The sequence below is a fragment of the Qipengyuania sp. ASV99 genome, assembly GCF_047872805.1.
Lineage (GTDB): Bacteria > Pseudomonadota > Alphaproteobacteria > Sphingomonadales > Sphingomonadaceae > Erythrobacter.
The window spans coordinates 57,672-112,852 of record NZ_JBLQUK010000010.1 but is presented as its reverse complement, the minus strand read 5'-3'; the positions used below and the strand labels follow the sequence as shown (position 1 = coordinate 112,852).

Genomic DNA, 55,181 nt, shown 5'->3' with positions numbered 1-55,181 from the left:
GCCGCGCGTGCGATTGCGACAATTATATTTCGCGTGCGCTCTTATCGTCAAAGCCGATCAGAGCCGCCAACCGCGGCGCGCAATTGCGTGCCTATCGCCCAACTGTCTGCGGGGCAGCCCGAACCACTGGGACTGTATCTGCGGGCGGCCCCTGCGGCGCTTCGGCAAGCTCCTGTCCCTCCGGGATAACGGCCAGCTTCATCGGGTTGCGCTGAACGAAATAGCGATCCGCGAGGAACTGCATGATCTGCGGATTGGTCTGCGAATAGTCTGCGAGCAGCGACCGCAGCAGATCGACACGCTGCGGATCAAAGCTCGCCCCTTCGAGATTGTAGAGCCAGAACTGGTTGCCGGTTGAGGCCCGCCTGACACGCTGGCTCAAAGGCTCGGTCACGCGGGTGATTTCGTCCGCAGTGGGCGGATTGGCGGCAAGATCGTGCGAAATCCGGTCGGCCTCGGCGAAGAAGATCGGCACCAATTGCGGCTCCATTTGCGCCAGCGCAGTGATCCGCCCGCCGCTGGCAATATCGGCAGGCCAGTTGGACCAGACCTGCGGCGAATAACTCGCGCCCAAACGTTCGCGCAGAGCTTCAAGCAGGCGATTGTTGAAAATCTGGGTCAGGATTTCGAGCTGGCGCGATTCGCGAATGCTCGCCATTCCGCCGCCGCTGGGCCAGGCGATAACCGCTGCGGCCTGATTGGCGTCGCCGCGATGGGTCAGCACCGTTGGCGCCTCGCTGGCAGCGGGAAAGCCGGGCAGGCGCGCGGCAACCGCGGGCGCAATCGGCAAACGTTCGGGGAGCGCGCCGAATGTTTCGCGCAATTTCTCGACCACTGCATCGCGGTCAAACTCGCCAAACACCAGCACTTCGACCGGGCCTTGCGCAAGCAGCGGTTCCCAAACTTCGCGGAAACCCTCTGGCGTCACTTCCTCGAGCATTTCAGGCGTCGGCGTGGCAAAGCGCGGGTCGCGGCCGGTGGCGAGGAATTCCAGATCACGGTTGAGCACCGCGCCGGGGCTCGTCGAATAAGTGTTATAGGCCAGCTCTGCCGCCGCGCGCGCGCGGATCACCGGGTCGGCATCCCAGCGCGGCATCCCCAATTTTGCAGCGAACAGATACAATTGGTCGGCAACGTCGCTCGACCGGGTCTGCGCGGTAAGCGTGAAGACCGCATCATCAATGGCAAATTCGAAACCGAGTTTGCGGCCCGTGGCCAGCCGGTCGATTTCATTCTGACCCAATTCGCCCAGACCCGACCCGACCAGCGCCATCTGGCCAATCGGGGCATAGACCGCCGTGCTCTCGTCAAACGCGCGGTAGCCTGCGCCGAACCGCACACGCACCGTCACCCGCCCTGGCTCCGCATCGTTCGACCACAGCAGCGCGCGCACGCCATTGTCGAACGCGACCTGTTCAACCTGCAAGATCCCCAGCGGGCCCTGCTGTGTGATAGCGCCGGGTTCGCCAACGGGCGGCAGTTCATCGAAGGAAATACTTGCCGCTGCGAGCCGCGCGGTGTCGTCGACCAAGGCTTCGCTGGCGAGTGCCAGTCGCAATTCAGCCTCGTCCGCTTCGCCAATCGAGGGCGTGACATAGACAGAACGCACCACTTCGCCTTCGAACAAGGCGCGGGTGCGGGCGTGAACCTCTTCAGGGGTCCTGCGATTGGTCATCCCGCGCCACACATCCAGCACCACCTGCGGGCTGGCCACGGTTTCCCGAATATCAACCGCATTGACCAGATTGTCGGCCAGATCGCGTCCGGCCTGCACCGGGGCTTGTTCCACCGAATTGGCGAAAGCGACGTCAAATTCCGCTGCTTCGCGGTCGATTTCCTCCTGCGTTGGCGGGTTCGCGATCGCATCTGCAATCACCCCGCGTACATCGGCCAGCGCTGCCTGCCAATCATCGGTCAGCGGGGCAAAAGTCACGAAAGTCGCATCGGCGGACCGCGAAATGTCGTCCTGCTGAACCTGCGCATAGAGATAAGACCCGCCGCCGCGCGCGCGCGTTTCCAGCCGGCGGTTGATGATCGACTGCGCCAGCGAATCGAGCAGCAGCCCTTCGTTATAGACAATGGTGTCTTGCACCTTGCGCCACGGCCGCATCACCGCATAGGTCAGGTTGCGCGGCAGATCGGGTTCCACCGCAACGCCCAGGTCTCCGATCGGCAGGCCTGTCCCCGCCGCCACGAGCGAGCCAGCGGGAACCACCGGATCGCCGAAATCGGGCGCAACCCCGGGCTCGCCCTGCCCTTCCCAATCGCCGAACCATTGTTCGACCAGCCCGGCCAGCACCATGGGGTCGGCATCGCCAGCGACCACGATGACGGTGTTTTCAGGGCGATACCAGCGCCGGTAAAACGCGCTGACATTGTCGCCATTGGCAGCTTCGAGTGTCTCGACAGTGCCAATCGGATTGCGGGTCGCCAGTCGTTGACCAGCGAAGAACGTCCGCCTTGTCAGATCGCTGACTCGCTCCGACGCGCCGCCGCGCTCACGCTTTTCCGCGAGCACAATCGGGCGTTCGGCAGCGACATTTTCGTCGCTCAGCACTGGTTCACGGATCATGCCCGAAAGCAGGCGAAAGCTTTCTGCAAGCTTGGCATCGTCAATATCAGGAATATCGAGTTTGTAGGCGGTGTGCGTCGGGCTGGTTTCGGCATTGGCATCGCTGCCAAAGGTCGCGCCCAGCCGTTGCCAGGCGGCGATCGCTTCGGCCTGGCCGAGATATTTGCTTTCACGAAACAGCAGATGTTCGAGCAAATGGGCAAAGCCCTGTTCGCTGTCCTGTTCATACATCGAACCGGCGTCGATCCGCACCCGGATGGACATCTGGCGGGGCGGCACCCCGTTGCGGCGCACCGCATAGCGCAGGCCGTTGTCCATCTCTCCGAACAGCCATTCCCGATCAACGGGAACATTGCTGCCCTCATAGAGCCATGGCGTTTCTCCAGCGGATTGGAGCGCCTCCGGTTGGGGAACACTGGGCGCAGCAGTGGTGGCCTCTTGTGCAACAGCAGGCAAGACGAGCGCAGCAGGCGCGGCGACGACGAAAAAGGCAGCAGACGCCCGGATAAACACATTCATGCAGGCACTATAGGGATGCAGGCCATGAAGGACCAGTGAATGTGTCCAAACTCTTGCTTGCCCAAGGCAACGCTTGTCCGCAGCATCGCGGCACCCTATCTAGCGCGCATGTTCATCGAAACCGAAACCACGCCCAATCCGGCGAGCCTCAAATTCCTTCCCGGCCGCACAGTCATGCCGTCGGGCACGCGCGAGTTCGCCTCGCCCGAAGCTGCTGCGTCCAGTCCGCTGGCTCAGGCGATTTACGACACAGGTGAGGTCGTGAACGTGTTTTATGGCTGGGACTTTGTGACCGTCACTGCGGCACCCGGCGCCGATTGGGGCGTGCTGAAACCGCAAGTTGTTTCGATCCTGCTCGATCATTTCATTTCTGACGCGCCGCTGTTCACAGGCGGCAGCGCGGACGGAATTGCGGTACCTGCAGAAGATATCGCGATGGCCGTCGAAGACCGCGAAGAAGACGCAGCAATCATCGCCTCAATCAACGAACTGCTTGAAACACGGGTGCGACCGGCGGTTGCGGGAGATGGCGGCGATATCGCCTATCGCGGATTCAGCGACGGCGTGGTCTATCTTACCTTGCAAGGCGCATGTTCGGGCTGCCCATCGAGCACCGCGACGTTGAAGCAGGGGATTGAGAGCTTGCTCAAGCATTACGTCCCCGAAGTTGTCGAAGTGCGCGCCGCCTGATTGTTGCGGTCTGACTTGCAGACCGCATGAAGCTGGGGCATCGCGCTTGGATATGCGCATCCTGGCCATAGAGACTGCGAGCGAAGCCTGCTCTGTCGCGCTGTTTGACGGCCCGCAGTTGCTGGCGCGTGAGCATCATGTGCTTGGCCGCGGCCATGCCGAATCGCTGGTTCCAATGATTGAATCGCTGCCCGACAGGGGCCGGGCGGATCGCATAGTTGTTTCGCTGGGTCCGGGCAGTTTCACTGGCGTCCGGATCGGGATCGCGGCCGCGCGGGCGCTGGGATATGCATGGAGTGCAGAGGTCTTTGGTTATCCGACGCTGGCGCTGGTCGCGGCGCAAGCCTGGCAGCCCGCGCTGCGTCCGGTAACCGTGTGCATGAATGGCGGGCACGGCGAATGGTTCGTGCAGGATTTTATCGGCGGTCTTGCCCATAGCGATGCGGTCTCATTGACCCCAGATGCGGCGCTAGCGGCCGGAGCGCAGACGGTGATTGCGGGCAATCGGGCGCGCGAATTTGCCGAGCTGTTCGGGGATGACCGGCTGGCACTCGACCTGTTGCCCGACGCAGGCGCAGTGCCCTTGCTGCCCGAGGCGCTGTTTTCAACCGACCTTGTGCCCACCTATGTCCGCAGCCCTGATGCAGTCCCGCAAGTCCCGCCAGCATCTTCCAGTGCGATGGCGGAGCGCAGGTGACCCCCTGCCCCTATCTTGTCGCGCGAATCATGCAGGTCATGGAAGCTTCCTTTGACCCGATGTACGGCGAAGCTTGGAACCGGCGTCAGATCAGCGAAGCGCTGTGCATGCCCAGCACGCACGCAATCGTGGTCGACGCGGCGGGCGACGAAATCAGCAGCGAACCGATGCTGCCCGATCCGCGCCTTCCGGCGGGCTTCGTATTGACACGCCATGCGGCTGACGAGGAGGAGTTGCTGCTGATTGCGGTGAAGCCGGAATGGCGCGGGCTGGGTCTGGGGCACATGCTGTTCAGCCACTTGTTCGACCATGCAAAGGCACGCGGGACGACGCGGATCTATCTGGAAATGCGGCGCGGCAACCCGGCGATCCACTTGTATCAAAAGGTCGGGTTTGAACCCATTGGGCAGCGGCCAAACTATTACCGTTTCACCAACGGCAGCCGGGTCGACGCCATTACTTTTGGTCGATCAATCTAATTTTCGAACAGCGCTTGCTGCGTGTCTCAATTCTGCGCAATTTAGTGAGAATAGGCAATTCGCCTGCTTGCAAAGCGTGTTCTTGTGCGCCATGCGCAAGAAATCGGGAATACCCGGAAATACACAAGAGGAACACTTCGCATATGCAAGACCTTGAAATTGAGTTGAAAGAAACTCTCATCACGCTCACCAGCGATATCGTCGCGGCCCATGTCAGCAACAATGATGTGTCGGTCGATGCTGTCCCTGGACTGATTACCAAAGTATATGGTGCGCTTGCGGCGCTTGGGGAAGTGGTCCCTGCCGAAGAACAGCGCCCCGAACCCGCCGTTTCCATTCGCGCATCGATCAAGCCGGATTATATTGTCTGCCTTGAAGACGGCAAGAAGCTGAAGATGCTCAAGCGCTATCTTCGGACTAATTTCAACATGACCCCCGAAGAATACCGCGCGCGCTGGAACTTGCCGTCTGATTATCCGATGGTCGCGCCCAATTACGCGGAAAAGCGCCGCGATCTGGCCAAGAAAATCGGCCTTGGCCGCAAGCCCGGCGCAGTACGCGGGCGCGGACGTGCAAAGGCTAAGTAAACCACGACCGATCACCCGCATCCGATTGCATGCGCGTGATCAATTGAGCTGAAACTGCGAGCGCCCCTGACTCCCGACAGAGTTGGGGGCGTTTGCGCTGCCAAACTTGAGCAATTCGCCGTCTCCCGGTATGGGATGTATTCAGCACGGCAGTCGGCACCGCCCGGCAGCACAGACAGGAAGCGCTCGCTTGACCCAGAAAATCGATCTCGAACAGCTTTGCGCTGAAAAGGGCCTCAGGATCACCGAGCAACGCCGCGTGATCGCCCGAGTCCTTTCGGAAAGCGAAGATCATCCTGATGTGGAATTGCTCCATCAAAGGGCATCGGAAATCGACGCGAAGATTTCCATTGCCACCGTCTATCGCACGGTGCGCCTGTTCGAGGAGGCGGGCATTCTCGACCGCCATGATTTTGGCGATGGCCGCTCACGCTATGAACCCGTGCCAGAGGCGCATCACGATCATCTGATCGACGTTGAAACCGGCAATGTGGTCGAATTTGTCGACCCCGAGGTGGAAGCATTGCAGCGACAAATCGCCGAGCGGCTGGGTTATCGTCTCGTCGATCACCGGATGGAGCTTTACGGCGTCCGTCTGTCGCGTGACCATTGATGATCGTTGGCGCGTGACAATGGGTCAATCTGACGCGGCTTTGATTACCGGCATGGACGCTGCAAGCGAAAGCCGCGCGTGGCAATTGCGTATTGCCGCGGCGCGCGGCGAAACCACCGCGATTTCGCTGCGAGGATGGTTCCGCATCGCGCTCAGGGCGCTCGCGCTCGCGCTGCTGATGATAATTTTTGTTCCGCTGCATTATTTCTACCGCATCTTTGCCTATGGCTCTCCGTTTCCCATGCTGTTCCTGCGCTACGCTGCGCGGGTGTCGGGCGCGCGGGTTGAGGTGATCGGCACCCATCTGAAGCGCGATGTCTTCTATGTTGCCAACCACGTTTCATGGATCGACATCCTGTCGCTCGCGGGCGCTTGCGGCACGGCATTTGTGGCCAAGGCGGAATTGGCGCAGGCCCCCTTGGTGGGCTGGCTCGCCTCGCTCAACCGCACCGTTTTTGTCAAACGCGAACACCGAATGGGGGTTGCGGAGCAAATCAATGCGCTCAAAGAAGCGCTCGCAGACAATTGGTCGGTCACTGTCTTTCCCGAAGGCACAACCACTGACGGGCAATCGCTGCTGTCGTTCAAGACCAGCATGCTTTCGGTGCTTGAGCCCCCGCCCCCCGGCGTTTTGGTGCAGCCCGTGCTTCTCGATTACGGCGCAGTGGCAGAGTGGATCGGCTGGATCGGCGAGGAAGGCGGGCTCAACAACGCGAAACGTGTGCTCGCGCGCAAAGGCTCCTTCAAACTTCGCGTGCATTTTCTGGAGCCTTTCAGCCCCGAAGATTTCCGTGGGCGCAAAGCCATCAGCTTGGAGGCGCGCCGCCGCATCGAGGAGGCGCTGTGCCTCGCGTTAGGTAAGCCGCTGCGCAAGTTTGCGCATGATGTTGCCCCGGTGCGTTATGCCGCCGATCAGGCCGCAATCGTCCCCGATGATGCGAGCCTTTAAGGTCCTGCCCCTAGGTCGCACCTAGAGCCCTGCCCGCACCAGCCAATCATGGAACAGGCGCACGGGACGAAATTCCAGCGCGGTCGGTTTGCACACGAACCAATAGCTATAGGGGCTCTGCACCTCGACACCCGGCAGATTGGTCAGGCGCGCATCCGCCGCGCGCCGCAAATGATCGTCGTGCATGATGGCAATGCCAAGCCCCTGCGCGGCGGCTTCAAGCATCAATTGGCCCGAATCATAATGGTCGATTGCCGCCGGCTCCATGTCTTCAAGGTCATTGGCCTTTTTCCATGCGACAAAGCTTTCCGGGAGTTCATTGTGAACCAGGAACGTTTGCCGGGAGAGGCTTTCCCCGGTCACCCGATCGCCGACAATTCGGGCCACCTCCTTCGAACAGATCGCATGGACCAGATTGTGATCCAATCGCACCGCGTGGAGCCCACTCGCCGGGCCGCGCGAGAGAATGATCGCCGCGTCCAGAGTGTCGCCAACCCGGTCCTCCAGATGCGGCGCTGTGTCGATATCGATATGCAGCAAGGGATGCCGCTGGCGCAGCTCGCCCAGCCGCGGGAACAAACGCTGGCTGCCAAACATGGGCAGCACCCCCAACCGCAACCGTAACAGCGAAATATTCTCGGATTGGCTTTCCACCGCGCGGGTGAGCGATTCAAGATGCGGGTTGACGGCTTCATAGAAAGCCTGCCCCTCATCGGTTAACTGCATCGATTGCCGCGCGCGGGTGAACAGTTTCTTGCCGACGAATTCCTCAAGATTGGTGATCCGCCGCGACAATGCCGAAGGGCTCAATCCAATTTCCTCCGCCGCAGCGCGGGCAGAGCCGAGACGCACGGTGCGCATGAACGCTTCGAGCGCGCGGAGGGGGGGAAGGCGGCGTGCGGGCATTTCTGTGGCTCCTGTGTTTCAGGAACTACGCTTGAAGCCATGGATTAGATGCAAAAAACCGAAGAAAAATGTGAAAAACTCGACTTAATGTGCAATTATTGCAATTCATTCGCAGTAATTGCACCCTTGGCGCCGCCGCTATCGGGCGCATGGAGCCGCAACCGCTTCACATGCGTTTCGTCTCCGCCCGTTACTTCAATCCGCCAGCCGCTGGGATGTTCCAAGACAGTGCCCACTGGCGGCACCGCCTCGGCCAGGACGAAAGCAAGTCCGCCAAGCGTATCAACCGCTTCTTCCACTTCGCCAAGACGCGGATCGACCATTTCGGCAACATCTTCAAGTTCTGCCCGCGCGTCGCAATCCCACATTCCGTCACCCACCGGCACGATCAGGGCTTCGGGCGTTTCGTCGTGTTCATCCTCGATCTCTCCGACGATCTCTTCAACCAGATCCTCGATCGTGATGAGCCCGTCGGTCCCCGAAAATTCATCGAGCACAATTGCCAGGTGCACCCGCCGTGCGCGCATATCCGCCAGCACATCCAGGGCCCCGCGCGTTTGCGGCACATACAAGGGTTGACGCATCAACACCGTCCAGTCACGCGGCGGCGGCTTCGCCCCGGCGAGATAGGCAAACACGTCCTTGATATGGATCATGCCGATCACATCGTCGAGCTTGCTGCGATACACCGGCATGCGCGAATGGCCATGTTCGCTGAATGCAGCGACGAGTTCATCCCAGCTTACGCTGGCATCGACCGCAATGATTTCTCCGCGCGGTACTGCGACATCATCGGCGTCGTGTTCGGAAAAATGCAGCAGGTTGCGCAGCATCTGGCGTTCGACGGGCGACAGGTCGCCGTTGCCTTTGCCAGCCTCGCGGTCGGCATGGCCATCATTCTCATCCTCGTGTTCGTCGATCGCTTCTTCGAGCTGTGCGCGAAGCGAGCGATCGCCGTCACTGGCGGTCAGAACTTTCCTGAGAGCCGTGCCCAGATTGGACCACAGCCTGCTGCTACTCTCCGCGTCTCCCGCGGCGGTGTTTGGATCGGGCATGGCCCTGCGTGATTACTCCTTTATTTCACGGTCGTCATATGGGTCCGGGATGCCCATTTTGGCAAGGGCCGTGATCTCGAGCCCTTCCATTTCTTCGGCCTCTGCGTCCGAATGGACATGATCGTGGCCCGCCAGATGGAGCAGACCGTGGACAATCAGATGGGCTGCGTGGTGCTCCAGCGAAATGGACTTGGCCTCAGCCTCCCGCGCGCAGGTTTCGAGCGCGAGCGCGATATCGCCAAGCATCACCGGCGGACCTTCCACAGCCAGCCCCATCAATTCCGCGCGCTCCAGCATCGGAAAGCTCAGCACATTGGTCGGCTTGTCGCGGTCTCTCCATTCGCGGTTAAGCGCGTGAACCTCGGCGTCGGATGTGAACAGCAGGCTGACCGACAGGCGCGGGTTGGCGAGAACCGGTTCGGACTCAACCGCAGCCGTGGCACAAGCGGCGGCCAAGGCCTCCCACGCGCCGGACGGCCAATCCTCGATTTCCAACTCTATATCCAATTACGCGTCCGGCCCCTCATACGCCTCGACGATCCGCCCCACGATCGGGTGGCGGACCACGTCGGCGGCGGTGAAGCGGATCGTGCCGAAACCTTCGATCCCTTCAAGCTTGCTCACCGCATCGGCCAGCCCGCTCATCCGCTCTCCGCCGGGAATGTCGATCTGGCGCGGGTCGCCGCACACCACCATCCGGCTGTTCTGGCCAAAGCGGGTGAGGAACATTTTCATCTGTTCCTTGGTCGTGTTCTGCGCTTCATCCAGAATCACGAAAGCATCGGCGAGCGTGCGTCCGCGCATAAAGGCAATCGGCGCGATCTCGATCTCGCCGCTGGCGATCCGCCGCTCGACCTGTTCGGGCGGCATGCAATCGTTGAGCGCATCATACAGCGGCCGCAGATAGGGATCGACCTTGTCCTTCATATCGCCCGGCAGAAAGCCCAGCTTTTCCCCCGCCTCAACCGCCGGACGCGACAGGATCAGACGCTGCACGCTGCCCGAAATCAGCTGACTTACTGCCTGTGCGACCGCGATATAGGTCTTACCCGTGCCCGCCGGTCCGAGCGCAAAAATAATATCGTCGCGCACCAGACTGCGCATATAGGTAATCTGCGTGGCAGAGCGCGGCACGATGGTCTTGCGCCGTGTACGGATCATGATCGGCGGTTCTTCGCGCTCGCCGCTGATGATCCCTTCGAGCGTGGGTTCGTTCGACATTGCGATCAGCGATTCGATCGCGCCCGCGTCCAGATCCTGCCCCATCGCCAGCCGATCATACATTGTGGTGAGCGTGTCGCGGGCGCGGGCTACGGCGTCCTCTGGCCCTTCGATCATGATCCGGTCGCCGCGCGCATGGATGAACACGCCGAGGCGGTTTTCAACCTGCACCAGATTGGCATCGAACTGACCGAACAGCGCGCCGAGCAGCGACTGATTCTCAAACGAGATCTCCGTCTGCGCGCGGCGAGCCTCGCGGAAAGGGGTCGGATCGGGTGAAATGGCCGGGTCGGCGGCGCGGGTTGGTCTGCGGCCCATAAATTGGTGAACGCTCTCCTTTGTTCCGAGTCGCAAAGGTAAGCGACCGCCCGGTCAAAGCAAGCGGGCCGCTATACCACGGCGGTGGATAGTCATCGCACTGTCACGGCTTCACCCGCTCCGATCAACTCGCCGCGCACCGAATTGCCGCCCGCTTCGACCATGCGGGCGCGGACCATATCGCCGATTGCCACCCCGCCTCCATCAAGACCGCCGCCTGCTTCGTCGACGAACCACACGCTTTGCAGCCATGGCGATTTGCCCAGCCATTGGCCCGCGAACTTGCCCCGGCGTTCGACCAGCACGTCGCAGACCTTGCCCACGCTCGCCGCGTTGAAGGCAATCTGATCGCGGTTGATCCGCGCTTGCAGGCGTTGGAGCCGTTCATCCATCACTTCGGGCGCGATTTGCCTATCCATCGCGGCGGCGGGGGTGCCAGGTCGCGGAGAATATTTAAAACTGTAGGCCTGCGCATAGCCGACCTCATCGACCAGGCTCAGCGTCGCTTCAAACTCCGCCTCGGTCTCCCCCGGAAATCCGACGATGAAATCACCCGACAGCGCGATGTCAGGCCGCGCCGCGCGCATCTGTTCGAGCAGCCGCAAATAGCCCGCAGTGGTATGCTGACGGTTCATCGCTTTCAGCACCCGGTCGCTGCCGCTCTGCACCGGCAGGTGCAGATAGGGCATCAGTTTTTCGACCTCGGCATGACACCGAACCAGCCCTTCGGTGAAATCATTGGGATGGCTGGTTGTGTATCGAATACGTAGCAATTCCGGTAGTTTAGCCAGCCCTCTTATCAATCCATCAAGGCCGATTGTGTGACCTTTCGCATCCGCCCCTGCCCATGCGTTGACGTTTTGCCCCAACAAAGTGATTTCGCGCGCGCCGCGCTCCACCAGCCGCCGTGCCTCATGCACCAGATCGGCGAAGGGACGCGAGATTTCCGCGCCTCTGGTATAGGGCACCACGCAATAGGTGCAGAATTTGTCGCAACCCTCCTGCACCGTCAGGAAGGCTGTAGGAAAGCGGTTTCTGCGCGCGCCGGCCCCACCCTCGCCCTCTCCAGACGGCAACCTGCGTTCCGGCAGGCTGTCGAACTTCGCAATCGCGGGCATATCGGTATCGGTCGCGCGTTCGCCCTTGGCCGCGCGGTCGAGCATTTCGGGCAGCCGGTGATAGGCCTGCGGGCCGACCACCATGCTGACCGCCGGGGCGCGCTTCATGATCTCCTCACCCTCGGCCTGCGCGACGCAGCCTGCTACCGCGATCATCGGCGCCTTGGCCTGCGTCTTGCCTTTGGTCAGGCGGCCAATGTCGGAATAGATTTTCTCTGCTGCCTTTTCCCGGATGTGACAGGTGTTGAGCACCACCAGATCGGCATCCTCGCCATCAGCCGCAGGCGTCAGGCCGCGCGCATCGAGCAATTCGCCCATACGCTCGCCATCATAGACGTTCATCTGGCAGCCAAAGCTTTTGACGCGGTAAGTCTTGGGAGGGTCTTGCGGTTTCATGAGAAGCGGGCGTTTAGCGCCGATGCGGCGCGGGTTCAATCGCTCTGCTTGTCCCCGTCCCGCCGCGCCTGATGCACGCAGGGTTCGGCGGGGCGGGATTCGCGCCCCGGGTGCACCTTGTCCGCCGGGCCGCATTCGACCATCGGTTTTTGCAAGCCATTGGCCTGCACCAGCGCAAGCGCATCGTCGCTGTCATAGGCGGCGATCCACGCGAGACAATCGGCCAGCGGGCGCACCTTATGCTTGGTAAAACTGCCGTTTTGCGGGCCGCAATTGACGGTGAAAACCTCCGCCGCCGGGTCCACATCAAACCGCGCAAAGCGGCGCAGCACCTCGCCGCGCTCGTTAAAGACATGACGCTGCACATCATTGGTCATCGCATCGCCGCCGTAAAAGGGCGAGGTGTTGAACATATAGGCGCGCACCGCTGGGTATTTGATCGAAACCTCGGTTGCCAGCGCGCCGCCCAGCGAATGGCCGGTCACCACCCATTGCGGATCGCTGCCCCAGCGTTCGCGCTCAGCCTCGAAATATTTGAGCGCCAGCGCGATCTGATCGCTGCGGAGCGTGCCATAGAATATGTCGGTGAAGCCGTCGAAATCGGTGCCGCGAAACGCCATGATCCGCGCTATGGGCTGGCGGCCGGGTTCATTGGCTGTGCCAGGGGCGTATTGGGCGAAGATTTCGTAGCCAAAACCTTTGGAGGCGTCGGCCTCTTCAATCGGCAGACGCTCCAGCTGGTCGAGCAGCGGACCGTCATCGCCATACAAATCATCGTCCCCAGTGTAGGCATTGGTCGCCGCCACCGCATAGGGCCAGGCCTCCACTGCGGCCTCTCGCACAAATGCGCACCACCCGCCCGGCTGGTTGCGGCAGGGTGAGCGCGATTGCGATATGTCGGGATAGGTGACGCAGCCGCTGAGAAGCAGCAGGCCAAGCGCCAATGCGGCCAGGCGCAGCATCACCCCATCCTTTCCGGCTCAAATTGCGTGGATTAGGCCACGCTCGCCTTGACGATCTTGCCGGGAGCGCGCGGCGGTTCGCCTTTGGGCAAGGCGTGGACGTGTTCCATCCCGCTTTCGACCTGTCCCCACACGGTGTATTGTTTGTCGAGGAAGCGCGCGTCGTCGATGCAGATAAAGAACTGCGAATTGGCGCTGTCGGGCATTTGCGAACGCGCCATCGAACACACGCCTTCGACATGCGGCTCGTCGTTAAACTCGGCCTTCAGATCGGGCTTGTCGCTGCCGCCCATCCCGGTGCCGGTCGGGTCGCCGCCTTGCGCCATAAAGCCGGGGATCACGCGGTGGAACACCACGCCATCGTAAAATCCTTCGCTGGCAAGCTCGGCAATCCGCGCAACATGGCCAGGGGCAAGATCGGGGCGCAGTTTGATAATGACGTCGCGCGCCTCGCCGTCGCCAGTGTCGAGGGTGAAGGTGAGTTTGTCGGCCATGGGGTGTTCTCCTGATTTGTTTGGCAGACGCTATAATGGCTTGAACTCGCCTGTCACCCGCTTGCTTTTCGTATCCCCGACTCTAAACCCGCCCCATGGTCGATCCCACCACCCTGTCCGACGAACCACTGACCGTGGATACGGTCGAGGAAGACGTGCGCCCCGATGACCGGGTCGATGATGCACGCCACGATCTGGAAAACCGGCTGAAACGCGAATATGTCACCAGCGTCAAAGAGGCGCTGGAAGAGGGCGACAAGGGCGCGGTTTACGATCTGGTCGAACCGCTTCACCCCGCTGACATCGCCGACCTTATCGAATTGATCGACAATGACGACCGCGCCGATTTCGCCGCCGCGATCAGCGATCTGATGAGCGTCGAAGTGGTTGCCGAGCTGAACGACCACGTCCGCGAAGTGATGATGGAGGCGATGGCACCCGAAGCCGTCGCCGCGATCACTGAACTGCTCGACACCGATGATGCGGTGCAATTGCTCGAAGACCTCGACGAAGACGATCAGCGCGCGATCATTGCCGAACTGGGGCCGGAAACGCAGGCGGCGGTCAATTCGGCGCTATCTTATCCGGAGGAAACCGCCGGGCGGCTGATGAACCGTCACGTGATGGCGGTGCCCGAACATATGACGGTCGGCGATCTGATCGATTATCTGCGCGACGAAGGCGATCTGGAGCACGATTTTCACGAGGTTTTTGTAATCGATGCCGCGCATCATCCGGTCGGCACCTGCGCGCTCAACTGGATCCTCACCTCGCCGCGCAATATCAAGCTGACCGATGTGATGAAGCGCGACCAGACCCTGATCCCGGTGACGATGGATCAGGAAGAGGCCGCGCTGATGTTTCAGAAATACGCGCTGATCTCGGCTGCGGTCGTGGATGAAAGCGGGCGGCTGGTCGGGCAGATGACGGTGGATGATATCGTCCACATCATCTCCGAAGAAGCGGGCGAGGATGCGCTGCTGCTGTCGGGTGCGGGCGACGGCGACATCAACGAACCGATCCGCGAAGCCTACACCGCGCGGGTGCGCTGGCTGGTCGCCAATCTCGGCACGGCAGTGGTGGCCTCTGCAATCATCGCGTTTTTCGGCGCGGCGATAGAAGAACTGGTGGCGCTGGCGGTGCTGATGCCGATTGTTGCCAGCATCGGCGGCAATGCCGGCACGCAGACGATGGCGGTGGCGGTGCGCGCGATTGCCACCAATCAGCTGACCCGCGCCAACACCTGGCGAATCGTCTGGCGCGAATTGCGCGTCGCGGTGCTCAACGGGGCGACGATTGCGGTGTTGATCGGGATTGCCGCGGGCCTGCTGTTCTCCCCGCAAATGGGCGCGGTGATCGCGGCGGCGATGGTCATCAACATCGTATTTGCCGGGCTGGCGGGCGTGTTGGTGCCGGTGATATTCGAACGTCTGGATCAGGACCCGGCGGTCGCATCCAGCGTGTTTGTGACGATGATCACCGATTCGATGGGCTTCTTCGCCTTCTTAGGTTTGGCAGTGGCGGCGGGCCTCGCGCCGCTGTAGCCCCCTACCCTCACGCGATTGAGGGAGAGTGCAATGGGCCGTGTTTCTGGAAAAGTGGTGCTGCTGACCGGCGGAGCGATGGGTTTGGGCAAGGCCTCGGCCAAGGCGCTGATCGCCGAAGGGGCGCGCGTCATCATCACCGACATCGATCATGCCGCAGGCGCGGCAACGGCGGCGGAACTGAGCTGCGAATTTCTGCCGCAGGACGTAACCGACTGGGGCCGCTGGCAGGAAATCGTTGCCGAGGTTGAGCAGACGCACGGTCGGCTCGACGTGCTGGTTAACAATGCGGCGGTCACGGTGTTCGGATCATTCATGGACATCAGCCCAGAGGATTTCCGCCGTTGTTACACCATCGATGTCGATTCGATCTTCATGGGCTGCAAGGCGGCGATCCCCTTGATGGCCAAGGGCGGCGGCGGTTCGGTCATCAATTTCTCCAGCGCCGCAGGGAACAAGGCCAATGCCGACCTTGCCGCCTATAATTCTGCCAAGGCAGCGATCCCAATGCTGACCAAGAGTATTGCATTATGGTGCGCGCGCGAAGGCAACAATGTGCGCGTCAACAGCGTTCAGCCGGGCACGATCCTGACCCCGAACGTCGAAAGCGTGATCGCAGGCACACCCGATCCCGATGCCACCCGCGCAGCCTTTTCGGTGGCGCAGCCCATCGGCCGCATGGGCGAACCCGAGGATATTGCGCATCTGGTGGTCTATCTCGCCAGCGACGAAAGCAAATTTGCCACCGGCGCACCGTTCATCGTGGATGGCGGGCTGAGTATGGCTTGATCGCAAAGCCTTGACCGGACCGGCATCAGCGCCACATTGGCACCATGCCGCTCCACATGACCAAGATCGCGTTTGGCGCGAAGTGCTATGATGATCTCGCCGGATGGTATGAGAACCGGGGCGAGATCGCGCTGACCACGCGCAACCGTCCAACTCGCCATGCCGAAATGGTCGGCGGGTCGCTTTACTGGATTTTGAGCCATTCGCTGGTCGCCCGATCTGAAATCCTGAGCTTTACCGAAACGCCCGAGGGGCGCTGGCATATCAACCTCAAACCCGAACTCGTGCGTGTCCACCAACAGCCCAAACGCGCGCATCAGGGCTGGCGCTATCTCACCGAGGACAAGGCCCCGCGCGATCTGGCCGATGGCGAAGATGTCGGAGATGCGCTGCCGGGGAAACTGGCGGGCAAGTTGGAGCGGCTAGGGCTGATATAAGCCAGCCCTTCAAGTCAGCGGCGGTGCGCCGAACCAGATCCACAGCGCAATTCCAACCGCCAATACTGCCGCGATCAGGAAATTGCGGGCCGAGGCGGAGGAATTGCCCGTCACCCCTTGGGCTTTTTCGCCTTGGCCGACCACCATCGGGCCGACGAGGTTCTGCATTCTGAGCCCGGCATAGAGCGCAATCGCGGTGATGTGCAGGCCGATCATGGCGAACACGGCATAGACAAACCATTCATGCGTTTCGGTAATCATGTCCGCTGTGCTGACGCTGACCAGCGAATTGAGCGGCCCGGTCGCGCCGTCATAGGGGTCGCCTGCAAACAGCCCCATACTGACCTGCGCGCCGATAACCGACAACAAGCCAAGCACCGAGAGCGCACCCAGCGGGCTATGGCCGATTTCGCGCTTTTCGTCATAGTCCCCGCGCAGATAGGACAGCACCTTGCCCGGTCCTTTGACAAAGCGCGAAAAGCGCGCGGTTTCGGTGCCGATAAAGCCCCAGATCACCCGGAAAATCAGCAAGGCAAGCAGCACATGGCCCAGCCGTGTGTGCCAGGCCCATGCGTCATTTTCGGCGGTGATCCACATCGCCGGAGCCAAAATGGCGAATGACCAATGCGTGACTCGCACGGGCAAATCCCAGATCTTAACCGAGTGAGTCCTGATCGCCATCATGAAGCCCCTATGTCGCGGCCCTACCGCGGATCAATCGTCGTCGAGGCGGAAGGTGTCGTGGCAATTCTTGCATGCCCCGCCGAGCTCAGCGACCTGCGCGCCGACTGCGGCTGCATCGCCAGAGGCGGCCAGCGTCATCATCGCGGCGCTTTCTTCGAGCAGTTTTTGCTGCGCGGCGGTGAATTCTTCGGGCTTTTCCCAGATCGTCGGGAGCGCTTCGGTATCCCAGCCCGCATCGCGCCCGGTGCCTTCGGGGAAATGACCCGAAATCCGTTCCGCCCGCTGATTGATGTCGATCGCCGCGGCTTCGATCGCGGCAAGGTCGGGGCTCTCCCCTTCAAGCTGAGCACGGATCGCTTTGAAATTGTCGCTGATCGCTTCGAAATTGTCGTGGCGTTCGGCCAGCACCGGCGGGGCATCGCCTGCCGGAGCAGTGGTTTCACCGCCACATCCCGCCAGAACGGCGAGCAGGGGGATCAGCACTGGGGCAATGAAAACCAGACGCTTTGACGGGGCAGCGAACATCATATTCTCCTTTGAACTCAATGCATCACTTTGCACGGCCATGGTCATAGATCAACAAAACTGATTGCCCGGCTCCGCATCAGCCCTTTGGCGGGCGCGGGATCAGCGCGGGTGTGTTCTGGCGATAGTGTTGATAGGCGGGATCATCGCCCCAACGCTGTTTGGCCTGTGCGTCCTGCAAATTAATCCCGCTCACTTTGGTCAGCAGCAGCGCGACGAAAATCGGGGAAATCACGACCAGCCATGACCAGCCCGACAGCACCGGGATCGCCATAATCAGGATGCCTGTCCACAGCGTGATTTCACCAAAGTAATTGGGATGCCGCGACCAGCGCCACAGGCCGGTGTCGATAAACTTGCCCTTGTTTTCAGGGTCCGATTTGAACTTGCTTTTCTGCGCATCGGCGACCGCTTCGAATGCAATGCCGATGATCCACAAAGCTGAACCGATCCAGAAAAACGCGCCGATGGGCTGCGGATTGGTGGTGGTGATCGCGGCCAGCGCCGCCGAGGCGGTCAGCACCACCCACAGACCTTGCAGCGTCCACGCCACCAAAAACCGCGCCGGGTTGACCTTGATCTTTTCAAAACGGCTGTCGGTGCCGCCCATCGCGTGAATGCGGATGAACAGGAAACTCCCCAGCCGGATGCACCAGAGCGCCACCATCGCCGCGATCACCCAGGCGCGCGTATCAAGCGAACCGAGCGCATTGATCGCCGCCCAGCAGGCAAAACCGGTTACGGTCAGATATGTGATCGCCCCGGTCGTGTCATAGAATGTGTCAGATTTGGCCACTGCCGAGGGTAGGAACACGAGCCAGTTCAGCACCATCGCAATCACTGTGCAGAGGAAAAAGGCGGAATAGCCCGCCACATCGACGCTTTGCGATCCAGCGAGGAAACCAAATCCGAACGCGAAAATGGTAACGAACAGGAATACAGCGATACTTTTCATTTAGCCCCCGATTGAAAGGCGCCTATCCCGATACGGTCGCGCGGCTTTTCTCAGCCACTCTACGCAGCGCGTTGACATAAGTTTCCGGGGACTGCGCACCGGGGATCATGAAACGGCCGTTTACCACCATCGCGGGCACACCGGCGATATTGAGGTCCCAAGCCTGCTGCTCTTCGGCGAGCACCCGCTCCTCCAACGCCGGATCATCAAGCGCCGCCTTGGCGGCTATGCGGTGAAGTCCAACACTGGCGGCAATATCAAGCAGCACTTCGCGGTCCGACAGGTCCCTGCGCTGATTGAAATGCGCACGGAACAGCGCAAGTTTCAATTGCGTCTGCACCTGCGGCCCCGCCTGTTCGAGCGCAAAGCCCAGCAGCTTGTGACAATCGCGCGTGTTCCACATCATTGCCGGCGGCGCATCGGATTGGTCGTCGCTTGACCCTTCATAGGTCAGCGAAACGCCCGCACTTTTAGCAATCGCCTTCATCTGGCCGCGCACCGCTGCGCCTTCTTCGGCGGATCGGCCATATTTGCGCGCCAGATGCGCTTCCTGCTCCTCACCTTCGAGCGGCATGTTGGGGTTGAGTTCAAACGGGCGCCAGCGCACTTCGGCTGCAATTTCGCCATCGAGTTCAGTCAGCGCCTTGGTCAGTTGACCGTAACCGATGGCGCACCACGGGCACATCACGTCGGACCAGATGTCGATGGTCAATCTGTCGGGCGAGGTCATTAATCCTTCTCCAGCCACCATTTCATCAAACTAAAGGCTATTGCGGTCGGTGGAGGCGCGGTGAAGGCGGTTTCGGTGCCATCACCGGTGTAGCCGCGCGCATGGGCAACCGCGTGTTCGACCTCTGCGTGGGTGAACCAGCGCGCTTCTTCCAATTCCTCGACATCCAGCGTGATTTCGGTCTCATCGGTCTGACAATAACAGCCGATCATCAGCTGGCTGGGAAACGGCCACGGCTGAGTGGCGATATATTCGACATCGCGCACCCGCAGGCCCGCCTCTTCGTGCACTTCGCGCGCAACCGCTTCCTCAATCGTTTCACCCGGTTCGACAAATCCGGCGAGCGCGGAGAAACTGCGCGGAGGGAAACGCGGCTGTCGGCCCAGCAGCAGGCGGCCCTCATTCTCCACCAGCATGATCGTGACCGGATCGGTGCGCGGGAAATGCTGCGCCTGACAGCTGCCGCAATCGCGCTGCCAACCGCCCTTGGCAGGCTTGGTCGCGGCGCCGCAATTGGCGCAGAAACGGTGCCGCGCGTGCCAGTCTACCAGGCTGCGCGCGCCGCCATAGATCGCCAGATCGGGCGGCGACAATTGCTGGATCGCCGCCCATGCGCGCGGCATAGTATAGGCAGGATCGGTCGCCCCAGCCTCTGGAACGGCGGCAAAGCAGGCCTTGTCCTCCAGCATTCCCAGAAACACCAGCTCGGCATCCTCCGCCACATCGGCCAGCGTGCCCCACAGCAATTCGCCCGCTTCGCCAATCTGCGGCAGCAATCCGTCGAGCAGCAGCACCTTGGCCCGCCAGTCCATCAACGCGCCCAGCCTTTCGCGGTCGGTGCGGATGTGATCGGCCCGGTCCATCGGTGAGCCTGCAAAGGCTATCGGCCCGGTGCGCGGCAGTTCGGGATGCGCGGGATGCGCGGGATGGTTCATCAGGCCGCTTTGGCAGCGCGCATCGCGGTCAAATCAGCTTCCAGCGCGGCGAGATATTCGTCGCGGATGGGATAGGCATCGGATGGCATATATTGCGTCCACAGCGCGGTGCGCAGACCCAGCCGGAAATCGACCGCGCTCAGCGTCCCTGCGGCGCCGCCCCAGCCGAACGTGCCATTGAAACTGCGCCCGCCCGCGCCGTGGCCCTGCCCGATCATCCATGACCCGGTCAGATCAACCGTCTTCGGCAGCAGATCTGACGTGCCGACGCGCACCGCCAGTTCGCCCATCACCCGTTCATTGCCAAGCTTGCCATAACCCAGCAGCATCCGCATGAAACGGTCGTAATCCTTGGGGCTGGACACCAGTCCGCTGCCGCCAGTGGGCACTTCGGGCGGGTCGAGAAAGATCGAATTCGTCCCCGGATCAATCGGCAGCGCCTGTCCGAACAACACTCCGTAATTGTCGGTCAGCCGCGCCTTTTCGCTTTCCGGCACCTGCATCCAGGTGCTCTCCATGCCCAGCGGATCGAACAGCCGGGCTTTCAGAAAGGCTTCAAACTCCATTCCCGAGGCGACCTCGATCACCCGGCCCAGCAGGTCGATACTGCTCGAATAGCTCCACCGTGTCGCGGGTTGATACATCAATGGTAATGTCGCCAGCCGGTCGGCCCAAACCTCCAGCCCCGGCGCAGGGGTTACGGGGGGAAAGCCGGGGATCGGCATCCGGCTGGCCCGCCCGCTGATAATGCCGTTCTGATTATAGGCGTCGAGCAGCGGTCCCTTGCTGATGATGTCGTATCCCAGCCCCGCCGTATGCGTCAGCAATTGCCGGATCGTGATCGGCTTGTCCGCGGGAACCGTGTTCTCCAGCGGCCCTTCGGGATCGACCAGCACCTGCATCTCGCGGAACGCCGGGAGCAGATCGTATACCGGCTGATCGAGGCCCAGCAGCCCATCGTCAATCAGCATCATGATCGCCATGCCGGTGATCGGCTTGGTCATCGAATAGATGCGGTAGAGCGAATTTTCATCGACTTCCGCCGTGCCGTTCAGCGCCAGCGTGCCGCCGCCAACAGTGTGCGCGTGATCTTCTTGCCCGCTGCCAAAGGTCAGGAACAGATTGGCCAGTTTGCCCGAAGACACATATTTATCACTCAGCGCGGCGACATTGGGCCAGGCCTCACTGACATCATGCGCCATAAGCTGCCGCCCGAATGGCAGCGAAGCCAGCGTCGCCCCGGCAGCGGCATAGGCGCCCGCGCGAAACAGCGACCGGCGCGACAGGTCAGAAACGTCAAAGGTGCGAAATGCCATGGCTCAGGATTCTCCGGAAAGATTTTCGCAGTTTGTGGGGCAGGCGGCGCGCGGGGTCAATTGCGTGGTGAATAGAGACTTGAATTTTCGGTCCCAAAGCCCTTGCTCAGACAAGGTGCCTTAGCCATATAACACACATGGGAAATCTACTCGCTTATCTGTTCGGCATCATCAGCCTGATCATCGTCATCCCCTCGACCATTCCGTTTCTGGGGTGGGGCAATTGGCTGGCCTTGCCGCTGATCGTGGTTGGGATCATCTTTGGCGCATTGTCATCAAACAATGGCGGGCGGAATTTCTGCCTGATCGTGTTTCTGATCGCCGCTGTGCGCCTGACCATCGGCGGCGGGTTTATCTAACCTGCGGCCAGCGCCAGCCGCGCCGCCTTGGCAAACAGGGTGGGTAGGCCCGCTTCGTCAAGTTTTTCGGCCGGCCACCAATCACCCTCGCCCGGTGGCGCGCTGGACGAAACCATGCGGCACACACGCAAGGTCAGATGCGCGTGAGTAAAGGTGTGCCGCACGGCGCCCAATTCCTCTGTCTTTCCGGCCAAAGCCGCCGCGCCTGATCCATCCGCGCGTGCGCTCCAGCCATCATCGGGCAGTGCGCGCATCCCGCCCAGCATCCCCGTGCCCGGCCGCGTAACCAGCCACACTTCGCGCGCTCGGCCTGCACCGCGTTCAATCCAGAAGGCGGTGCCGCGGCGCTCAGGCTTGGGCTTTTTGGTGGGCTTCACCGGCAGACGCTCGGGCTCCCCCGTCAAACGCCCAGCGCATTGCGGCGCGAGTGGGCACAGCAGACAGCGCGGAGCTTTGCTGGTGCAGATTTGCGATCCGAGATCCATCATCGCCTGCGCAAAATCGCCCGCGCGGCGGGTCGGCGTGATCTCATCGGCGCGTGCGCGGATCGCCTTGCGCGCAGCGGGCAGCGGTTCCGCAATGGCAAACAGCCGCGCGGCCACCCGTTCGACATTGGCATCCACCACCACCGCGCGTTTGCCAAACGCAATCGCCGCGATGGCGGCTGCGGTGTAGGCACCCAGTCCCGGCAATGCGCGCAGTTCCGCCTCGGTTTCGGGAAAGCCGCCGCGTGTCGCCACGGCGGCTGCGCACTTCACCAGATTGCGCGCCCGCGAATAATAGCCAAGGCCCGCCCACGCCGCCATGATTTCGCTCTCGCTCGCCCGCGCAAGGTCGCAAACTGAGGGCCAAAGCTTCGTGAATTTCTCGAAATAGGGCTTTACCGCAGCGACTGTGGTTTGCTGCAGCATCACTTCGGACAGCCAGACGCGATACGGCCAATCCGGGTCATCGGGGACCGCCGCACCGGGCGGATTGCGCCATGGCAGCGCACGGGCGTGGCTGTCATACCAGTGGAGCAGATTGTCAGAGATGCTGGCGGTCACGCGGCGGCTATGGCATGGCTGGCCCGGTCATGGGAAGCGACAGCGACAAACCCGCCGCGCGGCCGCGCAAAACCGCGAGGCTATACGAACGCCCGCGCGGCACCGGGGCCAAGGCGATCGGCGATCTGATGCCCGAGATCGGGCGCACCGCATTTCGCCGCTTTGGCTTCGTGCAAAGCTCGGTTGTCACCCGCTGGCCCGAAATCGTCGGCCCCATCCACGCCCGCGTCTGCTCCCCCGAAGCGATCCGTTTCCCGCCCGGCGAAAAATCCGAAGGCATCCTGCAACTCGTCGTCGCGCCCGCCCATGCGCCGCTGATCCAGCAGGTGATCCCGGAAATCATCACAAGGGTAAACCGCTTTTTCGGTTATAGCGCGGTTTCACGGGTGAAAATCCGGCAAGGCGCGGTTAAGCCGCCATCTGCTCAACAGCGCCCCAAACCGCCTCCCTCGCTCAAACCGATCCCGATGGAATTGGGGGAATCCTTGCGCGATATTGGCGATCCGGAGCTGCGGACGGTGCTCGAATCGCTGGCGCGCAGCATGGGTGAGGCCAACAAGAAAGACGATACGAAGTGAGAAAAGCATTTCTGGGAACATTGGTAGCGGTCGCCGCACTCGTTACCCCGGCCAGCGCGCAAACTTCGCGCAACGATTCCGATTCGCCCAATGGCCTGAACAATCCCGGCAGCGAATTTGTCGGCGATGGCCGCCGCGCGGCGTGGCATGCCGAAGTTGAACGGACCGATCGCGGATACCGGATCGGCAATCCCGAAGCCGACGCCGCGCTGATCGAATTCATCAGCTACACCTGCGGCCACTGCGCCACCTTTGCGCGCGAAGGCGAAGGGGCGCTGGATCTGGCGCTGCTCGCGCCGGGGCATTTGAACCTCGAAATTCGCCCGGTGATCCGCAACGCCATAGACCTGACTGTATCGCTATTGGTCGCCTGCGGTCCGGTGGATGGGTTCAAGAACCGCCACCGCATGTATCTGATGCGGCAGGACAGCTGGATGGAAAAGGCGCGCACCGCACCGCAGGCGCAGCAGGCGATCTGGGCGCGCGGCGACCGCGATGCGCGGCTCAACGCGGCGCGCGCGCTTGACCTTGATGACATGCTGGCCGAACGCGGCACATCAATGGCAGACATCAACACCTGTCTTGCCGACGATGCAGCGGCGCTGGCGCTGATCCGCAATGGCAATGCCGACCGCGATGAATTCGCCGTGCCCGGCACACCCAGTTTCGCGCTCGACGGCGAATTGCTGAACGAAGTGCACACTTGGGGTGCGCTTTATCCGGTGCTGGCCGAACGGTTCCGCCCCGAAAATGCATCGGAATAATGGCTCGGCCCGCCAAACTTGCGCGAATTTCACATAATCGACACATTTGTGCACAAGCGGTGTGCGCTATCCGCTTCCGCTGATGCGGAGCATTTGTATAGTTTCCCAGACTTCGATCAGAGGATCCATCCAGCATGAAATCGACCCAGACCTTGTTCAAACTCGCCCTGATCGCCCCGCTCGCGCTGACCCTGACGGCTTGCGGAGAGGAGGCACCCGGCGAAGGAGAAAGCGCCGCCATCGCCGCAATCCCTGCGCCTGATGGCACCAATTGGGGTGAGACCATCACGGTCAGCGCCGAAGATGGCTATATTCTCGGCAATCCCGATGCACCGCTGAAACTGGTCGAATATGCCTCGCACACCTGCGGTGCCTGCGCCAATTTCTCCGCGACGGGCAAACCCCCGCTCAAAGAATACGTCGCCACCGGCGTTGTCAGCTTTGAACAGCGCAATCTGGTGCGCGACCCGATTGACGTTGCGGTCGCCACGCTGGTGCGCTGCGGCGCGAAGGAGAACATGCAAGTCCTCTCCGATCAGGCATGGGGCAATCTCGAAGCGATCTTTGCCAATGTAAACGCCAATGGCGCGGCCTACGAAGCCGCAGGCGAAATGCCCGTCGAACAGCGTTTTGTCCAAATTGCCGAGGCCGCTGGCCTGATCGACTTTTTCGCCGCGCGCGGCCTGTCCGCCGATCAACAGCGCGCCTGCCTCGCCGATACCGCGAAAATCGAAAGTATTATCAACAATTCACAGACCCAGGCCGAAGAGCTGGGGATTCAGGCTACCCCGACTTTCCTGCTGAATGGGCGCAAGCTGGACGTGAACCAGTGGAACGATCTTGAACCGTTGCTGCAACGCGCCGGCGCGCGTCAGGAATAGGTTCAAAGACCTGACCGCATGCAAATCAGCCGCCTCAAACTTTCCGGCTTCAAAAGCTTTGTAGAGCCGGCTGAACTGCGCATCGAACCGGGGCTGACAGGGATTGTTGGCCCCAATGGCTGCGGCAAATCCAACCTGCTTGAGGCGATCCGATGGGTCATGGGGGAAACCTCGGCCAAATCGATGCGGTCGGGCGGGATGGAAGATGTGATCTTTGCCGGGACCGACACACGGCCCGCGCGCGCCTTTGCCGAAGTGGTTCTGCACGCCGCCGATGGCGAGGGAGAGGAACTGATCGTCACCCGCCGAATCGAACGCGGTGCGGGCAGCGCATACCGGGTCAATGGCAATGATGTGCGCGCCAAAGACGTCGCGCTGACCTTTGCCGATGCCGCAACTGGCGCGCATTCGCCCGCGCTGGTGTCGCAGGGCAAGATTGCGCAAGTGATCGCGGCAAAACCCGCCGAACGCCGCATGATGCTGGAAGAAGCCGCCGGGATCGCCGGACTGCATGTGCGGCGCAAGGATGCCGAGAGCAAATTGCGCGCCGCGGAAAAGAACCTCGAACGGCTCGAAGATTTGATGGCTGGGCTCGATGCTCAGATGACCGCGCTGCGGCGGCAGGCCAAGCAGGCGGAGCGTTATACCAAGCTGTCGCAGGAAATTCAGCATGCCGAGGCGCGGTTGCTGTTTGCCCGGTGGCGCGATGCCGCCGCCGCCGCCAAGGAAGCGCGCGCCGCCGCTGAGACCGCCAATGCGCAGGTGGATGCGGCCAAGCGCGACGCCGACACCGCGCAAAAGGCGCAAGCCGAAGCCGCCGCCCGGATCGCCAGCGCGCGCGACGAACTGGCCGACCGGCGCGATGATGCAAGCGCGCATGGCCACCGCATGGCGGCGCTTTCGGAAAAGTTGGAGGCCGCCGAAACGCGGCTCGCGGATCTTGAACGCCAACGCTCCCGGCTGGAGGAAGACCGTCAGACAGCCGACCGCCTGACCAGCGATGCCGCCGGTGCCTTAGCCAAGCTGGAACGCGACCTTGAAACCTCGCGGCAGTCGCTCAGCGATGCCGAAGCGCAGCGACCGGCTTTGGCGGAGGCCTCCGATAATGCTGACCGCGCCAGCCGCTCCGCCGAACTGGCGCTGGCCAAGGCGACCGCCGACCATGCCGGGGTCGAAGCCGAATGGCGCGTCGCCGAAGCGGCCATCGAACAGGCGCAGGCACGGCTCGCAAGAATCACCCGCGAGCGCGACCGGATCACAGCGGCGCGCGCCGAACTGGCGGGGGGAGACGATCCAGATCACGCAGTTATCGCGGCGCGTGAGGCTGCGGAAGAAGCCGCAAGCGAGACCGCCCGGCTGCGCGCCCGCTTTGACACAGAGCAAGCGCGAAAGCGCGAATTGCAAACCGCCCGCGATGAAACCGGTGCGGCGCTGGCTGCGGCAAGGGCAGAGCTTGCCGGGGTGGAGCGTGAATACACCGCACTGACCCGTGACCGTGACGCGCGGGACAAACGCACCAAGGGCCGCGAAGGTCTGCCCGCAGCGCTCGACAAGGTCAGCGTCGCCAAAGGGTATGAACGCGCCATCGCCGCGGTCCTGGGGCGCGATGCAAAGTCACCCTTGGGCGCGCCGCCAGAGGCCAGCGATGGCCGTTTCTGGACCGGCAGCACTGCGCCCGCGCAAGTGGCCGACAGCCTGCTCGATCATGTCCGCGATTGCCCCCCGGAATTGCAAGCACGGCTAGCGCTGGTCCACTGCGCTAATGCCGATGATGGCCGCGTGCTCGGCCCCGGCGAATGGCTGGTCACGCTTGGCGGCCATCTGCGCCGCTGGGACGGATTCGTTGCGCGCGGCGAAGGCTCGGCCGAGGCCGCCCAGCTGGAGGCAGCCAACCGCCTTGCCGAACTTGAAATGCAAATCCCCGATCTGCGGAGCGCGGCGCTGCTTGCCGAAACGCAGGAACGCACCGCGCGTGAAGAACTGGCAGCGCTCCAGGCCGCGTTGGTTGCGCAGGAACGCGGCATCGCCGCCGCTGCCGAGGCCGAACGCGCCGCGCTGCGCAGGCTCGATCAGGCTGAGGCAGCTAAGGACCGGGTCGCGGCGCGAATGGAGGAGCTGGCGGCATCGTCAGCCGAACTCGAAGAGCAATTGCGCGCCGCCGAAAACGACCTTTCCGCCACGACCGAAGCGCGCGCGGCGCTGCCCCCGCCCGATGCCGGACGCGCGGCACTGGAGGCGGCGCGGGCGCGGCACGAAGCTGCGAAATCGGCGGTGCAATCGGCGCTGGCGCAGCTCGCCGCGCAGGATCAGGGCATTGCCGTCGCGCGTGAAAGACTGGCGGCGCAGCGGGCTGATTATGCCAATTGGAAATCCCGTTCTGGCGAAGCGGCGGCGCGCGTTGCCGAGGCCGGACGGCGGCTCGAAGAAATCGAAGAAGAGCGCAGCGTCATTGCCGCCAAGCCCGCCGCGCTGATGGCCGAGATCGAACAAGGCGATGCGGTGCGCGAGCGGCTGACGCGCGAGCTTGAAGCGGCACAATCGGCGATGGATTTGTGTGCGAGCGCGGTGAGCACCGCCGACCGCGCTCTGGCCGAGGCGCAGGAAAAACTGTCGGTTGCGCGCGAAGGCCGGGCAACATTGGCGGCACGCGCGGAAAATCAGGAATCGCGCCGCAGCGAATTTGCGCGCGTGTCGGGCGAGCGGTTTCAATGCCCACCCCCGCTCTTGGCCGAACGGTTTGGGTTCAACGAGGACGCGGTGCGGCCCGCCAGTGACGAATCGGAAGAAATGGACCGCCTCACCGCCAGCCGCGAACGGATTGGGCCGGTCAATCTGGTCGCCGCCGAAGAGCTCGCGCGGATTGAGGAAGAACACGGCACCAGTGCCAGCGAGCAGGCCGAATTGACCGAAGCGATCGCGCGGCTGCGCGGTTCAATCGGCAACCTCAACCGCGAGGGCCGCGAACGGCTGCGGGCAGCTTTCGAAGAAGTGGACGGGCATTTTCGGGTGCTCTTTTCCCGGCTGTTTCAGGGCGGAAGCGCGCATCTGGCGCTGATCGATTCGGACGATCCGCTTGAGGCGGGACTGGAGATCTACGCCCAGCCGCCCGGTAAGCGTCTGCAATCGCTTTCACTTCTTTCCGGCGGAGAGCAGGCGTTGACGGCGACGGCGTTGATATTTGGGCTATTCCTGACCAACCCCGCGCCGATCTGCGTGCTCGACGAGGTCGACGCGCCGCTCGATGACGCCAACGTCGAACGGTTCTGCGACCTGCTCGATTCGATGGTCCAGACCACCCGGACCCGTTACCTGATCGTCACCCACAACGCCGTGACCATGAGCCGAATGCACCGATTGTTCGGAGTAACCATGGCCGAAAAAGGCGTCTCGCGGCTCGTCAGCGTCGATCTGGGCGAAGCCGCGCTGATGGCGGCGGAGTAGGCGCTCTTCAGACTTCGGTGAAGCGCAGCAGGAGCCAGTCCTTGCCCACCAGCGCTGCGGCAAGGCGCTGCTCCGCATCGTCCGGCGCATTCTCATGCAGCTTCACGAGGTCGCGGGCCAGTACGTGTGCCTCGTCATTGGTAAGAGCGATCGAGCGTGCATATCCGAAAAAGCGCGATCCCACTCCGATCAGCGCCATTGCGTGCCGCCGTTCGAGATGACGCGCGAGCGCATAGGACTGCATCGGATCAAGGCTGCCCATGAAATAGCCGTTCGGAAGCGCCGCGAGCGCATCCGACGCGGTCGCGACCGGCACGAACTGGAAATGGACCTCGCGATCATTGGCGATCCGCAGCGCCGCGTCAGGATCGGACATGACTGCAATCGGATCGAGCTGCCCGTCCATTGCACCGGTCTTCCATTGCAGCACACCGCAGGCATCCTCGAGGGTTAGCTCGGCTGCGCGCGCTTGCAGGTTTGTGAGCCGGATGGGAAATTCTGCCAAGGTGCTGAGGTGGCCGAGATGCTCACCGTCCTCGAAACATTCCGGGCCAAGCGCCGACAGGTCATGCCCCCGGGTGTCGTCGAGCCGGTGTTTCCCGATCGTGTGAAACATGGTGTAGACCGCCTGCCACGGGTTATCGAGGGTCGCCAGCACACATTCTTGAGGACGCACTGCCTGCAGTTCGGCGTGGATCTCACGCAGCGCTGCGAAGTCGCCGATATGCTCGGCGATCACGCCGTCGCACAGGAAGTCGTGAAACCGGCGTGCGTCCTTCTCGGAGAAAGAAGTGATGCGAACGCGCTTGCGTTTGCCGAAACCGAACATGGCCACTGCTTTGACGCTAAGCCTCGATCGCCTTGGCCAGCCGAGCGCGCAGCCCTTTGAGCTTCGCGATCGTTTCCGAATAATCGGGTTTGGGCGATTCCACCGGTCCGGCATCGGCTGCGCGCCGGGCAAAGACTTCGCCGCCATCGGCGCGGCGGTCGCCCATACGCCGGTCCTCTTGCCGCCGGTCGAGGTCCGAAGCGCCGCTTGAACGCAGCACCGCCTCTGCGCCTTTCAGCGTGTAGCCCTCTTCGTGGACCAGTCGGTTGATCGCCTCGACCATGGCGACATCGGCGGGCCGGTAATAGCGTCTGCCGCCGCTGCGTTTCAGCGGTTTGAGCAAGGTGAATTGCTGTTCCCAGTATCGCAGCACATGCGGCTTGATGCCCAGACCCTCGCTCACCTCGCCAATCGTACGGAGCGCGCCGTCATCCTTGCCATCGTCAAACTCGGCCATGCGCGTGCCTTACCCGTTCAGCCTTTTGCGATCTGCTCTTTAAGCAGCTGGCTCGCGCGGAATGTCAGCACCCGGCGGGGCGTGATCGGCACTTCGATGCCGGTCTTGGGATTGCGGCCCACACGCTCATTCTTGTCGCGCAAAACGAAACTGCCGAAACCGGAGATCTTGACGTTTTCGCCCCGTTCGAGACCGGCGGTCATCTTGTCGAGGATCGCTTCCACGAGATCGAGCGATTCAGCCCGGCTGAAACCCATCTTACGATTGATTGTCTCGGCCAGATCGGCTCGGGTCAGCGTACCAACTGAACGCATCATCCGCATATCTCCCTCTGTGGCGCGCCCCACTTCATTACCGCTGATAGTATTGAAAATTGAATATTTTGCAACGTTGGGCAGCCGTCGCAGCCGCTTTTTCCCACGCCGCCGACCAGGCGGTCAAATTCGGATCAGGCTGGCACCCCAAGTGAAGCCGCCGCCCATTGCTTCAAACATCACCAGATCGCCGTTCTTGATCCGGCCATCGCGGCGGGCGGTGTCAAACGCCAGCGGGACCGAAGCCGCCGAAGTGTTGGCGTGAATATCCACCGTCACGATCACTTTTTCCGCCGGGATGCCCAGTTTCTTCGCAGTCGCATCAAGGATCCGCTTGTTCGCCTGATGAGGCACGACCCAGTCGATATCCTCGGCAGAAATTCCAGCATCTTCAATCACTTCGCCAAGGACATTGGCAAGGTTTACCACAGCATGGCGGAACACCTCGCGGCCCTTCATGCGCAAATGACCGACGGTTTGCGTGGTTGACGGCCCGCCGTCGACATACAGCAGATCGTGACATGATCCGTCGGCATGCAGCCGGCTGGCGATAACGCCGGGTCCGCCGCCCGCGACGGGATTGGCGGCATCGGGTGCTGCGAGCACGACCGCCCCAGCCCCGTCACCGAACAGAACGCAGGTGGTGCGGTCCTCCCAATCGAGAATCCGGCTGAAAGTCTCTGCTCCGATCACCAGAGCGCGCTTTGCGGCCCCAGTGGTCAGCAGCGAATCGGCTGTCGTCAATGCATAGAGAAAGCCCGAGCACACCGCCGCGACATCAAAGGCGATGCAGCCGTTGCAGCCCAGCGCATGCTGCACCTTGGTCGCGGTTGCGGGGAAAGTGTTGTCGGGTGTCGCGGTGGCGAGCACGATCAGGTCAATATCGCCCTGCTCCAGCCCCGCATCAGCCAGCGCCGCGCGCGCCGCAGCGGTCGCCAGCGTCGACGTTGTCTCCCCCTCGCCCGCAATATGCCTTTGGCGGATGCCAGTGCGTTCGACGATCCATTCATCAGAGGTGTCAATTTGTTCGGCTAGATCAGCATTGGTCAGCACGCGCGCGGGCAGCGCGGAACCAGACCCCAGCAATCTGGAACCTGTCACGCAGCCGCTCCGCATTCGGCGGGATCGGACGCAGAATCCGGCTCGGCGTCTGCATTTGCGCCATTGCCACCAGCCTGTCCGCCAACCCGCAGCGCGCCTTCGCCAAGCTGCGCGAGATCCAGCGCGATCCGCTGCGTCAGCTTATCCTCCAGCAGCCGTGCGGCCACCGCGACCGCATTGGCGACGCCCTTTGCCGTGGCGCTGCCATGGCTTTTGACCACGACGCCGTTCAGGCCAAGAAACACCGCGCCGTTGTAATTGTTCGGGTCGAGATGATGGCGAAGCAGCTCGGTCGCGGGTTTGGAAACCAGAAACCCAACCTTTGACCGCAGCGAGCTGGTGAATGCCTGTTTCAGGAGATCGGTGACGAACCGCGCCGAACCTTCGATCGCCTTGAGCGCGATGTTCCCGGAAAACCCATCGGTGACGACGACATGGGTTTCGCCGCGATTGATTTTGTCCGATTCGACAAAGCCATCGAATTCCAGCTCAAGCCCCTGGGCCGCTGACAACCGCGCGGCGGCATCGCGCAGCGCATCGGTGCCCTTGATCTCTTCAGTGCCGATATTGAGCAAGCGCACCTTGGGACGGTCAAACCCGTTGACTATCCGCGAATATGCCGCACCCATCACCGCGAATTGCACCAGATTGCGCGCGTCTGCTTCGGTGTTGGCACCCAGATCGAGCATCACCACGTGATGCGGCTCAAGCGTTGGCAACAGCGCGGCGAGCGCGGGGCGATCAATGCCCGGCATGGTGCGCAGCGCAATCTTGCTCATCGCCATCAGCGCACCGGTGTTGCCCGCGCTGACCGCGGCCCCGGCATCGCCCTGCTTCACGGCATTGACGGCGAGGCCCATGCTGGTGGTTTTGGCGCGGCGGATCGCCTTGCTTGGCAATTCATCGCCGCTGATGACATCGTCGCAGTGCAGGACTTCGGATGCGCCGCGCATACCGGGATGATTGTCCAGCGCGCGTTCAATGCGTTGCTGATCGCCGACCAGCAGGAATTTGAACTTTTCGTGCTGACGGCGGGCGATTGCCGCGCCTTCGACCATAACGCGCACGCCTTCATCGCCGCCCATCGCATCAACAGCGATACGCGGGAAAGTCATGCACGGGGTCCTTTCTCAGAAACGGGTCAGATACCCTTGGGCACGATCACTTCGCGGCCGTTGTAAAAGCCGCAGGCCGAGCACAGATTGTGCGGCCGTTTCAACTCGCCGCAATTCGAACATTCCTGGAATGCATCGACTTTCAACGCGTCATGCGAGCGGCGATTGCCGCGGCGGTGGGGGGATACTTTTCTCTTGGGGACAGCCATGGCTACGCCACTTCCTCAACTAAAACGTGTGTTTGCGCGATTGTCGCGCCGGATGTTTCGAAATCGCCCTTAGGGCAAGGCGGCATTACGCACAAGGGCGACCCCATGCGAATGCGTCCGTGCCGGTTGTGGCGGAAGGCGGGCGCTATAACGCAAAATTCGCACGTTGCAAGCGGTGCTGCGCAAGCCTAGCAGAGCGCGACAAAATATAATTAAGGGGGACCTGCCATAATGACCGTGCTGACCGTAACACTCGCCGCCGCCGCCGCTGCTGCGATTCTCAACATCTGGTTGTCGATCCGCATCGGCGCGATCCGCCAGTCCGCAGGGATCAGCATTGGCGACGGCGGCAGCGAGCCGTTGCAACGCCGGATGCGCGCGCAGGCCAACTTCGTCGAGAACACGCCATTTGTGCTGGTGCTGATCGCGGCAATCGAATTGGCGGGCGCAGGCGGCCCATGGCTGCAATATGTCGCTGCCGCCTATATCATCGGACGCATAGCGCATGGTTTCGGCATGGACGGCGGATCGTTGCAGGTCGGACGCATGATCGGCACGCTGGTGACGATGCTCACGCTGCTGGGGCTGGCCATAGTGGCGGCGCTGGCGGCTGCGGGGGTGATGTAGAAAAGAAGGTGCATCGCGACCATCGGCCCGCCAGCAGGCGGGCCGCAAGTGCGACCGCGCGCCCGCAGCGGGTGCGTAGCGCAGCGGAGCACGTCTAGCGAGGACGCTCCGGCGGAGGCCGGAGCGAAAATCAGGAAAGCGCGTAGTCGCTGACAAATGCGTTGGTCTGGCGTTCGCGGCCAAAGGTGCTGGTGGCGCCGTGGCCGGGGATGAACATCACGTCCTCACCCAAGGGCCAGAGGCGCTGCGTGATCGAATCGATCAGGTCCTGATGATTGCCTTTGGGGAAGTCCGTGCGCCCGATTGAGCCCTGAAACAGCACGTCGCCGACAATGGCGAAGCGGCTGGGTTCATGGAAGAACACCACATGGCCGGGGGTGTGGCCGGGGCAGTGGATGACGTCCAATGTCAATTCGCCAACTGTGACCGTGTCGCCGTGCGTCAGCCAGCGGGTCGGGGTGAAGCTTTTCGCTACCATCCCCCAGCGCGGGCCGTCATCATCGAGCTGGTCGATCCAGAAGCGGTCGTCCTCATGCGGGCCTTCGATGTCGAGCCCCAGCTCGTCCGCCAGCATCCCCGCCTGCCCGCAATGGTCGAGATGGCCGTGGGTGACGAGGATTTTTTCGAGCGTCACGCCCGATTTAGCGACGCCCTCCTTCAGCTTATCGAGATCGCCGCCGGGATCGACCAACGCGCCCTTCATCGTCTTGGTGCACCAGATCAGCGAGCAGTTCTGCTGAAGCGGCGTTACCGGAATAATCGCGGCTTTCATCGGAGGCGTTTTGGGTGTGTCGGTCATAGGAATGCGGCTTAAACCCGCCCCCCCTTCCACACAACCCGCCCGATAATCGCCACCTCCTCCGCCGCCACCTCCACCGGCGGATAGGCGAGGTTTTGCGATAGCAGCGCGAAGCGCCCTGCCCCGGCCTGCGCAACGCGCTTGACCATTAATGTGTCGCCTAGGCGCACGACATGCACCCCGTCGCGGAAGGGTTGCGGGCGGCGGTCAATGAGGATTTCGTCGCCATCGCGCAGCAGCGGCTCCATCGAATCGCCCTCGACCGTGATCGCGGACAATTGCGCGCCTTCCAGCCCCTGCTCCGCGAGCCAGCGGCGCGAGAAGCGAAAGGCGTCGAACGCCTTCTCGCTCTCCGGCAGAGCACCCGGACCCGCTGACGCGCCGATATCGAGCCGGGGGACATCGACCCATTCGCCCGAATCACCCCGCCTACGGGTTTGAGCGTAGGAATTTTCCTGCGTCGGATCGCTCCCGCCCAGTTCCTCCTCCGCCACGCCGAAGAATTGCGCGAGCATCCGCCGGTCCCCCTCCTCCAGCTTTCGCGGACTCCCTTTGCGAATGAATTGCTGGAGATAGCTCGCATTCCGGCCGAGCAATTCGGACAGGCTGGCAAGGCTCGCCCCGCGTTCCTGCGACAGTTCGAGAAGGCGGGCGCGCGGTCCCTCGGCAAAGGTTTCTGGCTGCTTAATCATAAATCCTTCCTACACGAAAGATTTTTCCTAGACAAGTTGGATTTGGACTGGAACATTTAAGGAACATCGAGCGAGTCGCAGGGTCGCGTCTCCCCGATTTTCAAACCCTCCGGGGCCAAAGGAGACAGTCGAGATGCTGATTCGCAGGATCGAGAAATTCATGCGCGTGCACGAAATGCCCGCGACCAAATTCGGCAGATTGGCCGCCAATGACCCGCGCTTTGTGCTGGATCTGCGGATGGGCCGCGTGCCGCGCGCATCCACCGAGGCGCGCATCCGCCGCTGGATGACCGAATATGAGGCCGCGTTGCGCCCCGCGCCTGCTCCTGCGCCCCAGCAATTTTCTACTTCCGAGATGAAGGAACTTTCGCATGCTTTTTAACGACACAAACCTTGCCGATGCGCCTTACGAATTGGAATCCAAATCCGCCGACGGCAGCGGTGCACAGCCATCACCCCGTTCGCAAGCGCGCCGCTATCGACCGCGCCGCAGCACGTCCGACCGGGTGCAAGAGGCGCTGTTGATGCTCGCCAAGGGACGCGCCAAGCTGCTCTCTCACGAAGAGAGGGCCTGGGCTTCGATCACCTTTTCCGGCACACGCCACGAAGTGATGCTGGATTTTCCCGGTGCCGAAGCGGTGTTGGCGGGCGAAGATTTCATCGCTCACCTGCCCGATCACGAATTCACCATCCCCGGCCATCTGGTTGCCGACGCCACAATAAGCGCCGTCGATCACCGTTTTGGCGCGGAGGAACGCATGGTGGTGACCGCAGTGCTGTTGCTCTTGGAGGAGCGGTAATACGCTTGACCAAGTGTCGCGGGCGGTTTCAATATTCGCAGGCATATTGAGAGGATTCCGCGATGCACAGGTTTTTGCTGATACTTTGCGCCGCCTTGATCGCCGAAACTGCGGCTGTGGCTCAGGATTTGAGCCGTCAGGAAATCGTCGTCACGGGATCGCGCATCGATCAGGATGATTATTCGGATTACCAGCCCGCAATCGGCCTGAGGCGCAAGGCCGATTTTCTTGTGCAGGAAGTGGCCGTGCGCGGTGACACGCGTGACGGCGAGCAACGCGCCGAAGAGATCCTTGCGATGCTGCGCGCGGCGATCCGCAGTGCGGACCGGGGCGCAATTGAACTGGCCACTGGGAGCTATATTCTCACCCGCCTCTCCCTCGACAATGTTGAGGATGTCGATTTGCTGGACGACCGCAGACCCGATGCCCAAAGGGTGAACATTCTGGTCAAGGCTCCGCTCGATGGCCAGTCGGTGGCAGAAGCGCAGGCGGCAATCCGCGCATTTATCGAAGGCGTTCCCGAAGTCGGAAGGGCTCAGATGGATGAAATGGGCGACCCCACGCTTTCGATTGTCGGCCCCGACAGCTACCGCGACGCTATCATTGCCGAAATCACCAGCGACGCAAAGCGGCAAGCGGAGGTGATCGGCCCTGACTATGCGGTCGAACTCACCGGGCTGAACATGCCGGTCCAATGGACGCGCGCAGGCCCAGGTGAGGTGCTGCTGTTTATACCCTACGAATTGACGCTTCGCCCGCGTTAATGCGCGGGCGAAATGCGTCTCAGCCCTTGAATACGATCATCTTTTCAATCGTCATTTCGTGGCAGGTGTAGGGAATTCCGCCCACCCCGTGTCCTGATGTGCGCAGCCCGGCGAAGGGCATCCAGTCGGTGCGGAAGGCTGTGTGATCGTTCACCATGACCGCTGATGCGTCGATGTTGCGATAGGTGTGCAGCGCGCTTTTCAGATCGTTGGTGAACACCGCCGCCTGAAACGCCACGTCGAGTGAATTGGCCTGCGCAATCGCAGCGTCCACATCGTCATAGGAATAGAGGCACACCACCGGGCCGAACACTTCGTTGCGCGAAATCGTGGCATCGACCGGCGGGTTAAGCAGCAGAGTGGGAGCGTAGGTCGTGTCCGACAGCTTCTCGCCCCCGCACAGCACCTCTGCGCCGCCCTCGCGCGCTTCATCGACCCAAGCGGCGACGCGGTCGCATTCCTTGGGCCGGATCAATGGGCCGCAGTCGACATCCTCGCGCACCGCATTGCCCACGGTCAGCGCCTTGGCAGCCTCAGTCATCTTCGCAGCAAGATCGCCGATGATTGAGCTATGCGCAAATACGCGCTGCACCGATACACAGACCTGACCCGAATGGTAGAAACCGCCCTTGGTCAGGCTGGGCACGGCGGCGTCAATATCCGCAGTCGCATCGACAATCACCGGAGCCACGCCGCCATGTTCGAGCGCGCAGCGCGTGCCCGGTGCCAGTTTCGACCGCAGCGACCAGCCAACTCCGGCGGACCCGATAAAGCTGAAGAAAGCGACGCGCGGGTCGCTGACCATGCGCTCCGACACATCGCGGGGAGGCTGAACCGCGCGGGCCCAATCCTCTGGCAGGCCCGCTTCGTGCAGGATCGAGATAAACTCGAAACACGACAGTGGCGTATCCGCCGCAGGCTTGACGATCACCGGGCATCCGGTCGCCACCGCTGGCGCGACCTGATGCACGATCAGGTTCAGCGGGTGGTTAAAGGCCGAGACCGCAACCACCACGCCAATCGGTTCGCGGGTGGTCCAGGCAAGCCGCCCATCCCCCGCTGCCGTCAGCCCCATCGGGATCTCAGTGCCTTTCAGCGACCCGATTTCGTGGATGCACAGTTCCATCCCGTTGATCGCACGGTCCACTTCGACCCGCGCATCGACCAGCGGTTTGCCCCCTTCATTGGCGACCTGAAAGGCGAGATGGTCCCGCCTTTCCTTCATGATCTCCATCGCCCGGTGGAGGATGGCCGCGCGTTCATGCGGCTTCTTCCACTGCGAGCGATCCCGGTGCAGCGCCTGCGCGCGGTCTAGATATTCATCGACCATTTCCCAATCAGCGGTCGGCACGCTGCCGATCACTGAAAGGTCAAACGGATTGACGACTTCATGCATGGTCATGTCCTTTGGTCGTCGGTGGCAATCACAATTCCGCGCTGAGTTTCTTGATATCGCGGTTCAGGATTTGATCGTTCTCCGTGTAATCGACCGGGCAATCGATCAAATGGACCCCCGGCGTATCGCGGCAATGCGCGAGCACCTGGGTAAGGTGCGACGACGATTCGACCCGGTGGCCGTGCCCGCCATAGCTTTCGACATATTTGACGAAATCAGGGTTGCCATAGGTCAGGCCGAAATCTTCAAAGCCCATGTTCGCCTGTTTCCAGCGGATCATGCCATAGGCATCATCGCGCAGGATCAGCACGGTCAGGTTCAGCCCCAGACGCACCGCCGTTTCAAGCTCCTGCGAATTCATCATGAACCCGCCGTCGCCGCAAACCGCCATCACCTTGCGTTCGGGATAGAGCATCGCGCTCATCATCGCGCTCGGCAGGCCCGCGCCCATCGTGGCCAGCGCATTGTCGAGCAGCACGGTGTTGGGGAGGTAAGCGGTGTAACCGCGCGCGAACCAGATCTTGTAGACCCCGTTGTCAAGGCAGATGATCCCGTCGCGCGGCATACAGTCGCGCACTTGCTGAACCAGATGCGGCGGGAAAATCGGGAAGCGTGTATCGGCGGCCAGCCCGGCGGTGTGATCCAGCTCAGCCTGATGATAGGCAAGCAGCTGGTCAAAGTTCCAGTCGCGGTTGGGCGAAATGTCTTCCTTGATCTGCCAGATTGCATTGCCGATGTCGCCGATCACTTCGATCTGCGGAAAATAGACCGGATCGACCTCTGCCGTCTTGGTCGAAACATGGATCACGGTGACGCCGTTGTCCTTCATGAAGAACGGCGGCTTTTCGATCACATCGTGGCCGACATTGATAATGCAATCCGATGCCTCCACCGCGCGGTGAACGAAATCGCCCGCCGACAGCGCAGCGCAGCCTACGAATTTCGGATGGCGTTCATCAATCACGCCCTTGCCCATCTGCGTCGTCAGAAAGGGAATGCCGGTCTTCTCGACCAGCTGTTCAAGCATCCGGCCCGCCTTTTTGCGGTTGGCGCCAGCGCCGATGACGATGATCGGGCTCTTGGCCTTTTCGATGGCTTCAACCGCTGCACGCACTGCCTTGGACTCTGCCGAAGGACGCCGCGCGATGCTCTTTGGCAGCGGCTTGAAATCGGTCGCGTGTTCTTCGGCAATATCCTCGGGCAGTTCGATCAGGGTCGCGCCAGGCTTTTCTTCCTCGGCCAGACGATAGGCCTCGCGGACGCGGCTGGGGATGTTGTCGCCCGCCGCGATCTGGATCGCATATTTGGTGACCGGCCCCATCAATTGGACGATATCGACGATCTGGAACCGGCCCTGCTTCGATTTCTTGATCGGTTTCTGACCGGTAATCATCAGCACCGGCATCCCGCCCAATTGTGCATAGGCAGCGGAGGTCACGAAATTGGTTGCGCCTGGCCCCAGCGTCGCAACGCAGACGCCGGTCTTGCCCGTGTGGCGGCCATAGGTTGCGGCCATAAAGCCTGCGCCTTGTTCATGGCGGGTGAGGATCAGTTTGATCTGTTTGGACCGGCCCAGCGAATCGAGGAAATCAAGATTTTCCTCCCCTGGGACGCCAAAGATATATTCGCAGCCTTCGGCTTCGAGGCACTCGATAAAAACGTCCGAGGCTTTTTTGGTAGTGGTCATCTGAAATTTCCCCCCATGATTGCGCGCAGGCGATTGCGGCGCCCGCCGAAACAGTTTTCACGCAAAGACACCCCCTTTCGGAGGCTGCACCCCAATTGCCCTTGCGCTACAATTCCTATGTGACCGGGCCGTGATGGCCAAGTCGCTAGGTTATGTATTGCAGGAATCCGCCAGAATCCAAGGGCCAAGAATGATTTGGCCGTATCAATATCCAAGCCGAGGATCGAAAACCGGCCCAATCGGCTGGCCAGCGCGGTATTTTGCCAGATTTTCAAGGAATCGTTCGGCGCTGCGATAAAACATCTTTTCCTGCGCGCGCCCCGATAGATGCATGGTGATATGCGCATTGGAAAGCGACCATAATTTGTGATCGGAGGGTAGCGGTTCGGGCGTGGTGACATCCAGAAATGCGCCGCCAATCCGCTTACTTTCCAGCGCCTCCACCAGCGCGCCCTGATCGATCACGCTGCCGCGCGCGATGTTGACGAGCACGGCGTCGGATTTCATCGCGGACAGCTCATCCGCCCCGATCATACCCTCGGTCTCGGGGGTGGCGGGGACGGCGAGGATGATCCAGTCAAACTCGCCCAGCCGCGCGCGCCATTCATCGGGACCAAGGGTGTTTTCGCCCCCAGAGACCCTGGCGCTGCGCCGCACCACGCTGACCGCCACATCAAAGGCAGCAAGGCGCGGCTCGATCAGCTTTCCAATTGCGCCATAGCCCAGCAGCAGCGCCTTTGACCCGGCCAGTTCGCGCTTGCCCGGCGAATCGAGCAGCCATTCGTGCCGGTCCTGCGCGCGCACCACCTCGCGGTAACCCTTGGCGATGTTCAGCATTCCCATCACCACATATTCAGCAATCGTGATCGCGTTGATGCCCGCACCGTTGGTGACGGTGATCCCGCGCTCGATCAGCACGTCCATCGGCAGGAAATCCAGCCCGGCGTAGATCGAATTAAGCCATTTCAGATCGGTCGCCGCGTTCAGGGTCTTCACCATGTCCTGTGGGTTGTTGGAATCGAACCAGCCAATTTCGGCCCCCTTCACCGCCTCCAACGCCTCTTCATGCGTCATGAACCAGCGCACATCGAGGTCATCGGGAAGCCGCGGCTCCAGCAGCGGGCGAATGAGGCCGGATATTGCGAGGGTTGTCAGGCGAGTGGTCATGTCGTCTCCTTGCGAAAGGCGCACCATGTGAAGGCCTGCGCTGCACCCGAAGGTGTAAGATGGGTTTCGCGCCAGCTTTCGATCAAGCTCAGGCTAGCGCCGAATTCCTGTGTCAGATCATCCGCGCCATATTGCCGAACCGGCAGTCCGCTGCATTTTTCGGGACCATCCTTGGCAAAGGTGGCGATCAGCATCAGCCCGCCCTGTGCGAGCCCGTCCAGCAGCGCCGATTTATACACTGCCCGCTCGGCGTGCTCCGTCAGAAAATGAAACACGGCGCGATCATGCCAGATATCAAAGGTGCGCTTGGGGTGCCAAGCCGTGATGTTGGCGCAAATCCAATCGACGTTCCCTGCATCCGCTCCCAACGCCGCGCGAGCATGGGAAAGCGCCGCGTCCGATATATCGAGCACAGCAAGGTCGCTCCATCCCGCGCGCAGCAATTCGGCAGCCAGCGACGACGCACCCCCGCCGATATCGATCAGCGATCGATTGGGAGTTGCCTGCAATCGTGCGAGCGCGTCGAGCGAAGGGCTTGGCAGGGGCTGATACCAACTGACCTGATCGGTCGGTTTGGTTTCATAGACGGTTTGCCAATGCTTCCTGCGATCACTCATACGCTCAGCTTCCAATCCCAGCCGAGAGGATCACCGTCCATCACTTCAACTCCCTTGGCGCTGAGTTCATCGCGGATCGCGTCGGAGTATGCGAAGTCCTTAGCGGCGCGCGCTTTGACGCGCTCAAAGACCTTGTCTTCAACTTCATTTGTGCGGAGCTGAGCATCAAGCGGTCGTAGCCTTAGATGAAGGCGATCCAGCCATCTAATGTTCAAGCCAAGAACCTCATCCATATGCAACAACAGCGGCCACCGATATTCGTCAGGAATCGCAGGTGTCGCTAGGACGCGATCAAAGATCGTTAGGGCCTCGGGCGAATTTAAATCGTCGCTAATCGCAGCATCGAATTCATCGAGAAAGAAGCTGGCCTCCGACCCAGCGAGTGGCGGAAATTCGTGAAGCTGTGAGAATTTTGAACGAAGCCTCTCCACCCCCATCACCATCCGCTTCAACCGCACCAGCGCCGCTTCCAGCCCTTCCCACGAAAACTCCAGCTCGCTGCGGTAATGCGCCTGCAGGCACATCATGCGGTAGGCGAGTGGGTGATAGCCCTTGTCGATCATCAATTGCAGCCGCAGGAACTCACCCGAGCTCTTCGACATCTTGCCCGAACGTTCGACCAGGAAGTTGTTGTGCATCCAGATCTTCGCGCCCGAATGACTTGCAACATCCAATGAACCGCAGCCGCAAAACGCCTGATTTTGCGCGATTTCATTGGGGTGATGGATTTCACGGTGGTCGATCCCGCCGGTGTGGATGTCGAACGGGAAGCCGAGCAGCTTTTCCCCCATCACCGAACATTCGAGATGCCAACCGGGCGCGCCCTTGCCCCATGGGCTGTCCCATTCCATCTGGCGCTTCTCGCCCGCCGGAGTCTTACGCCAAATGGCAAAGTCGGCGGCGTTGCGCTTGCCTTCGACATCGCCGATTCGGCTTTCGCCATCATCCGTTTGAGCGCGCGCGAGCCGCCCGTAATCTGCCACGCTCGACACATCGAAATACAGCCCGCTGTCGAGCTCATAACAATGCTTGTCCGCGATACCCTTCGCGAATTCGAGCATGTCGCCGATGTAATCGGTCGCAATCGACCATGTAGCCGGCTCGCGGATATTGAGCGCCTTTACATCGGCCCAATATGCCTCGGTGTAATGCCGCGCGATGTCCCAGATCGACTGCGCTTTCTCCGCAGCCATCTTCTCCATCTTGTCCTCGCCCGCGTCGGCATCGTCGGTCAAATGCCCGACATCGGTGATGTTGATGACGTGGGTGAGTTTGTAGCCCTTCCACGACAGCGTGCGCCCCAGCACATCGGCGAACACATAGGCGCGCATATTGCCAATATGCGGGTAATTGTAGACCGTCGGCCCGCAAGTGTAGACGCGCGCTTCCCCATCATGGACTGGCACGAATGGTTCCAGCTGCCGGGTGAGCGAGTTGAACAGTTTTAAGGGCGCTTCGGTCATGGGGCAGTGCTTTGGCCAGACTGTGTGATTCCGTCAATTCTCTCGTCATTCCGAGCCGAAGGCGCGGCAATCCAGTGCCAAATGCGCGCCGCTCTGGATTGCCACGTCGCTTCGCTCCTCGCAATGACGGGAATCAGAACCCGATGAACTGCACCTGTTCGTCCAGTGGCACCCGCTCGCGTTCAAAATTGTTGAGCGGGGCATCGGGATCGCGATATCCGATCGCCATACCGCAAAAGAACATATAGCGTTCGTGATCCAGCCCCAGATGGTTGCGGATCACATTGGCATAAAGCGCCATATATTCCTGAAAGCAGCTATCCAGCCCCTCCTCGCGCAGCAGCAACGCGACGGTCTGCAGCCACATGCCGGTGTCGGACCATTGCGGTTCTTTCATCAGGCGCGGGAAATAGACGAACATAACCGCCGGCGCGTCAAAGCTGGTGGTGTTGCGCCCCATCGCCGCCATGCGCCCCGCGCTATCGTCGCGGGCGATTCCCAGCGCGCCGAACATGCCCTTCGATACGCCGTGAAGCCGCGCGGTATAGGCGTCTTCCTGCCCCGGCGCGGTCCAGTCATATTCGGCGGCTTGCGGCGGAGAGGTGGTGAGTTTTGCCTGCAAGTCCTTGAGCGGCTGGCCGGTGAGGATGGTTGCTTCCCACGGTTGATAATTGCATCCCGATGCCGCCCAGCGTGCCTTGTCCATCACGCGGCGCAAGGTTTCGAGACCGACCGGCTTGTCGAGAAACTGCCGGACAGAGCGACGGGTGGTTACGGCTTGGGTGACGTTCATTCGGCATCTCCGGACATAATTGTTTCGATATCGCGGCGACCATGAAGGTAGCGCAGGATCGTGACGCCTTCTTCGCTAACTTCAAACAGGATCAGGTAATTGCCAAAGCGCGCCGAGCGCACTGCACTGCCCCATTCGGGCCGCATGCGGTATAATGTTGGCTGTCCGGCAATCTGCGCTGTGCGATCAAGCAGTTCAGCGACGTAGCTGGCAGCGCGTTCGGGATTGTCGCGCGCAATGGTCTCGCCAATGTCGAGCAAGTCGACCTGCGCATCCGGAGTAAAGGCAAAGTTCACGCGCTGCGCCGGGCCAGTTCTTCGCCTGCAACCTTAGCCACATGCTCACGCACCTGCGCGAACACCTCTCCCGCAGGGATACGTCCGCCTGCACGCGCCGAATCGAGCATCGCGCGCACCGCGGCGTTGTCTCGGTCGGCCCGCTCCTGCTCGTCGCTCCAATCGCGCAACGCCTCGCGCACCACTTCGCTGGTGGTGGCATAATCGCCGCGCTCTACCGCCGCGCGCAGCTTGGCAGCCATTTCGGCGGGCATGGTGACGGTGATGCGTTCGAGTTTGCTCATGAGTATGCAGATATCATACTTTGTATGATTGGGGCAATGGTAGCTGTCTGTGCCGTCACACTAACGGAATGCCTAACTCCGCTGCTTTAGCGCGGATATACCCGCTCGCCATTTCTCCGATCAGCTTCACGCCCCATGAGTTCAGCTTGGTCGCACCTTCCTTGGTTTTCCTCCAAATTTCGGGATCGCGGACTTTATCCAGAAATTCATGGCCTTGCCAAGTAATAGCCAAGCATCGATGATCGTTCTCAACGACAAACTCAGCCGATTTCAGCATCGCGATGTGTGCGAGGGTCAACTCACGATTATCTCGAAATAGCTTGAACTCATTGAGCAAAATTAGCCGGTCATCATGCTCCTCCATCCAGAGTAGCATCTCGCGGATCAAGTCCATGTCCCGCTTCACCGCCCCTTGCCCTTCTCATCCTCGAACAGCTCCGCCAGTTGCTCCATGATCGTGCCGCCGAGCTGTTCGACATCCATGATCGTCACCGCGCGGCGATAATAGCGCGTCACATCATGCCCAATCCCGATCGCCACCAGCTGCACGGGCGAAACCCTTTCGATCCACTGGATCACGCCGCGCAGATGCGCCTCAAGATACCCGGCGGAATTGACGCTCAAGGTGCTGTCATCCACCGGTGCGCCGTCCGAAATCACCATCAGGATGCGGCGTTCCTCGGGGCGATACATCAAGCGGCTGTGCGCCCACAGCAAAGCCTCTCCATCGATATTCTCTTTCAGCAGCCCTTCGCGCATCATCAGCCCAAGGTTGCGGCGCGCGCGGCGCCACGGCTCATCAGCCTGTTTGTAGATGATGTGGCGCAGATCGTTGAGACGCCCCGGCCCCTGCGGCTTGCCATCGGCCAGCCACGCCTCGCGGCTCTGCCCGCCCTTCCATGCGCGGGTGGTGAAGCCGAGGATCTCGGTCTTGACCCCGCAGCGCTCCAAGGTGCGCGCAAGGATGTCGGCGCTGATCGCGGCGATGCTGATCGGGCGTCCGCGCATTGAGCCGGAATTGTCGATCAGCAGGGTGACGATCGTATCCTTGAAATCAATGTCGCGTTCGACCTTGTAGGTCAGCGCAGTGCCGGGCGAGACGATCACGCGGGACAGGCGCGCGGCATCAAGCACGCCCTCTTCCTGATCGAAATCCCAGCTGCGGTTCTGCTGTGCCATCAGGCGGCGTTGCAGGCGGTTGGCGAGCCGGGTCACGACCCCCTGCAATCCCGTCAGCTGGCTGTCGAGATAGGCGCGCAGCCGGTCCAGTTCCTCAGCATCGCACAGTTCGGGCGCGGAAACCTCTTCGTCGAACCGCTCCGTAAAGGCCTTGTAATCGAGGCCCTCAGGAATATCACCCTGCGGGCGGTTAGGGCGCACCGGGGCGTTGGAGGCATCGCCTTCTTCACCCGGTTCGCCGTCCTGCATATCCTCATCTGCGGAAAGCTCGCTTTCGGCATCACCTTCGCCGTCGCCTTCGGCCATGTCGCCGGCAATTTCGGCGCTTTGCGGGTCGCCGTCGCCTTCGTTCTGTTCATCGCCGGACTGATCGTCCTCTTCGCCCTCGTCCTCGTCCGAATCATCATTGTCGGTCTGGTCGGGCGCATCGGTGGGGCGGGTCAGGTCAAGATCACGCAGCAAATCGAGCGCAAGCCGCTGAAACGCTTCCTGGTCGGTCAGGCTATCCCCGAGCGCGGAGAAATCATCGCCGATTTTCTCAAGGATGAATTCGCGCACCAGACCAACCCCGGCCTGCGCCTTTTGCGGCACCGCCTCCCCCGTCAATTGTTCGCGCAGCATCAGCGAAAGCGCGGTTTGCAGCGGCACTTCGGAAGAATTCTGCGCGCGCACGATGGGATCGGCGGCGGTGCGCAATTCGGTGGCGGAATCGAGATTGGCCCTGATCCCGCCAAACCGGTTCGCACCCAAGGCCTCATAACGGACCTGTTCGATCGCATCATAACAAGCGCGCGCAACCGGCTCTGGCGGCGCGCCCAAGGCGTGGAGGCCTGCATCGTGATGCCGCAATTTGAGCGCGAAACTGTCGGCAAAGCCGCGCGCTTCGGTAACCTGCTCAGGCGGCAAATCGCGCCCAGGCAATGGCACGCGGAAACGGTTGCCCGCGCTGCCAGGCACATCGGCGCTCCAAGCGACCTCGACCTCGGCATCGCGCGCGATCGCCCGTGACGCTCCGGTTAGCGCCTGTTTAAATCTGTCGAGAGGGGATTCTTCAGCCATAAATACCCTTGTGCGCTCCCGCGACGGCGAGAGCCTCATGCCGCAAACGCACTGCTTACGGCATGAGGTCCCCGCCTTCGCGGGGACTCGCAAATGTTACAATATCGATTGCCCGGTCGCTGCCCAATCCTTGAGGAAGCCTTCGATCCCCTTGTCCGTCAACACATGGTTGAACAGCGCGAGAATGACCTTGGGCGGCGCAGTGATGACATCCGCGCCAATCCGCGCGCTTTCGAGCACATGGCCCGTGTGCCGGATGCTGGCGACGAGGATCTCGGTGTCATAGAGATAATTGTCATAGATCAGCCGGATGTCGCGGATCAGGTCCATCCCGTCAGTGCCATTGTCATCGTGCCGCCCGACGAATGGCGAGATGAAGGTCGCCCCGGCCTTTGCCGCGAGCAGCGCCTGATTGGCGGAAAAGCACAGGGTCACATTGACCATTGTGCCTTCACTAGTGAGCGCCTTGCAGGTTTTCAGCCCATCGACCGTGAGCGGCACCTTGATACAGACATTGTCCGCAATCTTGCGCAGCACTTCGGCCTCTTTCATCATAGTTTCATGATCCAGCGCGACAACTTCGGCTGAAACCGGACCATCGACGATGCTGCAGATTTCCTTGGTTACTTCCATGAAATCCCGACCGGATTTGTGGATCAGCGATGGATTGGTGGTCACCCCGTCGAGCAAGCCGGTGCTCGCCAGATTACGAATGTCCTCGATCTCGGCGGTGTCGACAAAGAATTTCATGAGCGCGCCCTTTCACAGTTGCGTTAAACTGGTTCTCATTGTGCAGGAGCCTTAGACTTAAAGCCATGATTATGACCCCCAACAGATTTGCCAGCGTGATTGCCTGCGCGCTTGCCGCTTGGCAACCGTCGGCGGCGTTTGCGCAGGAAGAAGATGTGCAATTGTGGGCCTATGCAATTGTGCAGGGCGATCTGGATGAGGAAACGCGGCTGACCATCGACGGCTCGGCGCGCTGGCGCGAACAGCGATTGGGCGACGAACAGCAAACTCTCCGCTTTTCAATCGATCGAAAGGCGGCAGATGGCGTGCGCATCGGCGGCGGGTTCGGTGTGTTCGAAGCCGCAGGCGGCGCGACCGAACTACGCCCCCATCAGGAGGTGACATTCACGCGCGGGCGTATCGCGGCGCGCACCCGGATCGAACAAAGGTTCTTTGACGGCGCAGACCGGATGGAACTGCGGTTCCGACAGCGCCTGCGCTACACTCAGCCGCTGGGACGCGATTGGCGCGGCAGCATTGACGGCGAATATTTCAACCTCGTCCAGACCCGCAACCGCGATCCCGACGCCGCGCGCGATCAATGGCGCGCCCGGCTGATCCTGACATACCGGGCGGCAGAAGCGCTGTCGCTGGGCGCGGGCTATCTGTTTATCTTCACTCCGCAGCCCGATGGATCAGAACAGATCAATCATGTTCCGCAGATATTGGTAACGCAGCGGTTCTGAAAAGTGGTTGAAATTTTCGGGAACACCTGCGCCGTGCGGCAGTTAATGTTGTCTCATATCATCGCAGGGAACTATCATGATTTCGGCAAACGCACGCGGCCTTTTCAGGACAATCGTTTTCGCCAGCGCCTCCCTCGCCGCGTTCTGCGCTGGTCCGGTAAATGCGGCGGAGGATGATTTCAACATCTGGACCGGGCAATTTGCCACATTCAATGTCAGCGACGACGTCTATGTGCGCATCGAAGCGCAAGAACGCTTCACCAATGATGCAGACCGGCTGGGCCAGTTGTTGCTGCGCAGCCTGGTCGCCTATCGCATCAATCCGGATGTCAATATCGGCGGCGGCTATGCTTATATCCGCACCGATCCGGTGGGACCGTCGCGAATCAACGAGCATCGCTTTTATCAGGAACTCAACCTGCGCCTTGTCAATGCTGGCGGCGTCACACTCGATTCCCGCACCCGGCTGGAACAACGCACATTTGAGGAAGGCAGCGAGATCGGCTGGCGGCTGCGCAATTTTGTGCAATTGCGGGCGCCGATCAGCGAAACCAACCAGATTGTCGCCTACACTGAGCCGTTCATTGAGCTGAATGAAACCCCGATACAGCGCGGCGGACTGTCGGTGTGGCGTAACTTCGTGGGTGTCTCAGTGCCACTTGCACCGGGCGTTCAGGTCGTTCCGGGTTATCTCAATCAGCACGTCTTTCGTGATGGTCGAGACCGATCCGACCACGTTGCCAACGTCAACATCTTCATGAACTTCTAGCGCGGTAAGTGCATCAAATCTGCGTGCCCGCGCCAAACACGCCAATCAGCACGGGATCGCGGGTTGAGCGGGGATCGGCGCGGATTGCGGCTTCCTCTGCGCCGATTTCGGTCCAGATCGCATCGTCAATATTTCCTGCGAGCCGCTGTGCAATGCCGCTGACATTGGTGCCGGTGGCGGCGTCGATCAACTGGCCGACCAGCGGGTCAGAGGCGATGCGGATTGCCTCGCCCAATTCGGGCACCATTGCATCGATCAAACGCCCGCCCAATTCGCCGCGCAGCGCCTCGGTTGCGGCTTGGGGTCCGCCGCGCACCAATTCGATCGCGTTGGCAAAGCCGATCACCCGCACCGCATCGGTCACAATTGGAGCGGCGCGATAGGATCCCTCGATGGCAATATCGGCAAAGGCGTCTTCGAGCCGGTCCTTGAACAGCGCCGAGGTCAGGATGCGCGTCAGAGTATCGCCGCGCGTGCCGAGCATGTTGGACAACCCCAGTCGCCCGACCTGTTGATCCCAATAGCCATCCGGTGCGGTCAACCGAGCAAAGGCGTTTTCGCTTGCGCGCAGCAGCAATCTCCGGATCGCTTCGGTCATGCTGAAGGCAGGGAAGCTGGTGCAAGCGGGCAGCACAAGCATTGCCGCGCCGCCCAATCCAGCAGTCATGAGCAGGCGCCGGTCGAGCGGCGTTGATGCAAGGTCGTTCATAGTCGGTCTTCTGTCCTTGTGATGCCTGCGTGAATCACCCCATATTGTATCCCGATTATGAACCGCGTCCGACTACTTGTTCTGAATGCCGCGCTCGGCCCGCTCGATTACAGCGTGCCGAAGGGCATGCGCGTCGAACCGGGCAGCGTCGTGATCGCTCCGCTAGGGCCGCGGACGGTGACCGGAATCGTCTGGGACGAAGGCCGCCTGCCGGGCAAGCAGGTCGATTCGAACAAACTGCGCCCGATCCGCGAGGTGGTGGATGTGCCGCCGCTCTCCGCTCCTTTGCGCCGCCTGATCGAATGGACCGCCGAATATTACTGCGCAGCGCTGGCCAGCGTCGCGCGAATGGTTTTGTCGAGCGGAGGCGCGCTGGGCGGGCCGACCACCATGACCGAATACCGCCTGTCGGGCGGCCTGCCCGAACGCATGACGTCGCAGCGGCTTGCCGCGATTGAGACGCTGGAGGATGAACAGGGGACGATCCGTGAACTGGCCGGGATTGCGGGCGTATCCGAAGGGGTGCTGCGCGGGCTGGTCAATCAGGGCGTGATCGAGCCGGTAATGGTGGCCATCGACCGGCCCTATCCTCAAGCGGATGCGGATTTTCATCAGCCCGAACTCTCTCTCGATCAGCGAGCCGTGGCACGTGAGATGGTGGACGCGGTGGCAGCGCGCAGCTTTGCCCCCTTTTTGCTCGACGGAGTGACGGGATCAGGCAAGACCGAGACCTATTTCGAACCTGTCGCGCAGGCGCTCCGCATGGGGCGGCAAGTGCTGGTGTTGCTGCCCGAAATCGCGCTGACCGAGAATTTCCTCTCCCGCTTCGAGCAACGCTTTGGCGCGGCCCCGGTTCAGTGGCATTCCTCGCTCAAATCGACCGAACGCCGCCGCGCGTGGCGCGCCATTGCCGGAGGCCCAAAAGGTGGGGGCGCGCAGGTCATCGTCGGTGCGCGCTCTGCACTGTTCCTGCCCTATGCCGACCTTGGCCTGATCGTGGTCGATGAAGCGCATGAGATCAGTTTCAAGCAGGATGACGGGGTGCGATACAACGCCCGCGATGTCTCGGTAATGCGCGCGCGGTTCGAGGGCGTTCCGGTGATCCTGTCCAGCGCGACCCCGGCGCTGGAAAGCCTGCATATGGCGAGCAGCGGAATATATAAGAAGCTGGTGCTGCCCAGCCGCTTTGGCGTGGCTGAAATGCCTGCGATCAAACTGATCGACCTGACGATCGAAAAGCCCGCCAATGGCCGCTGGCTGTCTGCGCCTTTGATCGAAGGAATTGCGGCGCGGCTGGCGGCGGGCGAACAGGCGCTGCTATTCCTCAACCGTCGCGGCTATGCCCCGCTGACCCTGTGCCGCAATTGCGGGCACCGGTTCCAGTGCCCCAATTGCAGCGCATGGCTGGTCGAACACCGCCTGTCCGCTCGCCTTGCCTGCCATCATTGCGGGCTGGAAACAAAGCCGCCTGAAAAATGCCCCGAATGCGGTGAGGCCGATTGCCTGGTCGCCTGCGGTCCCGGGGTCGAGCGGATCGCGGATGAGGTCGCAGAACTGTTCCCCGAGGCCCGCATCGCGGTTGCCACGTCCGACACGCTGGGGTCACCCGAACGCGCGGCGGAATTCATCGCGCAGGCCGAAGCCAAGGCGATTGACGTGATCGTCGGAACACAGCTCGTGACCAAAGGCTTTCACTTCCCCGAACTCACTTTGGTGGGCGTTGTCGATGCCGATCTGGGCCTTGAGGGCGGCGATCTGCGCGCGGCCGAACGCACCTATCAACAGGTCGCGCAGGTCGCCGGGCGCGCCGGGCGCGGGGCCAAGCCGGGCGAAGTCCTGCTCCAGACCCGCCATCCGGATGCCGCGGTCATCGCCGCATTGGCCAATGGCGACCGCGACGCATTCTACGCCGCTGAGACAGAGGCGCGGCGCGATGCCGGGGCACCGCCGTTCGGGCGCTGGGCGGCGATCATCCTGTCGAGCGAGGATGAACGCGAAGCCCGCATGGCCGCCGCGCGGCTGGGCGATTGCAGGCCGGTTCAGGACGATCTCTATATCCTGGGTCCGGCCCCTGCCCCAATGGCACTGCTGCGCGGCCGGTTCCGCTACCGCTTCCTCGTCAACGCGCGGCGCAGCGCGAACCTGCAAAAAGCCTTGCGCGAATGGATCGGCGCGCAGGATTTTCCGCCGGGCGTGCGAGTGGGTATCGACATTGATCCTTATAGCTTTGTTTGAGGCACTTATCCTGCGCGCGCGCATTGATGCCGCATGACCCATCCCATCCTCGTCCCGATCCTCGGCGATCAGCTGTCCCGCACCCTGTCCAGCCTGCGAGGCTGCGCCAAGAACGAGACGATCATCCTGATGATGGAGGTGTGGGGCGAGGCAACCTATGTGAAGCATCACAAGCAGAAGATCGCGTTGATTTTTTCCGCCATGCGCCACTTTGCCGCTGAGTTGCGTGAGGCCGGGTGGCGCGTCGATTATGTAGAACTCACCGACCCGGACAACACCGGCAGCTTCACCGGCGAAGTCGCGCGCGCAATTGAACGCCACAACCCGCGCACAATCTGCATCACCGAGCCAAGCGAATGGCGGGTGCAGCAAGCCATTGAGGAATGGCCAGACAAGTTCGACTGCCTGATCGAACTGTTGCCCGACGACCGCTTTCTTTGCTCGCACAGGGAGTTCCGTGAATGGGCCGATGGTCGCAAGAGCCTGACAATGGAGCATTTCTACCGCGAGATGCGCCGCAAGACCGGGCTGTTGATGCGCGAAGACGGCACACCAGAGGGCGGAGCGTGGAATTACGATGCCGAAAACCGCGAACCACCAAAGGGTGACATGATCGCACCCCCCGCCCCCAAATTCGAACCCGACGAAATCACGCAAGAGGTGATCGCTCTGATGCATCAGCAATTCGGCGATCATTTCGGTGATCTCGAACCCTTCGGCTGGCCCGTCGCCGCACGGGAGGCAGAGCAAGCCGCCGATGCATTCTTTTCGACAAGGCTCGAAAAATTCGGCCCCTATCAGGATGCGATGCTGCACGGTCAGGATGACCTTTATCACTCGATGCTGTCGACCAGCATCAATCTTGGCCTGCTGGACCCGCTCGATCTGTGCCGCCGAGCCGAGCAGGCATATAAGGACAGCAAGGCACCGCTCAATTCGGTCGAAGGCTTCATCCGCCAGATCATCGGTTGGCGCGAATATGTGCGCGGATTTTACTGGCTGCACATGCCGGGGCTGGCCGAGGCAAACGAACTCGCCGCAGCCCGACCTTTGCCTGAATTTTTCTGGACCGGCGACACCGACATGCGCTGCCTCGCCGATTGCGTGCGCACCACGCGCGAGGATGCCCATGCGCACCATATTCAGCGGCTAATGGTGCTCGGCAATTTCTGTCTGATCGCCGGGATTGACCCGAAAGCGGTGCAGGACTGGTATCTTGCCGTTTATGCTGATGCCTATGAATGGGTCGAACTGCCCAATGTCAGCGGCATGGTGCTCTATGCCGATGGCGGAAAGCTGGCGACCAAACCCTATGCGGCGTCCGGCAATTACATCAACACGATGAGCGATTACTGCAAAGGGTGCCGTTACAAGGTCAGCCAGAAGACCGGCGAAGGCGCTTGCCCCTTCAACGCGCTCTACTGGCATTTCATGGATCGCAATCGGGACCGGCTGAAAGGCAATCACCGGATCGGGCGCATTTATGCCAATTGGGACCGTATGGGCGCAGACCGGCAACGCGAATATCTGGAGAGTGCGGAAATTTTCCTCGACACTCTGCAACCGGCGCGCAAAGGCTGGGCGCGAATTGAGAACTAAGGAGCCACACGCCATGCTGACCGTCCACCATCTGCGCATTTCGCAATCCGAACGCATCGTCTGGCTGTGTGAGGAGCTGGGGCTGGATTACGATCTGAAGCTCTACGATCGCGATCCTGAAACACGGCTTGCACCGCCCGAATTAAAGGCACTGCACCCGATGCAGATTGCGCCTTTGATCGAAGACGCGGGCTTGATGCTGGGCGAAAGCGGGGCAATCGTCGAATATATCACCGGCAAATACGCGCCCGATACTTCATTGGTCCCCGGCGCTGACCATCCCGATTTCGCCGATCACCTCTATTGGTTCCACTTTGCCAACGCGACCTTCATGACCAATGGCATGATGCAAATCGCGGTGAACTTTGCCGGTGCGGCAATGCCTGCGTCACTGATGAAGCGCGTCACCAATGCCTGGGAACAGATCGAGCGGCGGCTGGGCGAGGCGGACTTTTTCGGCGGCGCGCAGCTGACCACTGCCGACATCATGATGGTGTTCCAACTGACCACCAGCCGTGCCTTCAATGGCATGACCATCGACCATATGCCGAACCTGAAAGCCTACCTCGCACGCATCGGCGCGCGCGAAGCATACCAGCGCGCAATGGCCAAATGCGAACCGGGAATGCCGCCCAAACTGGATTGAGGCGCATTGCACGGAAAGCAGGATTGCTTGCCGGAATTGACTACCCCCCCCAGAAGTATACGTAAGTTTACTAGGACTAACGCGAGAACAGGCGCCGATTCGCCCGCATTTTTCGCTTGGGGGGAATGCATCGCTTGAAGAAATCAGTTCTCGCAGGAGCGTCGATCCTGACGCTCACTTTCGCATCGCCAGCCATGGCGCAGAGCAATTCCAGCACTGCCGACCAGACCGGCGACGGCAACAGCGCGGTGGTCGCGCAGCCCGGTTCGGGCAACGCCTCCGAAATTACGCAGGACGGCCTTGCCACCGGGGTGGACGGCATCGCCAACGAAGCGAGCGTCGCGCAGGCGGGCACTGGCGGATTTTCCGAGGTGATCCAGACGGGCGACAACAGCGCCACCGTGACCCAGACCGCCACTTCGATCGGCATGAATTCCGAACTGATTCAGGAAAACGCAGGCGGCGGCACCAGCAACACAGCGACTGTAATGCAGGACGGCACCGGATCGGGGATCGGGTCGGGCACGGGTTCGCTGATCGAGCAGACCGGCACCGACGGCACCGTCACCGTGATGCAAGGCGCGGGCAGCACCGATGCGCTCAGCATCGTGATCCAGAGCGGTGACGATGCCGAGGCCACCGTGACGCAGGATTCGGGCACGGGCAGCACCTCCACCATCCTGCAACCAGGCGTATTCGTGCGCGCAATCGTTTCGCAGACCGGCGACGGCAACGATTCGACCGTGACGCAGGATTTTGAGAACAACGTCGTCGACGTGCTCCAGAACGGCGCGGGCAATGTGTCCGATGCGACGCAGAGCGGTTTGCGCGGTATCATCGATGTCGATCAGGTGGGCGACAGCAACACCTCGACCATCGAACAGACCGGCGAGGTCATGACCGCATTCGTCGATCAGGGCGGCACGGGCCACAGCGTGACGATCCTGCAATCCACGGGAACGCCTGCCAGTTCGGTGGTAAGAGCCGGCGCGGTCGTCACCCAGCGCGGCAACACCAACACCGCCGAGGTTGACCAGTCGGGCAGGCAGACTGGAACAAGCTTTGGCCAATTTACCGCCCCCATCCGCTTGTCCAATGCTGCCCCGTTTGCCGATGTGCGGCAGACCGGCGACGACAACTTTGTCGATATCGACCAGCCCGGCAACTCGGTGGGCGTGTTCGCGTTCCAGACCGGCAATCGCAACCGCGCCATCGTCTTACAAACGGTGGAGGACGCAGAGACGCTTAACACCCAGACCGGCGATGACAATTCGATCAACGTCACCCAGTCTGTTACCGCCAATCGCGGTCTCGGTTCTGCCATCAACACCCAGATCGGCAACCGCAACACAATCATCACGGACCAGTCTGGCACTGGCCAGCCTTTCTCCCGCATTCCGAGAGCTGAGGTCCGTCAGGAAGGCGACGACAATTTTGCCGACACAATGCAGGAAGGGATCGGCGCTCAAGCTTTCGTGGATCAGATCGGGGACATGAACCGTTCAACCGTCAGGCAGGACACCGATCCTGGCGGCATTGC

58 protein-coding genes and 1 pseudogene (1 of these 59 only partly in view) are annotated in these 55,181 nt (G+C 61.5%); 24 read left to right on the top strand and 35 right to left on the bottom strand.

The window, feature by feature from the left end; translation table 11 throughout:
• Nucleotides 1–91: 91 nt before the first annotated feature.
• Nucleotides 92–3,091, bottom strand: coding sequence for a M16 family metallopeptidase (locus ACM64M_RS11950; protein ID WP_416228925.1), 3,000 nt, complete (start codon nt 3,089–3,091; stop codon nt 92–94).
• A 108-nt stretch (nt 3,092–3,199) separates the two neighbouring features.
• Here ACM64M_RS11950 and ACM64M_RS11945 point away from each other — a divergent pair, with 108 nt between their 5' ends.
• The 6 genes from ACM64M_RS11945 (at nt 3,200) to ACM64M_RS11920 (ending at nt 7,106) form a co-directional block, all read left to right on the top strand.
• Nucleotides 3,200–3,781, top strand: a complete 582-nt coding sequence (locus tag ACM64M_RS11945; RefSeq protein ID WP_416228924.1) for a NifU family protein — start codon at nt 3,200–3,202, stop codon at nt 3,779–3,781.
• 52 nt (nt 3,782–3,833) lie between these two features.
• Nucleotides 3,834–4,478: a tRNA (adenosine(37)-N6)-threonylcarbamoyltransferase complex dimerization subunit type 1 TsaB gene (tsaB, locus tag ACM64M_RS11940; RefSeq protein WP_416228923.1), complete on the top strand. Its 645-nt coding sequence runs from the start codon at nt 3,834–3,836 to the stop codon at nt 4,476–4,478.
• A gap of 38 nt (nt 4,479–4,516) precedes the next feature.
• A complete protein-coding gene (locus ACM64M_RS11935; protein ID WP_416228922.1) occupies nt 4,517–4,957 on the top strand; it encodes a GNAT family N-acetyltransferase in 441 nt (146 codons plus the stop codon).
• Nucleotides 4,958–5,100: 143 nt separating this feature from the next.
• Nucleotides 5,101–5,544, top strand: coding sequence for a MucR family transcriptional regulator (locus tag ACM64M_RS11930; protein WP_416228921.1), 444 nt, complete (start codon nt 5,101–5,103; stop codon nt 5,542–5,544).
• A gap of 190 nt (nt 5,545–5,734) precedes the next feature.
• The gene (locus ACM64M_RS11925) at nt 5,735–6,157 is read left to right on the top strand and encodes a Fur family transcriptional regulator (RefSeq protein ID WP_416228920.1); all 423 of its coding nucleotides are present in this window, start codon (nt 5,735–5,737) and stop codon (nt 6,155–6,157) included.
• A 19-nt stretch (nt 6,158–6,176) separates the two neighbouring features.
• Nucleotides 6,177–7,106: a lysophospholipid acyltransferase family protein gene (locus tag ACM64M_RS11920; RefSeq protein WP_416228919.1), complete on the top strand. Its 930-nt coding sequence runs from the start codon at nt 6,177–6,179 to the stop codon at nt 7,104–7,106.
• A gap of 21 nt (nt 7,107–7,127) precedes the next feature.
• On the opposite strand, the gene ACM64M_RS11915 is transcribed toward ACM64M_RS11920, so the two are convergent.
• The 7 genes from ACM64M_RS11915 to ACM64M_RS11885 all read right to left on the bottom strand — a co-directional run bounded on the left by ACM64M_RS11915 (nt 7,128) and on the right by ACM64M_RS11885 (nt 13,576).
• On the bottom strand, nt 7,128–8,012 hold the full coding sequence (locus ACM64M_RS11915; protein WP_416228918.1) for a LysR substrate-binding domain-containing protein: 885 nt from the start codon (nt 8,010–8,012) through the stop codon (nt 7,128–7,130).
• A gap of 95 nt (nt 8,013–8,107) precedes the next feature.
• Nucleotides 8,108–9,067: a hemolysin family protein gene (locus ACM64M_RS11910; protein WP_416228917.1), complete on the bottom strand. Its 960-nt coding sequence runs from the start codon at nt 9,065–9,067 to the stop codon at nt 8,108–8,110.
• Nucleotides 9,068–9,079: 12 nt separating this feature from the next.
• Entirely contained in the window at nt 9,080–9,574 is a 495-nt protein-coding gene (ybeY, locus tag ACM64M_RS11905; protein WP_416228916.1) for an rRNA maturation RNase YbeY, read from the bottom strand.
• Nucleotides 9,575–10,606 (bottom strand): PhoH family protein, encoded by a 1,032-nt coding sequence (locus ACM64M_RS11900; RefSeq protein WP_416228915.1) that lies wholly within the window; start codon nt 10,604–10,606, stop codon nt 9,575–9,577.
• 92 nt (nt 10,607–10,698) lie between these two features.
• Nucleotides 10,699–12,120, bottom strand: coding sequence for a tRNA (N6-isopentenyl adenosine(37)-C2)-methylthiotransferase MiaB (gene miaB / locus ACM64M_RS11895; protein ID WP_416228914.1), 1,422 nt, complete (start codon nt 12,118–12,120; stop codon nt 10,699–10,701).
• Nucleotides 12,121–12,155: 35 nt separating this feature from the next.
• Nucleotides 12,156–13,082, bottom strand: a complete 927-nt coding sequence (locus ACM64M_RS11890) for a hypothetical protein (RefSeq protein ID WP_416228913.1) — start codon at nt 13,080–13,082, stop codon at nt 12,156–12,158.
• A 32-nt stretch (nt 13,083–13,114) separates the two neighbouring features.
• Nucleotides 13,115–13,576: a peptidylprolyl isomerase gene (locus tag ACM64M_RS11885; protein WP_416228912.1), complete on the bottom strand. Its 462-nt coding sequence runs from the start codon at nt 13,574–13,576 to the stop codon at nt 13,115–13,117.
• Nucleotides 13,577–13,671: 95 nt separating this feature from the next.
• On the opposite strand from ACM64M_RS11885, the gene mgtE reads away from it, so the two are divergent.
• From mgtE to ACM64M_RS11870, 3 genes are read left to right on the top strand one after another with little or no spacing between them, the layout of a single operon-like run.
• The gene (gene mgtE / locus ACM64M_RS11880; RefSeq protein WP_416228911.1) at nt 13,672–15,120 is read left to right on the top strand and encodes a magnesium transporter; all 1,449 of its coding nucleotides are present in this window, start codon (nt 13,672–13,674) and stop codon (nt 15,118–15,120) included.
• A 33-nt stretch (nt 15,121–15,153) separates the two neighbouring features.
• On the top strand, nt 15,154–15,909 hold the full coding sequence (locus tag ACM64M_RS11875; protein ID WP_416228910.1) for a glucose 1-dehydrogenase: 756 nt from the start codon (nt 15,154–15,156) through the stop codon (nt 15,907–15,909).
• A gap of 44 nt (nt 15,910–15,953) precedes the next feature.
• Nucleotides 15,954–16,346: a DUF1489 family protein gene (locus tag ACM64M_RS11870; protein WP_416228909.1), complete on the top strand. Its 393-nt coding sequence runs from the start codon at nt 15,954–15,956 to the stop codon at nt 16,344–16,346.
• 9 nt (nt 16,347–16,355) lie between these two features.
• On the opposite strand, the gene ACM64M_RS11865 is transcribed toward ACM64M_RS11870, so the two are convergent.
• The 6 genes from ACM64M_RS11865 to ACM64M_RS11840 all read right to left on the bottom strand — a co-directional run bounded on the left by ACM64M_RS11865 (nt 16,356) and on the right by ACM64M_RS11840 (nt 21,491).
• On the bottom strand, nt 16,356–17,027 hold the full coding sequence (locus ACM64M_RS11865) for a cytochrome b/b6 domain-containing protein (protein WP_416228908.1): 672 nt from the start codon (nt 17,025–17,027) through the stop codon (nt 16,356–16,358).
• Nucleotides 17,028–17,060: 33 nt separating this feature from the next.
• Nucleotides 17,061–17,558 carry a c-type cytochrome gene (locus ACM64M_RS11860; RefSeq protein ID WP_416228907.1) on the bottom strand — a complete coding sequence of 166 codons (498 nt, stop codon included), beginning with the start codon at nt 17,556–17,558 and terminating at the stop codon, nt 17,061–17,063.
• Between the two features lie 76 nt (nt 17,559–17,634).
• Complete coding sequence (locus tag ACM64M_RS11855) at nt 17,635–18,510, bottom strand: DUF1295 domain-containing protein (protein WP_416228906.1); 876 nt, start codon at nt 18,508–18,510, stop codon at nt 17,635–17,637.
• Between the two features lie 22 nt (nt 18,511–18,532).
• Nucleotides 18,533–19,240, bottom strand: a complete 708-nt coding sequence (locus ACM64M_RS11850) for a DsbA family oxidoreductase (RefSeq protein ID WP_416228905.1) — start codon at nt 19,238–19,240, stop codon at nt 18,533–18,535.
• Entirely contained in the window at nt 19,240–20,175 is a 936-nt protein-coding gene (gene nudC, locus ACM64M_RS11845) for an NAD(+) diphosphatase (RefSeq protein WP_416228904.1), read from the bottom strand. The genes ACM64M_RS11850 and nudC overlap by 1 nt, the downstream gene beginning before the upstream one ends.
• Nucleotides 20,175–21,491, bottom strand: a complete 1,317-nt coding sequence (locus ACM64M_RS11840) for a serine hydrolase domain-containing protein (protein ID WP_416228903.1) — start codon at nt 21,489–21,491, stop codon at nt 20,175–20,177. Before ACM64M_RS11840 ends, nudC begins: the two co-directional genes overlap by 1 nt.
• 137 nt (nt 21,492–21,628) lie before the next feature.
• On the opposite strand from ACM64M_RS11840, the gene ACM64M_RS11835 reads away from it, so the two are divergent.
• Entirely contained in the window at nt 21,629–21,850 is a 222-nt protein-coding gene (locus ACM64M_RS11835; RefSeq protein ID WP_416228902.1) for a hypothetical protein, read from the top strand.
• Here the strand turns inward: ACM64M_RS11835 and ACM64M_RS11830 are convergent.
• Nucleotides 21,847–22,896, bottom strand: coding sequence for an A/G-specific adenine glycosylase (locus ACM64M_RS11830; protein WP_416228901.1), 1,050 nt, complete (start codon nt 22,894–22,896; stop codon nt 21,847–21,849). The two genes, ACM64M_RS11835 and ACM64M_RS11830, sit on opposite strands and share 4 nt — an antisense overlap.
• A gap of 14 nt (nt 22,897–22,910) precedes the next feature.
• Between ACM64M_RS11830 and ACM64M_RS11825 the strand changes: the two genes are divergently transcribed.
• From ACM64M_RS11825 to ACM64M_RS11810, 4 genes are all read left to right on the top strand, one after another.
• Nucleotides 22,911–23,474 carry a DUF721 domain-containing protein gene (locus tag ACM64M_RS11825; protein WP_416228900.1) on the top strand — a complete coding sequence of 188 codons (564 nt, stop codon included), beginning with the start codon at nt 22,911–22,913 and terminating at the stop codon, nt 23,472–23,474.
• The gene (locus ACM64M_RS11820) at nt 23,471–24,238 is read left to right on the top strand and encodes a thioredoxin domain-containing protein (RefSeq protein ID WP_416228899.1); all 768 of its coding nucleotides are present in this window, start codon (nt 23,471–23,473) and stop codon (nt 24,236–24,238) included. Before ACM64M_RS11825 ends, ACM64M_RS11820 begins: the two co-directional genes overlap by 4 nt.
• A gap of 134 nt (nt 24,239–24,372) precedes the next feature.
• Nucleotides 24,373–25,119 carry a thioredoxin domain-containing protein gene (locus ACM64M_RS11815; protein ID WP_416228898.1) on the top strand — a complete coding sequence of 249 codons (747 nt, stop codon included), beginning with the start codon at nt 24,373–24,375 and terminating at the stop codon, nt 25,117–25,119.
• A gap of 18 nt (nt 25,120–25,137) precedes the next feature.
• A complete protein-coding gene (locus ACM64M_RS11810) occupies nt 25,138–28,560 on the top strand; it encodes a chromosome segregation SMC family protein (RefSeq protein WP_416228897.1) in 3,423 nt (1,140 codons plus the stop codon).
• 7 nt (nt 28,561–28,567) lie between these two features.
• Here the strand turns inward: ACM64M_RS11810 and ACM64M_RS11805 are convergent, their stop codons facing one another.
• The 6 genes from ACM64M_RS11805 to rpmF form a co-directional block, all read right to left on the bottom strand.
• The gene (locus ACM64M_RS11805) at nt 28,568–29,389 is read right to left on the bottom strand and encodes a hypothetical protein (protein ID WP_416228896.1); all 822 of its coding nucleotides are present in this window, start codon (nt 29,387–29,389) and stop codon (nt 28,568–28,570) included.
• Nucleotides 29,390–29,405: 16 nt separating this feature from the next.
• Nucleotides 29,406–29,846: a MerR family transcriptional regulator gene (locus tag ACM64M_RS11800; protein ID WP_416228895.1), complete on the bottom strand. Its 441-nt coding sequence runs from the start codon at nt 29,844–29,846 to the stop codon at nt 29,406–29,408.
• Between the two features lie 17 nt (nt 29,847–29,863).
• Nucleotides 29,864–30,169: an integration host factor subunit alpha gene (locus ACM64M_RS11795; protein ID WP_416228894.1), complete on the bottom strand. Its 306-nt coding sequence runs from the start codon at nt 30,167–30,169 to the stop codon at nt 29,864–29,866.
• Between the two features lie 114 nt (nt 30,170–30,283).
• Nucleotides 30,284–31,276 carry a beta-ketoacyl-ACP synthase III gene (locus tag ACM64M_RS11790; RefSeq protein WP_416228893.1) on the bottom strand — a complete coding sequence of 331 codons (993 nt, stop codon included), beginning with the start codon at nt 31,274–31,276 and terminating at the stop codon, nt 30,284–30,286.
• Entirely contained in the window at nt 31,258–32,376 is a 1,119-nt protein-coding gene (gene plsX, locus ACM64M_RS11785) for a phosphate acyltransferase PlsX (RefSeq protein ID WP_416228892.1), read from the bottom strand. Before plsX ends, ACM64M_RS11790 begins: the two co-directional genes overlap by 19 nt.
• A gap of 26 nt (nt 32,377–32,402) precedes the next feature.
• Nucleotides 32,403–32,585: a 50S ribosomal protein L32 gene (rpmF, locus tag ACM64M_RS11780; RefSeq protein WP_416228891.1), complete on the bottom strand. Its 183-nt coding sequence runs from the start codon at nt 32,583–32,585 to the stop codon at nt 32,403–32,405.
• Between the two features lie 231 nt (nt 32,586–32,816).
• On the opposite strand from rpmF, the gene ACM64M_RS11775 reads away from it, so the two are divergent.
• Nucleotides 32,817–33,212: an MAPEG family protein gene (locus ACM64M_RS11775; protein ID WP_416228890.1), complete on the top strand. Its 396-nt coding sequence runs from the start codon at nt 32,817–32,819 to the stop codon at nt 33,210–33,212.
• Between the two features lie 130 nt (nt 33,213–33,342).
• Here ACM64M_RS11775 and ACM64M_RS11770 read toward each other — a convergent pair whose 3' ends face one another.
• Nucleotides 33,343–34,011 carry an MBL fold metallo-hydrolase gene (locus ACM64M_RS11770; RefSeq protein WP_416228889.1) on the bottom strand — a complete coding sequence of 223 codons (669 nt, stop codon included), beginning with the start codon at nt 34,009–34,011 and terminating at the stop codon, nt 33,343–33,345.
• An 11-nt stretch (nt 34,012–34,022) separates the two neighbouring features.
• A complete protein-coding gene (locus ACM64M_RS11765) occupies nt 34,023–34,703 on the bottom strand; it encodes a S24 family peptidase (protein ID WP_416228888.1) in 681 nt (226 codons plus the stop codon).
• Between the two features lie 133 nt (nt 34,704–34,836).
• Here ACM64M_RS11765 and ACM64M_RS11760 point away from each other — a divergent pair, with 133 nt between their 5' ends.
• The 3 genes from ACM64M_RS11760 to ACM64M_RS11750 all read left to right on the top strand — a co-directional run bounded on the left by ACM64M_RS11760 (nt 34,837) and on the right by ACM64M_RS11750 (nt 36,267).
• Nucleotides 34,837–35,085: a hypothetical protein gene (locus ACM64M_RS11760; protein ID WP_416228887.1), complete on the top strand. Its 249-nt coding sequence runs from the start codon at nt 34,837–34,839 to the stop codon at nt 35,083–35,085.
• The gene (locus ACM64M_RS11755; protein ID WP_416228886.1) at nt 35,075–35,503 is read left to right on the top strand and encodes a hypothetical protein; all 429 of its coding nucleotides are present in this window, start codon (nt 35,075–35,077) and stop codon (nt 35,501–35,503) included. The genes ACM64M_RS11760 and ACM64M_RS11755 overlap by 11 nt, the downstream gene beginning before the upstream one ends.
• A gap of 62 nt (nt 35,504–35,565) precedes the next feature.
• The gene (locus ACM64M_RS11750; RefSeq protein ID WP_416228885.1) at nt 35,566–36,267 is read left to right on the top strand and encodes a TonB-dependent receptor; all 702 of its coding nucleotides are present in this window, start codon (nt 35,566–35,568) and stop codon (nt 36,265–36,267) included.
• A gap of 19 nt (nt 36,268–36,286) precedes the next feature.
• Here ACM64M_RS11750 and ACM64M_RS11745 read toward each other — a convergent pair whose 3' ends face one another.
• From ACM64M_RS11745 to fsa, 11 genes are all read right to left on the bottom strand, one after another.
• Complete coding sequence (locus ACM64M_RS11745; protein WP_416228884.1) at nt 36,287–37,669, bottom strand: aldehyde dehydrogenase family protein; 1,383 nt, start codon at nt 37,667–37,669, stop codon at nt 36,287–36,289.
• Nucleotides 37,670–37,691: 22 nt separating this feature from the next.
• Complete coding sequence (locus ACM64M_RS11740) at nt 37,692–39,350, bottom strand: acetolactate synthase large subunit (protein WP_416228883.1); 1,659 nt, start codon at nt 39,348–39,350, stop codon at nt 37,692–37,694.
• Nucleotides 39,351–39,554: 204 nt separating this feature from the next.
• Entirely contained in the window at nt 39,555–40,517 is a 963-nt protein-coding gene (locus ACM64M_RS11735) for a D-2-hydroxyacid dehydrogenase (protein ID WP_416228882.1), read from the bottom strand.
• Complete coding sequence (locus tag ACM64M_RS11730; protein WP_416228881.1) at nt 40,514–41,134, bottom strand: class I SAM-dependent methyltransferase; 621 nt, start codon at nt 41,132–41,134, stop codon at nt 40,514–40,516. The genes ACM64M_RS11735 and ACM64M_RS11730 overlap by 4 nt, the downstream gene beginning before the upstream one ends.
• On the bottom strand, nt 41,131–42,597 hold the full coding sequence (gene cysS, locus ACM64M_RS11725) for a cysteine--tRNA ligase (RefSeq protein ID WP_416228880.1): 1,467 nt from the start codon (nt 42,595–42,597) through the stop codon (nt 41,131–41,133). Before cysS ends, ACM64M_RS11730 begins: the two co-directional genes overlap by 4 nt.
• A 133-nt stretch (nt 42,598–42,730) precedes the next feature.
• Nucleotides 42,731–43,390: a nitroreductase gene (locus ACM64M_RS11720; protein ID WP_416228879.1), complete on the bottom strand. Its 660-nt coding sequence runs from the start codon at nt 43,388–43,390 to the stop codon at nt 42,731–42,733.
• Nucleotides 43,387–43,686: a type II toxin-antitoxin system RelE/ParE family toxin gene (locus ACM64M_RS11715; protein ID WP_416228878.1), complete on the bottom strand. Its 300-nt coding sequence runs from the start codon at nt 43,684–43,686 to the stop codon at nt 43,387–43,389. The genes ACM64M_RS11720 and ACM64M_RS11715 overlap by 4 nt, the downstream gene beginning before the upstream one ends.
• A complete protein-coding gene (locus tag ACM64M_RS11710; RefSeq protein WP_416228877.1) occupies nt 43,683–43,970 on the bottom strand; it encodes a ribbon-helix-helix domain-containing protein in 288 nt (95 codons plus the stop codon). Before ACM64M_RS11710 ends, ACM64M_RS11715 begins: the two co-directional genes overlap by 4 nt.
• A 55-nt stretch (nt 43,971–44,025) precedes the next feature.
• The gene (locus ACM64M_RS11705; RefSeq protein WP_416228876.1) at nt 44,026–44,364 is read right to left on the bottom strand and encodes a DUF2513 domain-containing protein; all 339 of its coding nucleotides are present in this window, start codon (nt 44,362–44,364) and stop codon (nt 44,026–44,028) included.
• Between the two features lie 8 nt (nt 44,365–44,372).
• Complete coding sequence (gene cobT, locus ACM64M_RS11700) at nt 44,373–46,208, bottom strand: cobaltochelatase subunit CobT (RefSeq protein ID WP_416228875.1); 1,836 nt, start codon at nt 46,206–46,208, stop codon at nt 44,373–44,375.
• 96 nt (nt 46,209–46,304) lie between these two features.
• The gene (gene fsa / locus ACM64M_RS11695) at nt 46,305–46,958 is read right to left on the bottom strand and encodes a fructose-6-phosphate aldolase (RefSeq protein WP_416228874.1); all 654 of its coding nucleotides are present in this window, start codon (nt 46,956–46,958) and stop codon (nt 46,305–46,307) included.
• Between the two features lie 71 nt (nt 46,959–47,029).
• On the opposite strand from fsa, the gene ACM64M_RS11690 reads away from it, so the two are divergent.
• Both ACM64M_RS11690 and ACM64M_RS11685 read left to right on the top strand, forming a co-directional pair.
• Nucleotides 47,030–47,683 (top strand): DUF2490 domain-containing protein, encoded by a 654-nt coding sequence (locus tag ACM64M_RS11690; protein ID WP_416228873.1) that lies wholly within the window; start codon nt 47,030–47,032, stop codon nt 47,681–47,683.
• 76 nt (nt 47,684–47,759) lie between these two features.
• Nucleotides 47,760–48,452, top strand: coding sequence for a DUF2490 domain-containing protein (locus ACM64M_RS11685; RefSeq protein ID WP_416228872.1), 693 nt, complete (start codon nt 47,760–47,762; stop codon nt 48,450–48,452).
• 13 nt (nt 48,453–48,465) lie between these two features.
• Here the strand turns inward: ACM64M_RS11685 and ACM64M_RS11680 are convergent, their stop codons facing one another.
• Nucleotides 48,466–49,161, bottom strand: a complete 696-nt coding sequence (locus ACM64M_RS11680; protein ID WP_416228871.1) for a DUF4197 domain-containing protein — start codon at nt 49,159–49,161, stop codon at nt 48,466–48,468.
• A gap of 57 nt (nt 49,162–49,218) precedes the next feature.
• On the opposite strand from ACM64M_RS11680, the gene ACM64M_RS11675 reads away from it, so the two are divergent.
• The 4 genes and pseudogenes from ACM64M_RS11675 to ACM64M_RS11660 form a co-directional block, all read left to right on the top strand.
• Entirely contained in the window at nt 49,219–51,396 is a 2,178-nt protein-coding gene (locus tag ACM64M_RS11675) for a primosomal protein N' (RefSeq protein WP_416228870.1), read from the top strand.
• A 33-nt stretch (nt 51,397–51,429) separates the two neighbouring features.
• Nucleotides 51,430–52,995 (top strand): cryptochrome/photolyase family protein, encoded by a 1,566-nt coding sequence (locus ACM64M_RS11670; RefSeq protein WP_416228869.1) that lies wholly within the window; start codon nt 51,430–51,432, stop codon nt 52,993–52,995.
• Nucleotides 52,880–53,572 (top strand): annotated as a pseudogene (locus ACM64M_RS11665) (glutathione S-transferase family protein); the annotation flags it as partial. The gene ACM64M_RS11670 and the pseudogene ACM64M_RS11665, both read left to right, overlap by 116 nt.
• A 203-nt stretch (nt 53,573–53,775) precedes the next feature.
• A protein-coding gene (locus tag ACM64M_RS11660) for a hypothetical protein (protein WP_416228868.1) crosses the window boundary here: on the top strand, nt 53,776–55,181 show its 5' portion. Its footprint extends 352 nt past the window's final position; the window shows 1,406 of its 1,758 coding nt (coding positions 1–1,406); it begins with the start codon at nt 53,776–53,778; the stop codon falls past the right edge of the window.

Coding starts and splice junctions, on each gene's coding strand:
- ACM64M_RS11950 (WP_416228925.1), bottom strand. CDS start 3,091: ATGAATGTGTTTATCCGGGCGTCTGCTGCCTTTTTCGTCGTCGCCGCG.
- ACM64M_RS11945 (WP_416228924.1), top strand. CDS start 3,200: ATGTTCATCGAAACCGAAACCACGCCCAATCCGGCGAGCCTCAAATTC.
- tsaB (WP_416228923.1), top strand. CDS start 3,834: ATGCGCATCCTGGCCATAGAGACTGCGAGCGAAGCCTGCTCTGTCGCG.
- ACM64M_RS11935 (WP_416228922.1), top strand. CDS start 4,517: ATGGAAGCTTCCTTTGACCCGATGTACGGCGAAGCTTGGAACCGGCGT.
- ACM64M_RS11930 (WP_416228921.1), top strand. CDS start 5,101: ATGCAAGACCTTGAAATTGAGTTGAAAGAAACTCTCATCACGCTCACC.
- ACM64M_RS11920 (WP_416228919.1), top strand. CDS start 6,177: ATGGGTCAATCTGACGCGGCTTTGATTACCGGCATGGACGCTGCAAGC.
- ACM64M_RS11915 (WP_416228918.1), bottom strand. CDS start 8,012: ATGCCCGCACGCCGCCTTCCCCCCCTCCGCGCGCTCGAAGCGTTCATG.
- ACM64M_RS11910 (WP_416228917.1), bottom strand. CDS start 9,067: ATGCCCGATCCAAACACCGCCGCGGGAGACGCGGAGAGTAGCAGCAGG.
- ACM64M_RS11900 (WP_416228915.1), bottom strand. CDS start 10,606: ATGGGCCGCAGACCAACCCGCGCCGCCGACCCGGCCATTTCACCCGAT.
- miaB (WP_416228914.1), bottom strand. CDS start 12,120: ATGAAACCGCAAGACCCTCCCAAGACTTACCGCGTCAAAAGCTTTGGC.
- ACM64M_RS11890 (WP_416228913.1), bottom strand. CDS start 13,082: ATGCTGCGCCTGGCCGCATTGGCGCTTGGCCTGCTGCTTCTCAGCGGC.
- ACM64M_RS11885 (WP_416228912.1), bottom strand. CDS start 13,576: ATGGCCGACAAACTCACCTTCACCCTCGACACTGGCGACGGCGAGGCG.
- mgtE (WP_416228911.1), top strand. CDS start 13,672: ATGGTCGATCCCACCACCCTGTCCGACGAACCACTGACCGTGGATACG.
- ACM64M_RS11875 (WP_416228910.1), top strand. CDS start 15,154: ATGGGCCGTGTTTCTGGAAAAGTGGTGCTGCTGACCGGCGGAGCGATG.
- ACM64M_RS11870 (WP_416228909.1), top strand. CDS start 15,954: ATGCCGCTCCACATGACCAAGATCGCGTTTGGCGCGAAGTGCTATGAT.
- ACM64M_RS11865 (WP_416228908.1), bottom strand. CDS start 17,027: ATGGCGATCAGGACTCACTCGGTTAAGATCTGGGATTTGCCCGTGCGA.
- ACM64M_RS11860 (WP_416228907.1), bottom strand. CDS start 17,558: ATGATGTTCGCTGCCCCGTCAAAGCGTCTGGTTTTCATTGCCCCAGTG.
- ACM64M_RS11855 (WP_416228906.1), bottom strand. CDS start 18,510: ATGAAAAGTATCGCTGTATTCCTGTTCGTTACCATTTTCGCGTTCGGA.
- ACM64M_RS11850 (WP_416228905.1), bottom strand. CDS start 19,240: ATGACCTCGCCCGACAGATTGACCATCGACATCTGGTCCGACGTGATG.
- nudC (WP_416228904.1), bottom strand. CDS start 20,175: ATGAACCATCCCGCGCATCCCGCGCATCCCGAACTGCCGCGCACCGGG.
- ACM64M_RS11840 (WP_416228903.1), bottom strand. CDS start 21,491: ATGGCATTTCGCACCTTTGACGTTTCTGACCTGTCGCGCCGGTCGCTG.
- ACM64M_RS11835 (WP_416228902.1), top strand. CDS start 21,629: ATGGGAAATCTACTCGCTTATCTGTTCGGCATCATCAGCCTGATCATC.
- ACM64M_RS11825 (WP_416228900.1), top strand. CDS start 22,911: ATGGCTGGCCCGGTCATGGGAAGCGACAGCGACAAACCCGCCGCGCGG.
- ACM64M_RS11815 (WP_416228898.1), top strand. CDS start 24,373: ATGAAATCGACCCAGACCTTGTTCAAACTCGCCCTGATCGCCCCGCTC.
- ACM64M_RS11810 (WP_416228897.1), top strand. CDS start 25,138: ATGCAAATCAGCCGCCTCAAACTTTCCGGCTTCAAAAGCTTTGTAGAG.
- ACM64M_RS11805 (WP_416228896.1), bottom strand. CDS start 29,389: ATGTTCGGTTTCGGCAAACGCAAGCGCGTTCGCATCACTTCTTTCTCC.
- ACM64M_RS11800 (WP_416228895.1), bottom strand. CDS start 29,846: ATGGCCGAGTTTGACGATGGCAAGGATGACGGCGCGCTCCGTACGATT.
- ACM64M_RS11795 (WP_416228894.1), bottom strand. CDS start 30,169: ATGCGGATGATGCGTTCAGTTGGTACGCTGACCCGAGCCGATCTGGCC.
- ACM64M_RS11790 (WP_416228893.1), bottom strand. CDS start 31,276: ATGCGGAGCGGCTGCGTGACAGGTTCCAGATTGCTGGGGTCTGGTTCC.
- plsX (WP_416228892.1), bottom strand. CDS start 32,376: ATGACTTTCCCGCGTATCGCTGTTGATGCGATGGGCGGCGATGAAGGC.
- rpmF (WP_416228891.1), bottom strand. CDS start 32,585: ATGGCTGTCCCCAAGAGAAAAGTATCCCCCCACCGCCGCGGCAATCGC.
- ACM64M_RS11775 (WP_416228890.1), top strand. CDS start 32,817: ATGACCGTGCTGACCGTAACACTCGCCGCCGCCGCCGCTGCTGCGATT.
- ACM64M_RS11770 (WP_416228889.1), bottom strand. CDS start 34,011: ATGACCGACACACCCAAAACGCCTCCGATGAAAGCCGCGATTATTCCG.
- ACM64M_RS11765 (WP_416228888.1), bottom strand. CDS start 34,703: ATGATTAAGCAGCCAGAAACCTTTGCCGAGGGACCGCGCGCCCGCCTT.
- ACM64M_RS11760 (WP_416228887.1), top strand. CDS start 34,837: ATGCTGATTCGCAGGATCGAGAAATTCATGCGCGTGCACGAAATGCCC.
- ACM64M_RS11755 (WP_416228886.1), top strand. CDS start 35,075: ATGCTTTTTAACGACACAAACCTTGCCGATGCGCCTTACGAATTGGAA.
- ACM64M_RS11750 (WP_416228885.1), top strand. CDS start 35,566: ATGCACAGGTTTTTGCTGATACTTTGCGCCGCCTTGATCGCCGAAACT.
- ACM64M_RS11745 (WP_416228884.1), bottom strand. CDS start 37,669: ATGACCATGCATGAAGTCGTCAATCCGTTTGACCTTTCAGTGATCGGC.
- ACM64M_RS11740 (WP_416228883.1), bottom strand. CDS start 39,350: ATGACCACTACCAAAAAAGCCTCGGACGTTTTTATCGAGTGCCTCGAA.
- ACM64M_RS11735 (WP_416228882.1), bottom strand. CDS start 40,517: ATGACCACTCGCCTGACAACCCTCGCAATATCCGGCCTCATTCGCCCG.
- ACM64M_RS11730 (WP_416228881.1), bottom strand. CDS start 41,134: ATGAGTGATCGCAGGAAGCATTGGCAAACCGTCTATGAAACCAAACCG.
- cysS (WP_416228880.1), bottom strand. CDS start 42,597: ATGACCGAAGCGCCCTTAAAACTGTTCAACTCGCTCACCCGGCAGCTG.
- ACM64M_RS11720 (WP_416228879.1), bottom strand. CDS start 43,390: ATGAACGTCACCCAAGCCGTAACCACCCGTCGCTCTGTCCGGCAGTTT.
- ACM64M_RS11710 (WP_416228877.1), bottom strand. CDS start 43,970: ATGAGCAAACTCGAACGCATCACCGTCACCATGCCCGCCGAAATGGCT.
- ACM64M_RS11705 (WP_416228876.1), bottom strand. CDS start 44,364: ATGGACTTGATCCGCGAGATGCTACTCTGGATGGAGGAGCATGATGAC.
- cobT (WP_416228875.1), bottom strand. CDS start 46,208: ATGGCTGAAGAATCCCCTCTCGACAGATTTAAACAGGCGCTAACCGGA.
- fsa (WP_416228874.1), bottom strand. CDS start 46,958: ATGAAATTCTTTGTCGACACCGCCGAGATCGAGGACATTCGTAATCTG.
- ACM64M_RS11690 (WP_416228873.1), top strand. CDS start 47,030: ATGACCCCCAACAGATTTGCCAGCGTGATTGCCTGCGCGCTTGCCGCT.
- ACM64M_RS11685 (WP_416228872.1), top strand. CDS start 47,760: ATGATTTCGGCAAACGCACGCGGCCTTTTCAGGACAATCGTTTTCGCC.
- ACM64M_RS11680 (WP_416228871.1), bottom strand. CDS start 49,161: ATGAACGACCTTGCATCAACGCCGCTCGACCGGCGCCTGCTCATGACT.
- ACM64M_RS11675 (WP_416228870.1), top strand. CDS start 49,219: ATGAACCGCGTCCGACTACTTGTTCTGAATGCCGCGCTCGGCCCGCTC.
- ACM64M_RS11670 (WP_416228869.1), top strand. CDS start 51,430: ATGACCCATCCCATCCTCGTCCCGATCCTCGGCGATCAGCTGTCCCGC.